We start from the raw sequence: 57,671 nt of genomic DNA on the forward strand, positions 1-57,671 counted from the left end.
GACGCCTATGCACCCATAACAGGTATTTCAAAAGCCTTGAGGAGTTGATTGTCGTTATCGGAAAACAGTTGGATAAATGGCTGAGGCCAAACGGACAGCTTAAAAGACTATGCGCAATTATTTAAGACGCTGTGTATAAAAGGCGGGAGAATGGGATGGCCAATAAAAAGACTTTTGAAGAGTTGAACCGCGCGCTACGGTTGACGAACGAGGTCAACGAGCTCATTCTGCGCATACCCGAAGAGAAGCTGCTGCTCAACGAGATTTGCCGCCTCATAGTGGATATTGGCGGCTACCGGCTTGCATGGGTGGGGTTAAAGAGGCACGACGATGAGAAGAGTGTGCCGCCCGCCGCCGTCTCAGGCATCGCGAAAGAATATGTCGACACCATAAAGGTGTCGTGGGACTCTGAACATGCCCTCGGGCAGGGGCCGACCGGGAGCGCCATCCGGAGCGGCCACACCGTCACCACGCACGTCAGCGACAAATTATTTTCTCCGTGGCGCGAAAGCGCGCTGAAGCACGGCATCAACGTCATCGCCGCCCTGCCGATGCATCTGGATGACGAGGTCATCGGCGCGTTGAACATCTATTCCGCGAACCACGACGCATTCAGCGACGACGAGCTGATCCTGCTGGAGCGGATGGCGGACAACCTCGCCTACGGCTTGCGGAACCTCAAGGCCGCGGCGGAACTGAAGAAGCTTCATATCGCCATCAAATATCTGAACCAGCCGCTGTTTATCACCGATACCGCGGGAAAGATTGAATATGTGAACAAAGCGTTCGCCGAACTCACCGGCTACGCCGAGGGGGAGGCCATCGGCCAGACCCCCGCAATCCTCAAGAGTGAAAGTCACCCGCCCGAATTTTATAAAGCGATGTGGGATACCCTTCTCAAAGGGAAGGGGTGGAGAGGGAAGATTGTCAACCGGATGAAAAACGGTCAACTGCGCGAAGAGTTTTTGGCAATCACCCCGCTCAACGGCGAGGACGGTAAAATTATCAGCTTCGCGTGTATCATCACCGATATCGCCCGATAACTTTCGCCTTTTCAATGCTTGGCGCCATCGCGTCAATGCCGGCAAAAGAGTCTGTTCCGCCGGTTAAATATGCAAAAAAGCCATCTTTTCATCGTTTCCGCTTCACATTATGATATAATCTTTAATTACTTTAAGCCGGTAAAGGCAGCCTTTCCGGGTTGTTCAAGTTTCGTTAGTCCCCATCGGGCAGCATGGCGGGGAAGTTCGCAAGTATTGCGCCGCCGCAACCATGCACAAAGGAGTGTCGAGTGAAGATCAAGAGTATTGCCCTCGTGGAAACCAAAGCGGTTAAGACCCATGTGTTTAGCCGGGTGTACCTGCCGCGGATGGGGTTGCCGTTTCTGAGCGGCCTTATGAAAAGCCGGGGATACGAGGTGGAAACCTTTTTCCAGGAAAAGGCGCCGGTTGATATTGACTATTTGTGCGGATTCGATCTAGTCGGGATCAGTTCCCTCACTTCCACCGTCAACGAGGCGTACCGGTTGGGGAGCCTGCTGAAAGGGCGGGGGAAGACTGTTGTCATGGGCGGCCCGCACGTCAGCGCGATGGCGGAAGAGGCGTTGCGGCACTGCGACTACGTGGTGCGCGGCGAAGGGGAGGCGACGTTCGCCGAGTTGGTGTCGAAAATGAACGGCGGCGGCGTTTCGGATGTGCCGGGCATTTCGTATATGCGCGACGGCGTGTTGGTGCAGAATCCTTCATCCATCGCTAAAGTTAATATGGAAGAGATGCCACAGGCCGATTTTTCGTCGTGCAAGGCGTTCAAGGGGCCGGAAGAGTATCCGGCGCAACTGATGTTCTCGCGCGGATGCCCGTTCGATTGCAGCTTTTGCAGCGTTACCACCACCTTCGGGCGGAAGTACCGCTATAAGACCAAAGAACAGCTTATGGCCGAGATGGCTCCCATGCTTGGCCGCACCATCAATTTTATCGACGACAACTTCGCGGCGAACCCGCGCAGGACTAAGGACTTGCTCAAGACCATGATCGCCGAAAACAAGGTGCCGCACCGCTATTCGTGCCAACTGCGGATAGATGCCGCGCGGGACGAAGAGCTGCTTGACCTGTTAAAGCGGACCAATTGCCGTATCGCCTACATCGGGATGGAATCGATCAATCCCGAAACGCTCAAGGCGTATGACAAGGGGCAGACGGTGGAGGAGATCGTTGCATCCATCAAGGGCTTCAAACGGCATAATATCGGCATCCACGGCATGTTTGTGCTGGGGGGCGACCACGACACGCCCCAGACCATCAGGGATACCACGGACTTCGCCATCGAGGCGGGCTTGGATACCATCCAGCTTTGCGCGCTCACGCCGTTCCCCGGCACGGCCGTGCATGGCCAAATGGTTGCCGAGAAACGGATACTGCATCAGGACTGGGATCACTATGACGGGCTGCATTGCGTGATCCGGCCCACGCGGATGACCCCTTACGAGTTGCAGCACGGCATCATCGAGGAGATGCGGCGTTTTTATTCGTTTCCCCGCGCATTTAACATTAGCGTGCAAAAGCGCTGGCGGTTCAAATACCGGATGGGCGGCCGCTATTTGGTGAACCGTTGGAAGAATGAAAACTCCGCCTATTTCGATTATTTGAAAACAGTGTAGCCCGCGTTTTTTTTCGGTTACAGCGTGGCGGGGAGCTGGGCCAGCGCTTCTTTGGCTTCGGCCAAATCGGGATTCAGCCGCAACGCTTCCTCATACGATTTGCGGGCGTTGGCATAGTCCTTCAGCATGAAGTGGACGCGGCCGAGATTGTAGTGCAGGTTGAAATCGTCCGGATCCATTATCAGCGCCTTTTTGTAGTTTTCCATCGCCTTCACCCCTTGCTTCATGCGGCGGCAGCTGATGCCAAGCCAGTTGTAGAGCCGCGGGTCGGACGGGTTTATCGCAACCGCTTTCTCGAACAGGGCAATCGCTTTATCGTAATTTTGCCGGCGGAACCAGACTTCGCCCGCCAGAACAAGGATGGCCTGGTTCTCGGTATCCATCACAAGCGCTTTTTGCAGCGCATCCTCCGCGTTTAGGGTGTCGCCGGCATCCATGTAATGGAAAAACCACTCCAGCCAGTCGGCGGGGAGGGCGGGCGTTATTTTCTTGGCCGCTTCCAGCGCCTGGGCGGCTTCGGTATCTTTGCCGAAATTTTTGAGAATGGCGTGCAGGAGGAAGAAGGGGGCAAGCATCGCGGGATCGATCCGCAACGCGTTTTTGAGTTCCGCCAGCGCCGAGGCGCAGGCTTCGTAGCCGGGTTTTTCGCCGGCCTTCAAAAAAAGGGTTTTGGCCAGCCCGTAATGCGCGCGCGCTTTCAGCCCTGGCGGGTCGTTAGCGCCATGCAGCCCAAGCGCTTTGCGGAAATATTCCTCCGCCTTGTCCAGCCCCCCCTGCTCGATACGATAGGCCTGCGCGAGGCGGTAATGCAGATTGGCGTCGCCGGGACGCGCTTCTATAAGCTCGCGCAGGGATTCGGCGTCTTCCAGGCTCTTCCCGGTTCGCTTGTAACACAGGGCGAGCGACTTGTGCGCCTCTTTGTCCGTAAAACTGAATTTGATAAGGTTTTTGAGTATCGGTATGGCGTTCGCATAGTCTTCACCGCCGATGTAGACTTTTGCCAAGTGGTTATTCAGGTCGCGCCGCCAAGGGGCCATCTCCACGCATTTCTTCAGCGTGGCAACCGTGGTATTGCAGAGATCCTTAAAGGCGGCGGCGTTGTCATCGCCCGACATTTTCAGCATTTCCCCATTGGCTTCCATCTGCTGCAGGGCTTTTTCCGCGGCGGCATCGGCGATGTTCCCAAACGCTTCCCGCAGTTGATCCACGCTGACCGGGTTTTGCAGTATCGCCTGTACGCCGGTCTTTTCCCCTTCCTCTTTCAGTTGGGGGGTTACCGCGCTGGCCAGCAAAATTATGTTCACTGGCGGCAGTTTTTTCTTTTGTGCCAACAATTGGGCGAACTGGAGGCCGGTCAGTTTTTTCATCAGGTGGGAGACGATGGCGAAATCGTAGAACACCCCTTTTTGCGCATCGGCTTCGATTTTGTCCAGCGCGTTTTTGGCGGAGTCCATTTCGTAGCAATCCAGGCGGAAGTTGCGGTCGTATTCGGAGAACGGGAGACTTTGAAGGAATTCGCGAAGCTGTTTGGTTTCGAACGATTTTTCAGAGATTATCAGCGCTTTCAGGCGGTTCCCCTTCATGTAATTATCTGCCGTTATTTTATCATACCCCGCTGGACGTGTGAGGATGGCTGAAAACCGCACCTAATCGCAAGGAAAAATCCCCCTTTCGGATATACTGGGTGTGAATGAATGCGGGCAGATTTGTTCCCAAGCTAAGCGAGGTCAAGCTGGGCCTCCTGCTGACCATTCTTTCGTTCCTCCTCTTTTTGGCGAATTTCGAGCTTTTCTCGCTTGTCTCGCACAAGATGTTCGATCTCAACTTCCGCGCACGGGGGATCATCACCGGCAAGCGCGACGTGGTAATCGTCGCCATCGACCAGAAGAGCCAGGATGTTTTCGGCCGCTGGCCCTGGACGCGGACCGTGATCGCCGGCGTGGTCAACCGCATTGCGAAGGGAAATCCGAAGGCGGTCGGACTCGATATCGTTTTCTCATATCCCGAAGAGAGGCCGGATTTCACCCTTGCGCAACAACTGCTTGCCAAAGCGCCTCCAAACGGCCCGTTGCGCGCCGCCCTGGAAGACGCGCTGGATAACGCGAACGCCGATCAGCGTCTCGCCGACGCCATCAAAAACGCCGGCAACGTTGTGCCGGGCTATTTTTTCTTCACCGATCCCGTTGAGGTGAAAGACCTGAAGATGAATCTCGAAGCGGATTACCGCGTCATAAAACATTCGCGGTTCGGCGCCATAAAGTACCCCGTGTCGGGCAGGCGGGACTTCCCCATGATTAACGCGGTCGGCGTAAAGCCGAACATAAAGCTGATTACCGACAGCGCCCCGGTGACCGGGTACTTCAACATGGTGCCGGATGCCGACGGAACGCTGCGGAAAATAACGAATGTCATCCAGTTCAACGGCAAGTATTTTCCTTCGCTCAGCCTGCAAGTGTTGGGGCTTTATTATGGCGGCGGCCCGCCGAAAATCATCTTTTCTGACGGGGGTGTGGAAGGGTTTGAAGTGGGCAAGACGTTCATTTCCAGCGATGAAACGGGCGCGAGTTACGTCAACTACTATGGCGGCGAGGGCGAGTTCCCGGCGGTCTCCATCGCCGACCTCATGGGGCACGATTACGATTCGCCCGAAGCGCTGGAAAAACTCTTTAAGGACAAGATCGTCCTTGTCGGCGCCACCGCCATCGGCATTTACGACATGCGTGTCACCCCGTTCGGTATTCAGCCGGGAATGATGGTCCACGCGAACTATATTCAAAGCGTCCTCGATGGCCGTGAGCTTAAACGGGCCAACTGGTTTTTGATATTCGATGCGGCCTCGATCATGGTGGTGGGCATTGCGCTCACGCTCGCCATGCGGCGGCTCAAGGTGTTTGGCGGACTGCTGCTTGCCCTCATCCTCATGGTTTCATACATACTGTTCCAGCGTTTTATGTTCGTGGAGAAGAATACCCTCCTCGACGTTCTCTATCCCGTGATCGCCATCGTCATGGTTTACGGCGGTATCGCGTTTTATAAGTACTTTATCGAGTCCAAGGAAAAGCAGTACGTCAAGAAGGCATTCGGACATTACCTCTCCCCGGCCGTTATCAGCAAGATCATGGAAGATCCCGGCAAACTCAAGTTGGGCGGGGAAACGCGGGTGCTCACCGCGTCGTTTTCAGACATCAAGGGCTTTTCCACCATCTCCGAGGGGCTGACGCCGGACGCGCTGGTCGAACTGCTGAACGAGTATCTCACCGAAATGACCGACATCGTCATGGAAAACCAGGGGACGCTCGACAAATACATCGGCGACGCCATCGTGGCCTTTTACGGCGCGCCGCTGCTGTACGATAACCATGCCGAGTTGGCTTGCCGCTCGGCGCTGCTTTGCCAGAAGCGGCTGAAAGCTCTCCGTGAAAAATGGAAGGGGGAGGGGAGGCCGATGGTGGAGGCGCGGCTTGGCATCAACACCGGCCCGATGCTGGTGGGGAACATGGGATCGCAGCAGCGCTTCGACTACACCGTGATCGGCGACGAGGTGAATTTGGCCGCCCGTCTTGAAGGGATCAACAAACAGTATGGCACGTACATATGCATTTCGGAAAATACGCGCAATGCCATCGGCGGCGCTTTTGTCGTGCGCGAGCTTGATCTTGTGCGCGTGGTCGGGCGTTCCACCCCGGTACGGATATATGAACTGGTGGATTTCCCCGCCGATGTGACGGATGCCACGCGGCAATGGCTTCACAGTTATGGCGTGGCGCGCGCGCTGTATCAGGCGCGGAAATGGGAGGAGGCCATTGAGGCCTTTGAAGCGGCCATGGCGCTCAACAAGGAAGATGCCGCGTCATGGACTTATATTAAACGGTGCCGTATTTTTATGGCGGCTCCCCCCGACCCCGATTGGGACGGGGTTTTTTCCCACACTTCAAAATAGTTTTACGGAGGTTTATCTTTTGGAACAGCGTGAACTCGGAACAACCGGGATACAAGTATCCGTCATCTGTTACGGCGCGTGGGGCATAGGCGGCGCGCCGTGGTGGACCACCAAGGGGGACGAGGTTTCCCGCGGCTCAATCCTCGCGGCGGTGGAGGAGGGAATCAATTTTTTCGACACCGCCCCGGCCTACGGTTGGGGACACAGCGAACGGCTGCTGGGCGATGTGCTGAAGCCGTTCCGCGATACCGTGGTGTTGGCAACCAAGTGCGGGCTTTCCAACATGAACGGGCAAATCGTGCGCGACCTGAAGCCCGCGGCCATACGAAAGGAACTGGACGTCAGCCTGAGAAACCTCAAGACCGAATATATCGACCTTTACCAGATACATTGGCCATCGCCTAACGATTCGATGGAACACGCGATGGAAGAGTTGGCCAAGGCGAAGGAAAAGGGGAAGATACGGGCCATCGGCGTGAGCAACTTCGATCTGCCGCTGCTGGAGCGGGCGCGCAAGGTGGTTCTGGTCGATTGCGTACAGCCGAAGTACAACCTGCTGGAGCGCGATATTGAGGCCGACATTCTGCCATATTGCGCGAAGAACAAAATCGGCGTGATCGCCTACAGCCCGCTGAGCTCCGGCCTTTTGACCGGCAAATACGGCAAGGGAACGCACTTCGAGGATTGGCGCGGCGGCGGCGGGTTCGGGATATTCAGGCCTGAAACGCTGGCGAAGGCCTATGACAGGGTGGAAAAACTCAAAGCCACCGCCGCGGAAATCGGCAAGCCGCCCGCCCATATTGCGATCAACTGGGTAATCGCCAATCCGGCGGTCACCGCGGCGATTGTCGGCGTAAAAGATGCCGCACAACTGAAAGATGGTGTAAAATGTCTTAGGTACCCGTTAACCACGGAGGAGAAAAAACGTGTCGAATTGGCAACCGGTTGAAATGGATCATGCGGCGCTGCTGGCGCTGCTGAAAAAGGCGGAAAGTCTCACCGCCGGGCTTGACGGCGCGGATATGGAAAAGCTTATTTCCATCGCTTCCCCGGAGGAATACGGCGCCAACAGCGTTTTGACCCAGGAGGATGAACGTTCGCGCGATATTTTTATCGTGGTCAAGGGGACGTTAAGTGTGGAGATGAACCTCACGCCGCAAGACGTCAAGCCCGTGAGCTTGTTGAAGATCCGCGATGGCGGCGTGGCGGGTGAGCTGTCGTTTCTGGACGGCGCGCGGCGTTCCGCCTCGCTCAGGGCGGCGATGCCCACCAGCGTGATCCGTTTCCCCCACGACAAGATGGAAAACCTTTTCAATGCTGAAAAGGGGCTTGGTTTAACGGTTATGCGCAATCTGGCCCAGTTGGTGACCCAGCGGCTTCGGAGCACCAACTTCGAACTCCGCTCCCGCCTCGGCTGACCGGCTTGGCGGCGATGCCCGCTACTTTCCCAAAAGGTCGAAGGCGTCTGTGACGGCTTTGCCGGCGAGCGGCGACTCCATCCACTCGCCGGTGCGCTTTTTGATGCAGGCGCGGAGGTTCTTGCCAACCGGGCCGCCGTTCACGCGGATGCGGGCGGCGGGGGAGAGCGCCGCGCCGGGGAGCACATCGCGCATCCAGAATACGGCGTCGGCGTTTGCCGCCACCGGCGTTTCGGTGACGATGATGGCATGTGTTTTTTTCGCCAACTTCAGCGTGGCGGGGGATTCCGCGCCGGTGAGGAAGACCGCGCACGTCCCTTTTGTCAGGTATTTTTCCAGCGCGGCGTGGCTCATGCCGCCGTTTTCGGCGGGGAGCAGCGTTACGCGCAGGCCGTACTTTTTAAGCCGATCCAGCAGCCAGCGCCCGCTTTTTTTCCCCGCGATCACCGCGTCGCCGCGCCCCACGCCGCAGGCGCGCAACAGCAGGTCGAATGCTTCGCCCGCGCGGATGAAATCGAACACTTTTTGCGCGCCGGGGCGTGGCGCCGCCGCGCGCCGCCTGCCGCCGGCGAGGATGCTGGCCGATTCCTTCATCCGCAGGATGTTGAAAAATTCGCCGGTGTTGTAGTCCTTTTTTATATCGCGCCCCACCCATGCGGCAACCTCGCGTATCCCATCCACAATGGAGTGTGAAGCCTTGAAGCCAAGCACACGCGCGATCTTGGAAAAATCAACGTTGTAGTTGCGCCGGTCGGCATCCGCCGGGGCCACTTCCACTTCGGCTTCCACCTCGCCGCTCACCGTGCGGGCGAGATCGGCTATTTTTATGTTGTTGGCATTGCTCCCGACGTTGAACGCCTGACAAAACACTTTTTCACGCTTCGCCTCCAGCGCCAGCCGGAACGCCGCGGCGGCGTCGCGCACATGGAGGAAGGGCCGCCACTGCTGTCCGCCCCCCAGCACAAAAATCTTGCCGCGCGTGATGGCGTGGAGCGTCATCTGGTTCACCGCCAGGTCGAACCGCATGCGGGGAGCGAGGCCGAAGATGGTCGCCTGCCGCAAATAAACGGGGCAAAACGAGCCATCCGCCATCGCGGTCAGTTCGGTTTCGGTTTTGAGCTTCAGCTTGGCGTAAAGCGATACCGGATTGCAGGGGGAGTTCTCCCCCAAAACCTTGCCATCGCCGTAGCCGTAGACCGAACAGGAGGAGGCGAAAATGAATCGTCCGCCGCCAGCCGCTTTTGCCGCCGCCGCCAGCCGCATCGCCGCTTCGTGGTTGATCGCCACGGACCAGCCGGGATCGAGGTCGCACGATGGGTCGTTGGAAAGCGAGGCGAGGTGGATCACCGCCATGCCGGGCTTCAGCAGCCGGGCTATTTTTTTGGTATCGCGGATGTCGCCGTGGACGATGACGAGGCCGGGGCGGTTTTTCAGGTGCGCCACCGGCTTTGAACCGAAAAGGAAGCGGTCGTACAGAATCACGCCGTAGCCGGCATCAAGCAGATGTTCGCAGAGCGCCGCGCCGATATACCCGGCGCCACCGGTGACCAGTACCTTTTCTATTTTCATAATGCGTGGGTTAAGGGTATCAAAATCGGGGGGAAAAGGTAACCGGGACTCCGAAAATATCTGCATGGGGCTTAGCATGATACTTGACTTATCGGACGGAAAAAGCTGCTCTTGAGCGCGATTTCCGGCTTTAAAAAAAGCGGCGGGCCACGGAGGCGGAAGGGTTGCGGCCGTTCGGTTCTTCGCGCTCCCGCAGGTCGGCGGGGAGTGAGGCCGGGTCGCCGTAGCGGCCTATGGCGATGGCGCAGACCGCTTCGTAGTCCTCTTGCGGCACCTTCAGCAGGCGGTGGGCGGCCTCTTTGCTAAAGCCAGCCATACCATGTGTGTAAAGGCCGAGCAGCCGGGCCTGCATGGTGAGCGCCATCCATGCCGCGCCGCAATCAAAGACGGCCCAGCCGTTGGGCTTGTTGTTGTGGGCAAAGCGTCGGCGGGCGAAAAGGATAGCCAGCGCGGGAGCATTTTTGCACCATACGCGGTTTCCCTCGGCCAGGATTTCAAGGTGGGTTGCCCGCAGTTCGGCGGTATCGGCATACATGAAGAGCCACGGCTGATCATTGAAGCAGGAAGGAGACCAGCGGGCTGCCTCGAACAGCGTTTTAAGCGTTTCCGGGTGGATGGGGGAGGGGTCAAGAGCACGGGGAGACCAGCGGTTTATAAAAATTGGATCGACTGGTGCTTCTGGAACTCGTTTGTTATCAGGTTCTTTCCCCATAGTTCCTCCTCGTAGGTTATAGCGATGTTGCCGCAAATGGTAATAAAAGAGCGGAGAATTGCATTTAACCTATTGATATGCTGAGTGGTTTGTTTGACTTGGACAATGAATATTGTCTTCAACGATTGAACAAATTAATTATAGCACATTATTTGCCGCCCGCAACAACTATTTTTAAGTATTTTTTGGAAAAATAAATAGCTTCAAGTGTATACAATACATATAGATACGGCTTAGAATCTGAAAGGGTCAGGCGCCGCCGAAGGAATAGACCACGCCGATATCGATATTGAACCCGCGATATACCGCCCCGCCCGGTTCGAGGGCGTCATTGGCATTCCATATCTGGAAGAAGCGCAGATCCAGCGTACCGTACAACCGCTTTGAGAAATAGCTGGTGGCTCCGCCGCCGAAATAGATTTTGCCAAAGCCGCCGTCGTACAGGGCGTTCGCCTCATCATAGCCGTTCGGTTTCACGCTTTTGTACCCGGCAATTCCATTCAATGCCAGGCTGGAATCGACATGGTGGGCCGTGTTGATGAACAGGTCGTAGTAATTGTTGTTGGTATTCCTGTCCTCCGTGGTCAACCCCCCGGCGCCGTACATCTGATTATTTTCCTGCCAGCCATACGTCAGGCCGTAGGTCACGCGGTTTTGCTCCTCCAGCGTCACATACCGCGCGGTCAGCGAATAGGCGTTCCCCTGCTTGAAAACCTCGGCCCCTCCCTGGGTATCCTTGCCGACCATCGTTGTGCTCACGTCCAGATAGAGGGATTTCGCCTCGGTGAAGTTGTACTGCATGGAGGCAAATATCATGAGGATATTTCCCGGGTTGTATGAGTCGTCCGCCACATCCGAGGTGGGATCGTATTCGCCGGTCAACTCATAGCGTACGCCGAGGCCGAAACTGCCTTTTGCATACGGCACCGAAAGCGCCACGTTGGGGGCGATGTTAAATCCCTTGCCGTAGGATGATAACAAATTAAGTTCCTTGGAAACGTTATCGATCATCAGACTGGCCAGTTCCCGGCTGCTGAACCGCGAATGGCCCGTGGGGATGTTGAAATCGGCGCCGAGGCGGATGTTTGCCCCCGCCACCGGCGCGGGAAGGTAATACAGCGACACGGTGCTGTCCGTAAACGCCGCAAGGGAAAAATCATCTTTGGAAGGGCTGTTGTAACGGTAAGCGGTATCGCCGTGGGCGCCGAGCGCCGTGATGCCGTAATTGGGCGTGTAATATCCCGCGGAAAAATAAAGGTAGTTTTGGCCGCCCTCTTTTTTGGGAGAGGAGTTGGCGCTCCACGAACCGCGGTTTTCATTTATTTGGAGCAGCAGTTTGCCGTCTCCGTCATCCTCGGCGAAAGCCGGCGCGGAAATTACGGCAAACAGGAAAGCCATTACGGTTGCGGCGCTTTTTTGCGGTGTTTTCATTTGGTTTGCAGGTTGAGTTGTATATGCACTTTGGTTGTGGCGGGCATCTGGGTTGCGGTCTGGGTAGTGGTGATATTTCCCGCTTGCACCCCCTGCTGCTCGCTGTTTTCACCGGTGGTGGAATCGGCGGGAGGGGTGAACGTTGTAATGGAGATATTTTTTGCCACATGGTCGAGCATCGTATCCACCGGGGCCGCTGGCGGCTGCACGGCGGTAGCCGGAGCGGCGGCTTTCGCGGGCTCAACGGGTTCCTCCGGCGCCGCCTCTGGTGTGGCGGAAGCCCCTTCACCCGAAGCGGGGGGCGGCTCGGCGCCGATGCCGGTCTTGATGTCCAGTTCCTGCCGTTTTTGCTGCATGGTTTCGGGCGGCGTGGTGATTGGCATTGCCTTCTGCAACTGCGCCAGGCGAGCCGGTGAAATAGGGGATGGCGGAGCCGGTGGCATTCCGAACAAAACCATTGTGCGGGTGCCGGGCGTCAAAAACACTTTTGGCGCCGCCGGGTCAATCCCTTTTACGAAGACCTGCCCGCTTGTGCCGGTAATAAGGTCGACCTCCGTCCGTTGCGCGCCGCCCGCCTTGCCACCGATGGCTTTTACCACCCACGGTGGCGTGCCGGTAACGCCCGCCACGGCGGATTTCGTGTGTACCTCGAAGCTGGAGGTCTTGCTCACAAGCTTTGACACGGAGTTTTTCAATTGTCCCGCCGCCAGATCAAGCACCGTCTTGCGGCTCTTGTCGTCGGCAATGGAGAGTTCTTTAATCGTGAGGGTTGTCTCTTCGCCGACTCTTGTAACGTTGCCGTCTTCGTACAGCAGTTCCGCCTCGGCGTCTGTGGCGGTTGCCAACACATCGCCGGGAACGAGCTTCATCCCTTTTTGCGCGGGCGTTGCCTTGCCGGCGGCTTTTTGCGTGACCGTCACTTTACCGTCAAGGTCGACGATCTCGGCGGTGAAATCGGCGGCGAACGCCGTGCCGGGGATAAGAAGGAGGAAAGCCGGCAACAACCACGCAAACATTCGTTTCATTCAGTTTTCCTCTTCCTCTTTTCCCCCGGTAGATGCGGCATTCTTGTCGCACAATCGGCCCAATGGGCCGACCTTGCTTGGCGCGGTGCGCCAACGTGCGACAGGAGTGTCGCACCTACCGGGGACGGGAAACGGAGATTTCATCATTGGATTTTCCGGATGGTGTGGTTGCCGGTATCCATCACATAGAGGCTCGTGCCGTCCGTCGTAATGCCATAAGGACCCTTAAACAGCGCCGCCGTGCCGGTTCCGTCGGTGGAACCTTGCGCCTGCGACAGTAAGGTGGAGCCAGCCAAAGTCGTTACAACGGTGGACGCAATCACAATTTTCCGGACATTGTGGTTCCAGTAATCCGTTACATAGAGGTTCGTGCCGTCCGTCGTAATGCCTTGCGGCCCGTAGAATGCCGCCGCCGCGCCGATGCCATCGACGTCATCATTGGTACCTGCGGTGCCTGCCAGCGTCGTTACCACGCCTGTTGATATCACTACTTTTCTGATAGTTGGACCGTTGAAGTCCGCCACATAGAGGTTCGTTCCATCTGTCGTGATGCCCTTAGGATAACTGAACGACGCCGCCGCCCCCGTGCCATCTGCAGACCCCGTTACCAACGCTGTTCCCGCAAGCGTGGTAACCGCCCCGGTGGAAATCACAATCTTTCGGATGGTTTTGTTACCGCCATCCGCCACATAGAGGTTCGTGCCGTCCGTCGTAATACCTTCAGGGAAATTAAACCGCGCCGCCACCCCTGTGCCGTCGGCTGAGCCCGTCAACCCAGCACTTCCGGCAAGCGTTGTTACCACGCCGGTGGATATCACAACCTGACGGATAGTGTGGTTACCGCCATCCACCACATAGAGGTTCGTGCCGTCCGTTGTGATGCCCCGTGGGAAGTTAAACAGCGCCGTTCCAATTCCCGCACCATCGGTCGAACCAGCAGAAAGCGCGGTACCGGCAAGCGTCGTAACCGCTCCGGTGGAAATCACGACCTTGCGGATGGTGTTGTTGACGGTATCCGCAACGTAGAGGTTCGTGCCGTCCGTGGTGATGCCATCTGGCCAGTTAAACCGGGCCAGCGTTGCCGGGCCTGTTCCGGTATCTGTCGAACCTGTTACCCCAGCAGCTCCGGCATATGTGGTGACGACGCCGCCGGAGGCAAGCTGTTTCTGTATTGCGCCCCCCATGAAAGGCGAGTGGGAAACAAGAATCGTACCGGCGGCGCCGACCGCCACGTATTGCGTGCCATCCCATGTAATGCCATTCAGGGCATTTGCGGTGCCGGATGTTTGGGCCGTCCAGGTTATGCCGTCCGGCGAGGTAAGGATGGTTCCCACCGCTCCAACCGCCACGAACTGCGTGCCGTTCCAATTTACGGCATTCAGGGCGCTTGTGGCCGTGGATGTTCTGGGGGTCCAAGTGATGCCATCCGGCGAGGAAACGATTGTGTAATAAGGAGGGCCGACGGCCGATCCGATGGCCACACAAATCGCGGGAGAGCAGGCAACGCCGGCAAGCAATTCCGTGGTGCCCGATGTGGCTGTTCGATTTGTCCATATTATTATACCGTCCGGCGAGGTAACGACGGTTCCCCCCGCGCCAACCGCCACGAATTGGGCACCGCCCCACGTGACGCCTTTGAGCAGGTTGGCCGTGCTTGGCGTCCGAGCCGTCCATGTGATGCCGTTCGGCGAGGTATTGATTTCGGCTGTCCCCCCCGCGCCGACCGCCACAAACTGCGTGCCGTTCCACGCTAAGCCGTTTATATCGTTTGCGGTGGAAAACGTCTGCAACGTCCATGCAGCGCCCGTCGGCGACGTTAAAAGGGTTCCCGCCACACCGCCGGTAACAAACTGTGTGCCGCCCCACACAACGCCAAACATATCGTATCCCCAGGTGGTGGGATCAGGGCGCGTTGTCCAGGCTATGCCGTCCGGCGAGGTCCGAAGCGTGGTACCTGCTCCAACTGCGGCAAGCCCTGTGCCGGATGAGGCAACAGCGTACAGGATATTTGCGGTGCCGGATGTCCGCCCCGCCCAAGCAACCCCTGCTCCCGGAATACCTCTCACTTCCACCGAAGCGGTTCCCTCTCCCGCCGCGTTCTCCGCCGTCACCTTGTAATAGTAGGGAATGCCGTTTGTGAGGGGGGTATGCGTATAAGAAGTTCCACCCAGCCAGATTGAACTTCCTGCCACCCCCGGCGTGACGCTCCAGTAAACATGATAAAGGGTGGCGCCGCTTACCGCATTCCAGCTTATCGTTACCCGCGAGTCGCCCGATGTTGCCGTCACCCCCGTCGGCGCGGCGGGGGCGGGAACCTGCGGCGTTGCGGAAACTTCCGATGATGTGGCGCTCTCGCCCCCGGCACCCACCGCGGTAACGATGAAGTAATACGTCGTTCCGTTGGTAAGGCCGGTGATCGCGCCGCCATTCGTTGCGCCGGTAACTTTCGTCCCGTTGGCGGTTGTCACTCCGGAGACGGAAGCGCGGTAATAGACGTTATAGCTTGTCGCCCCCGTTACAGCCGTCCAGCCGATGAAAGCTTGCGCGTTCCCGGCGGAGACCCAAACCCCCGTCGGCGCGGCGGGGGGGGATACCGTAGTGGTGGATGGCGGCGCAACAGCGGAGACAATCAGGCTGATGCTTGACGCGCCCGCCGTGCCGGCGCTTCCCACCGAGAGAGTCGTGCCGTTGGGGTCGTAGCTCGCGGTGATCTCGCTTTCAAGCGCGGCGGCCGCTACCGCCAAATTGGGATCGGCCAGAATGCTCGCATACAAGGTGGAGATGTTCGCCGCGGCTATCGCCGCCGTGCCGCTGACACCGCTATCTCCCAGATTCGCCACCCCCAACGATTGAGCCAGCACCATCACCGCGGCGGTGCTGGTGGTATTCACGCTCACCGCGGTGGCTCCGGAAGTGCTCGGCACATACGCCTTCAGCACCATGTTGCCTATCTGCGCCCGCACAAAATAATTCGCCCCGTCCGGCACGTCCACCGAGTAGGTGCCGTCCGCGGCGGCGGTGCCGGTGCCGACCAGCGCCCCCGTGGAGTCGAATACCTCCACCACCGCGCCGGCCCACGTGCTTATTGCCGCCTTCAGGCCCGGCTTTGAAACGGCGGCGGAGAGCTTGCCCGAAATGAGCGCGCTGTTGATGGCCATGCTTATCGATACGCTCAGCGCGCTGCCGGAAACATCGGTGGTGTGGCTGCCGGTGAAGGAGCCGCCGATGTCGGTCTTCACCAGCGCGGTGAAGGTGCGGGCCGCGCCGACCGGCACGTCAATCGTCGCGTCAAGGGTTGTCAGCGAAACAGGCTGCGTGATCGTCGTCATGTCGGCGGCGCTCACGCTGATGGTGATGGCGGTGATGGTGGCGGCGCGCTTGTTGCCGGTTTGCGCAATCTGCCCGCCCGGCTTGAGTGACACCCCTTTGGGCAATTTGAGCGTAACGGAAGCCTGGGCGTTGCCGGTTTTGGCCGTGTCGGAAGTGGAGAACTCGCTGCAATGGGATAAAAGAAGGGCCGTCAATCCGTAAATGACGATGCTTTTAAGAACCGCCCGTCTGGCCGCCGAATTCATCACCGTCCGTCACCCCCATGTTCCCACATGTTACCGGCTGTATATATGCTATTCCCTTTATTACATATTTGTCAAAAATAATTACCCCTTCGCCCAGTTCCATGAAATATGCGGCCCCGGCGCGGCTTGACAGTTATTCCCGCATCCCGTATAAATGAAAATCATTTTCATTTATGAGCGGAAGGGGAGCGGTGATGAATTTCAGGAAGGGCGCGTTGGCTATGGCGTTCCTGTTGATACTCGCCGCCGCCTGTCAGCGTTCCGCACCGCAATCCACGGGACGTCCGCGCGTCATTGTCACCCTTTTTCCGCTTTACGATTTCACCCGCGCCGTCGGGGGAGGCCGCGCCGATGTGACGATGCTGCTTTCTCCCGGCATGGAGCCGCACGCCTACGAGCCGCCTCCATCCGATGTGGCCGGCATCATGGCGGCCAGCCTTTTCATCTACACCGGAGCGGCGATGGAGCCGTGGGCGGAAAGGATATTAAAAAGCGCTCCCAATCCCCGGCGGCTGGTGGCCGATACCTCCAACGGCATCCGGCTGATGGAAGGGGAGAAGGATGACGGGCATCATCATGAGCGTGGGGGAGACCCGCATATCTGGCTGGACTTTGAAAATGCCCAGAAGATGGTGAACTCCATCGCGGAGGCTTTTGCGAAAATAGACCGGAATAACGCCCAATTATACAGGGATAATGCATCCGTCTATAACAAACAACTGGAAGAGCTTGATGCCGCATATCAAAAAGGGTTGGCCCGATGCGCCACGCGCGAACTTATCCACGGCGGGCATTACGCTTTCGGCTATATGGCGCGCCGTTACCGGCTGGACTATCACGCCGCCTATGGGTTTTCACCCGAGGCCGAGCCGTCGGCAAACACGATGATGGCGCTGACCAAGCTGGTAAAGTCGTCGAACGCGCGAGGCGTTTTTTACGAGGAGTTGGTGCTTCCCAAAACGGCACAGGCCATCGCCGGGGAGGCGGGGGTGCCGCTGCTGCAATTGAACGCCGCGCACAATATCACCCGCGAGCAGATGGCGCGGGGAGTTACCTTCATCGGCCTGATGCGGGAAAACCTGCAAAACCTCCGCACCGGCCTCGCCTGCGAATGAATGGAGAACACTTTTTGGGCGTTCAGCCATGCGTTGGAGGCGGGTTTACTTGAGGTCGTAGAACGAGCGGTTCCGAGAGGGGAGCAGTGATTCGCCGCCGCTGAGGAACTTGTCCACTTCGCGCGCGCACTCGCGCCCTTCGGCGATGGCGCTGACCACCAGCGACTGGCCGGTGTGGCAGTCGCCCGCGGAAAACACCTTCTTTACCGAGCTTTGGTAGTCGGCGCCGGTCTTTACGTTGCCGCGCTGATCCAGCTCCACCCCCAGCTCCTTAACGATAGAAGCGGGGTCGGTGTAGAGGAAGCCCATCGCGAGGAATACCGCGTCGGCCTTAAGCGTCATTTCGGTGCCGGGGAGTTCCTTGAATTTCATCCCTTCCCATTCGAGGCGGACCGCCTTGATGCCGGAAACATTGCCTCTGCCATCATCAATGAACTCTTTTGAGAGGATCGACCAATCGCGCGCGCATCCTTCGGCCTGCGAAGATGAAGTGCTGAACATCCGGGGGCCGGGATAAACCGGCCACGGGGTTTGGGCGGTGCGTCCTTCCGGCGGTTTCGGCAGCAGCTCGATCTGCAAAACCGAGGCGGCCCCTTGCCGGATGGAGGTGCCGACGCAGTCGGAGCCGGTATCGCCGCCGCCGATAACGACGACGTGTTTTCCCGTAACGGTGATCTCGGCGTCGGCGGCGATCTTATCGCCAGCCACGCGCTTGTTGTTCTGTCCCAAAAACTCCATCGCGAAGCGAACGCCTTTCAGGTTGCGGCCCGGTATCGGCAGGTCGCGCGGGATGGTTGCGCCGCACGCCATCACCACCGCGTCCGATTCATCCAGAATCTTTTTGGCGGCAACGTTCACGCCGATGTTGGCGTTGGTGACGAATTTCACCCCTTCGGCTTCCATCAGCTTGATGCGGCGGTCGATCACCGATTTGTCCAGCTTGAAATCGGGGATGCCGTAGCGGAGCAGGCCGCCGATGCGGTCGGCCCGTTCGTAGACGGTCACGGCGTGGCCCGCTTTGTTGAGCTGGTCGGCGGCGGCAAGGCCCGCGGGGCCGGAGCCGATGACGGCGATTTTTTTGCCGCTCCGCTGCGCCGGGGGATTCGGCTTTATGATGCCGCTCTTCCACGCCTCTTCGATGATGGAATATTCAATCCCCTTGATGGCGACAGGCGGACTGATGATGCCGAGCACGCAGCCCGATTCACACGGGGCGGGGCAGATGCGGCCGGTGAACTCGGGAAAATTGTTGGTGCTCCAAAGAGCCTGAAGCGCCTCTTCCCAGCGTCCTTTGTAGACGAGGTCGTTCCAGTCCGGTATCAGGTTGTTGAGCGGACAGTTCGGGTGGCAGAAGGGGGTGCCGCATTCCATGCAGCGGGCCCCCTGATTTTGCACCTGGTCTTTGGAAAGCGGGAGCACGAACTCATGGCAGTTCTTCACCCGCTTTTCCACGGCGTCGTACCGGTGGGTCTGGCGTCCAAATTCCTTGAAGCCGAGTATTTTACCCATCGTCAACCTCCCGCCACGGCCGTCACCGGCGCTTTTTTCTTTTTTTCGCCTGAGAGCTCGGCCAGCGCCCGTTTGTATTCCACCGGCATCACTTTTATGACTCTGGCCTTCAAATCACCCCATTCATCCAGTGTCTTCTTGCTGTAGATGCTGCCGGTGTATGCGTGATGCCGTTCTATCATCCCTTTTACCAGCGCTTCATCCGAGGCGTCCATCGTTTCCAGCGCGACCATTTCCATGTTGATGCGCTGGCGGGCCATATCGCTGTCGTCCAGTATGTAGGCGATACCGCCGCTCATCCCCGCGGCGAAGTTTTTGCCGATGGGGCCGAGAATAACCACGCGGCCGCCGGTCATGTATTCGCAGCCGTTATCGCCCACGGCTTCCACCACCACATTGGCGCCGGAGTTGCGCACGCAGAAGCGCTCGCCCGCGCGGCCCCGGATATAGGCTTCACCTTTGGTGGCGCCATAGAACGCGACGTTTCCCACAACGATATTATCGTGCGGGTTGAAGACGGCTTTACGCGGCGGGTACACTATCAGCCGCGCGCCCGAAAGTCCCTTGCCAACGTAGTCATTTGCTTCGCCTTCCAGTTCCAGCGTGACGCCGCGCGCGCCGAATGCCCCGAAGCTTTGTCCCGCCGAGCCTTTCGCTTTTATCCGGATGGTGTCATCCGGCAAGCCCCGCTCGCCGTGGTTGCGCGATATTTCCGCCGAGAGCATGGTGCCGAAGGCGCGGTTCACGTTGCGGATATTGGCGGCGATGGAGACCGTTTCCTTTTTCTCAATTGCCGGCTTCGCCCGGCGGATAAGTTCGTGATCCAGCGCGGTGTCGAGGCCAAAATCCTGCTTATCGCGGCAGTAGGGGGCGCAGCCCGCCGATTCGGCCTTCACCAGCACGCGACCGAGCTTCACATGCTTCGCCTTCCAGTGGGTGATCCCCTCTTTGGCTTTCAGCATGTCGGCGCGGCCCACCATTTCGTTAACGGTGCGGAAGCCGAGGCGCGCCATCAGCTCGCGCAACTCGCGCGCGAGGAACATGAAGTAGTTGATGACATGTTCCGGCTTGCCGGTGAAATTTTTGCGCAGATCAGGGTCCTGCGTGGCGACGCCGACGGGGCAGTTGTTAAGATGGCATTTGCGCATCATGATGCAGCCGCTGACGACAAGCGCCGCGGTGGCCGCGCCCCATTCTTCGGCTCCCAGCAGGGTGGCGATGGCGATATCGCGCCCGGTCAACACACGTCCGTCCGTCTGCACCACGATGCGGGAGCGGAGGTTGTTCCGCATCAGCACCTGATGGGTTTCCGCCACGCCCAGTTCCCACGGCAGGCCGGCGCGCTTGATGGAGGAAATGGGGGAGGCGCCGGTGCCGCCATCGTGGCCGGAAATAAGCACGGCTTCGGAGTGGCCCTTCGCCACACCGGCGGCAACGGTGCCGACGCCGGCCTCGGAAACCAGTTTCACGTTTATGCGCGCGTTTACGTTGGCGTTTTTCAGGTCGAATATCAACTGCGCCAAATCTTCAATGGAGTAAATGTCGTGGTGCGGCGGCGGGGAAATGAGGCCGACGCCCGGCGTGGAATGCCGCACGGCGGCGATCACCGTGTCGACCTTCGGGCCGGGGAGTTGGCCCCCTTCGCCCGGCTTGGCCCCTTGGGCCATCTTGATCTGTATCTCGTCGGCGTTCACCAGATAGTTCGAGGTGACGCCAAACCTGCCCGAGGCCACCTGCTTGATGGCGCTGCGGACGGAATCGCCGTTCGGCAACGGCGTAAAGCGCGCCGGGTCTTCGCCCCCTTCGCCGCAGTTGCTTTTCGCGCCGAGGCGGTTCATGGCGATGGCGATGGTCTCGTGCGCCTCTTTGCTGATGGAGCCGAACGACATGGCGCCGGTGAAAAAGCGTTTGACGATCGCTTCGGCCGGTTCGACTTCCTCCAGCGGCGCGGGCGCCGCGGGCGCGAAATCCATAAGACTCCGGATGGTGTTGAAGGTTCCATCCTGGGTGTCCACCACGGCCGTGTATTTTTTAAACAGTTCGTAATCGCCAAGCCGGGCGCTTTGCTGGAGCATCTGGATCATTTCGGGCGAGTAGGTGTTGTTTTCGCCGCGCGCGCGCCAGTTATAGACGCCGCCCGGATCGAGGGTGACGAGCCGGCCCGCGGGGGCGTTGTCCGGCCACGCGTAGCGGTGTTTCATCATCGTCTCTTCCCGCACTTCCTCTATGCCGATGCCGCCGATGCGCGACGGCGTGCCGGTGAAGTACTTCGCGATGAACTCTTCCGAAAGTCCCACGGCTTCGAATATTTGCGCGCCGATATACGACTGGATGGTGGAAATCCCCATTTTGGAAATGATTTTCAGCAGTCCCTTATCGACGCCCTTCATGAAATTGTATTCCGCCGCTTCGGCGGTCACGCCGCCGTCCAGCTGGCCGGTGCGGTGCATTTCTTCGATAGTCTCGAACGCGAGATACGGGTTTACCGCGCTGGCGCCGTAGCCGAGCAACAGCGCGAAGTGGTGTACCTCGAACGCTTCGCCGGTCTCGATGATGATGCCGCAGCGGGTTCGCCCGCCGGCTTGGATCATATGGTGATGCACCGCGGCAACCGCCAGCAGCGAGGGTATGGCGGCCCGCGCGGGGCCGATGTTCCGGTCGGAAAGAATGATGACGCTTTCGCCGCGGTCAACCGCTTCCACGGCGCGGCGGCACACGGCGGCAAGCGCGTTTTCGAGCGCCCCCTTGCCCCCTTTGGCGTCAAAGGTAATCGGGATGTTGGCCGCGCGGAAGCCATCCACGTCGATCTGGCGCAGCTTTTCCAACTGGTGATTATTCAGGACGGGGTGGGGAAGCTCAACCACCTGCACCCGGTTTTCATCGCCCGGTTCGCGCAGTATTTGCCCAACCTTGCCGATGAACGAGACCAGCGACATGACGTTCAGTTCGCGTATCGGGTCTATCGGCGGATTGGTCACCTGCGCGAAAAGCTGGTAAAAGTAGTTGAACAGCATCTGCGGCCGGCTGGAAAGAACCGCCAGCGGGGTGTGCGATCCCATCGAGCCTATCGGTTCCGCCCCGCTGTTTGCCATCGGGGCCATGATCACCTTGATATCTTCCGCGGTGATGCCGAAGGCGGCCTGGCGCTGCGCCAGCGTCGCGCGGTCCGTTTGGTATTTCAACTCGACATCGCGCATCCGGCCCAAGGTAACTTTGCCTTTTTCCAGCCATTCTTCGTACGGCTTCGCGGCGGCGATTTTTTCCTTTATCTCCCGGTTGCTGATGATCCGGTGTTCGTCGACGCTGGCGAGGAACATGCGTCCCGGGCGCAGCCACCCCTTCCGGATTATTTTTTCGTCCGGATAGTCCAGTACGCCCGCTTCGGAAGCCATGACGAGGATGCCGTCGTCGGTTTCCATGAAGCGCGAGGGGCGCAGCCCGTTGCGGTCAAGCGTCGCGCCGATAATATGGCCGTCGGTGAAGGCGACGGCGGCGGGGCCGTCCCACGGCTCCATCAATGTGGCGTGGTATTCGTAAAACGCCCGCAGCTTCGGATCCATCTCCTCGTCGGTGGCCCACGCTTCGGGAACCAGCATCATCATGACGTGCGGCAGGCTGCGCCCGCTCAGGTGCAGCAGTTCCACCACGTTGTCCAGCGTGGCGCTGTCGGACTGCCCTTCGGTGATGATCGGCACAAGCTTGTCTATCTCGTCTTTTGTGAAAAGATCGGCTTCAAACACCGCTTCGCGCGCCTTCATCCAGTTGATGTTGCCGCGCAGGGTGTTGATCTCGCCGTTGTGCGCGATGTAGCGGAACGGGTGGGCCAGCCGCCAGGTGGGGAACGTGTTGGTGGAAAAGCGGCTATGCACCAGCGCCAGCGCGCTCTCATAGCTTTTGTCTTGCAGGTCGGGGTAGTACTGTTTGAGCTGCGCGGTGGTGAACATCCCCTTGTAGGCGATAGTCCGGCTGGAAAGGGTGAGGCAGAAGAAGATGTCGCTCCCCCCGATGCCGGAATTGAGCACGGTCTTTTTGGCGTACTTGCGCAGCACAAAGAGTTTGCGCTCGAAGGCCATCTCATCTTTGGCGGCGGCGGGGCGCTCGATGAAGGCCTGCTCCATGAACGGCTCGGCCGTCTTGGCGGTTTCGCCGATGCCGCTGTTGTCCGCCGGCACGGGGCGCCAGCCCAGCACTTTCAGGCCCAGTTCGGCGGCGCATTTGTTGAAGAGGGTTTTCACTTCGTTGCGCGCCTTGGCATCTTGCGGCAGGAAAACGATCCCCGCGCCATAGTCCCCCAATGCGGGAAGGGGAATGCCGAGTTTGGCGCATTCCTTCCGGAAGAACGCATCCGGAATCTGCGTTACGATACCGGCGCCATCGCCGCTGAGCGGATCCGCCCCCACCGCGCCGCGGTGTTCCAGGTTTTCCAGTATTTCCAGCCCCTTTGCCACGATGTCGTGGGTGCGGGTTCCCTTCAGGTTGGCGATAAAACCGACGCCGCAGGCGTCGTGCTCGAAACGGGGGTCGTACATCCCGTTTTGCTGGCGCGGTTCTTCCTCAGTCTTCACTAATCATGCTTCCTTCAATATATAGAGGAGCCATCATCTCCTCCGGCACGCCGTGCGGGGCGCGTTAAATCTCCAATTTACAGACGGGCAATTATATAACATTTCGCCACATGTGAAGTACCAGATTGCACTTTTTATAAAATATTTTTGGGGGAAAACCGGGGGCGGTGAAAATCGCCATTCCACGGAAAATGGCGCTGCTTTTGCCAGGGAAAGCGATTGGCGCGGGGAGCTTTCCCTCGCGCTTATTGTTTATCGTTGCCGGAAGAAATGCCGCCGGAAACGACAAGCGCCATCACCGCGCCGCTTGGCGCGTCAATCGGCGTCACCTGTTCCCTTGATACCACGATCAGATTGCCGGCGAAATTGTAGCTCTGCGGCAGGTAGACCGCCACTTTGTTTTTCAGGCCGATGCCTTCCAGCGTTTCCAGCGTCATGAAACCGATCACCGATGCCCCGCCGGGCGCCAGCGTCACCAGCACCGGCTTGTCAAAACTCTTTTTGCCGCCAACGAAGGCTTCCATCAAGTCCTTGATGGATTGATAGAGCATTTTGATAAAAGGGAGACGGGCGAAGAGCGCATCAACCCATCTGCCCACGGCGCGGGCGAGATAGTTCGACGCAAAAAAACCGGCCAACGTGATAAATACAAAGGTAAACACCAGCCCCATGCCGGGAATCGGCGTGGGGTTAAGCTGGTCGATTACTTTCATAATCCAGAGAATGACATAGAGCGTGATGGCAACCGGGGCCACCAGCAAAAGCCCCTCAAAAAAATAACGGGTGATTTTGTTCATATCATTTACTCCTTTAACGGGGCTTTATTATACCGTCATGGGGGAGAAATAAAAAAATGGCCGGTTGAATGGGATGGAAAAACCCCGGACTTGGTATTGTCCGGGGTTCAGAAAAAAACCTAGAAGGAGAGGGATATGTCGGCATCGACCGCGTAATCGAGGTACATCCCCGCGCCGCCGATTTCCACGCCGTCGATGAGATCCTCTTTTTTGACTCCCATTACATCCATTGTCATTTGGCATCCAATCATCCGCACACCGGTCTTCAGGCAGGTTTCCAACATTTTATCCACCGGCATCACGTTCGCTTTTGCCATCCAGCCCTTCATCATGCCGGTGGCCATCGCGGTCATGCCGGGAAGCACGCCTATGATGTTCGGCACGCCGATCGGCAGCCCCGGTATCGGTTTGGGCGCCGCCGGGTTGGCCAGCGGGGCAACCTGCAGGTTGGCGCCTTTCTTGATGATTTCAAGGCCGTAAAAGGTGAAGAAAATGCAGGCTTCCATGTCCATCGCCACCGCCGTGCTTGCCAAAATCAGCGGCGGATAGGCCATGTCCAGCGTCCCATGTACGGCAATAATTGAAATGCGCTTCGGTTTTTCTTCGCTCATCGATTCCCCCTTTTATTTCTTTTTTACGTAGAAGGTGAAGACGGTGCCTTCCTGCTTCTGTTCAACGATGGCGTTGCCCGTGCGCTTGGCCCACGACGCCATATCGTTCACCGAACCCGGATCGGTCGCGCACATTTCGACGATGTCGCCGCTTTTCACTTCGCCCATGGCGGCCTTGATGTTCAGGATCGGTTCCGGGCAACACTGTCCTTTGCAATCCAACTTTTTGGCTATTTGCATTTCACGTTCCTCCCTGTTAAACGATTGTTTGGTTTTCAGCCTTCAAACTGGCTTTTTTTCAAATGGTATTTTTTCAGCTTGTTGTGGAAATTCTTGTAGTCCAGCCCCGCTTCTTTGGCGGCGGCGCTGATATTCCCCCGGTGCTTTTTCAGCACATGGGAAAGATAATGCGTTTCGAACGATTCAATCACTTTCTTTTTGGCGGACTGGAAGCCGGCTTCCTGTCCGGTGATATGCAACGCCTTTCCGTTGTTGCCCGGCATGCCGGGGATCTCAATTTTATCCAGCCGGTCTTTGGCGGCGAGCACCACGGCGCGCTCGATGATGTTTTCAAGTTCCCGCACGTTGCCGGGCCAATCGTACTGGGTGATGGCCGCCATCGCGGCGGGGGAGATGCTGGTAATCTCCTTGTTGTTCTTTTTGGCGAATTTTTTGATGAAGTGATGCACCAGCAGCGGGATATCCTCTTTCCGCTCGCGCAGGGACGGCAGATAAATCGGTATCACGTTCAGCCGGTAGAAAAGGTCCAGCCGGAAGGTTCCCTCGCGGATCGCCTCTTCCAGGTTGCGGTTGGTTGTGGTTATCACGCGGGTATCGACGGTGATGGTGTCGTTTCCCCCCATCCGGTCAAATTCCCCCTCCTGCAGGACCCGCAGCAGCTTCGCCTGCACGGCCATGGATATTTCCCCGATTTCGTCAAGGTAGATGGTGCCGCCGTTTGAAGCCTCGAATTTTCCCTTGCGCTGCTGGATGGCTCCGGTGAACGCGCCGCGCTCGTGCCCGAACAGTTCGGCTTCCAGCAGCGATTCGGGGATGGCCGCGCAGTTCATCCGGATGAAGTTGCGGTTGCGCCGCTGGCTGTGGCGGTGGATGGCGCGGGCGATAAGCTCCTTGCCGGTGCCGGTTTCGCCGCGGATAAGAACCGTGGCGTCGCTTTCGGCCACGACGCGGACTTTTTCGTACACCTTGAGCATCTTCTTGCTCTGGCCCACGATGTTGTCCATCTCGAATTTTTCGTCCAGCTCGGCCTTGGTCCGCCAGAGTTCGGTCAGCAACCGGTGGTGCCCCGCCGCCTTTTCCACCAGCAGGGCCATTTCATCGTAGTTAATCGGTTTGGCGAGGTAGTTGAACGCCCCCGCCCGCATAGCCTCCACCGCCATCTCGATGGTGCCGTGGGCGGTAATCATCATGACAATGGCATCCGCGTCTTTGCGCCGCAGTTCCGCCATCAACTGAAAACCGTTCATATCCGGCAGGCTGTAGTCGATGATAAAGAGGGCATAGGAGTTTTCATTGGTGTGCGAAAGGGCCTCGCGCCCCGTCTGCGCGGTATGCACAGTGTAGTTCTTGCGTTCGAGGTTCACGCGCATCACGTCCAGGATGGCGGGCTCGTCGTCCACCACCAGGATCGGATACGGATAAACCTTGTCCGGCGTCATACCGGCAGGCCGACCCGCACGCAGGCGCCGCCGCCCGGATTGCTTTCGATGAACGCGTAGCCGCCGTGGCTTTTCATGATTTCCTTCACGATGGGAAGTCCCAGCCCGGTGCCGTTTTTCTTGGTGGTGTAGAACGACTCAAAAAGCCGGTCGGCCATCTCCTGTGAAACGCCGATGCCGCTGTCGATGAAGCTGATCTCGAGGAAATCTTCCCCGTTGATTTGCCGCTGGTTGCCCACGATCTCGATGTTTCCCGCCCCGTCAATGGCGTCGACGGCGTTGCGGAGCACGTTGATGAACACCTGCTGCATCCGCTCGGCGTCGTACTTCACGGCGGGAAGCCGTTCGTCAAGGAACAGTTCCACGCTGATATCGCGCGCGCGCGCCTGTTCCTCGATGATCGTCACCGACTTGAGCAACGCGGCATTGATCAATGCTTTTTCCACGCGCATCAGTTTTGGCCGGGCGTCTTCCAGCAGGCCAGTGGTAACTCTGTTCAGGCGCCCGATCTGCTCCTTGATGAGCCCCAGGTATTTTTGAATCTTTTCGTCGCCGGCATACTCTTGCAGCAGATAGTGGGCCGCCCCCTCCATCGCTTGCAGCGGGTTTCGTATCTCGTGGCTGGTCTTGGCCGCCATCTCGCCGATGATCGCCAGGCGGCGCGACCCCATCAGTTCTTTCTCCATCATCTGCCGCTCGGTGATGTCTTTGATGTATTCGACCATAAACTCCACTTTTCCCCCGCCGTTGCGTATGGGGAAATTGCGGATCTCGAACTGGCGCCGCAGGTTGTCCCTGAAGCACTGTTTGATACGCGATGGGGGGGAGATGTTGCTGAAGGCGGTCTGCGCCTGGCAGTCCTCGCAGACGGTGTTGTTGTTGTGGCAGACGAAAAAGCAGAAGCGTCCTTCGATATCTTCCGCCGTCTTGCCCATGAAGCGCTCCATCGCCTTGTTGAACATGACGACGCGGTAGCTTTGGTCAATGACAAGAATGCCGTCGGTAATGCCGTCGAAGATCGATTGGAGGATTGGATGGCTTTCGGTAAGGCTTCCCTTACCCGCGCTGATCGTGGCAATTCCGTTCAACATCGCCTTTTTATCCGCCTGTTTAATGGCTTTTGATGCCGGTTACCATGCTCACAAAGCTTATGAACGCCAAACCCGCCATCACCCGCTTCAGTACCAGATTCGGCAGCTTGTGGGCCATGGCGACCCCCAGTTTGATGCCGGGAAGTGAGCCGACCACCAGCAAAAGGGCAATGGCAAGATTTACATTTCCATAGTACAGGTAAACCCCCGCGCCGACAAGGGTGAGCATCACCGAAATGATGGTGCTGGTGCCGACCACGCATTTGGCTGACAGCTTAAACACCCCCGCGAGAATCGGGATGATGAAGACGCCGCCGCCGATGGAGGTGCCCCCCACCAGCGCCCCGATGCCGCCGCCGAACAGCGCCCCCGTCGTTTTCTGTTTCGCGGTGAGCGGGTCGCCGCATTTATATAAGTCCGATTGATTTTTTTTAAACGCATCCCAAAAAAGGTAAATGCAGATTAAAAAGACCATCACCGCCAGTGCGGCTTTCATGTAAAAATCGAATGTATCAGGCGGCATCGATGCCTTGAGAATGTTTACGCCGATCGAAGAGAGCAGCACCATCGGCACCGCGCCGATGCTGAAGGCGAGGTTGGTTTCCACGTCAATGCTTCCCAGTTTCCAATGTTCAAACACCCCATATCCTTTGGAAAGCACGGAAAAGAGAAGGCTGGTGCCAACCGCCATTGCCGGATCGGTATGTGAAACGAACAGCAGCGCCGGCATGATCAAAACGCCGGCGCCGATGCCGGTCATGCCGATCAAAAATCCTAAAATGGCTCCCATGGCGAGCTGCGAAACGATAAAGCCACCGGTAAGCTCAAGCAACGAAGACCAAATCAGATCCAATAACATTCCCTCTTTAACTCAAGCAAACGTTGCATAAGGGGGTACAGTGGCATCCATCCCCAACTCCCCGGTCATCCCAGTCCATATTCAGCAAATAGCATACCACCGAAGTTTGATTTTGTATCATATATTTCAACGCGTTAACGTGGCCGACAGTGATTTTAAACCATATATATGGCATATTGACCATATATACATGCAAACCACTGTCTATGGTGTTGAGTCTTGGCGAATCCAAAGGGTTCGGGAAAAATCTCAAAATGCTTGAAAGTCCGCACTTCGCTTCCCGATATTTATGTTTAAAATAAACCAAGAGGAAGAATGACAACTGACGACGGTCCCAAGAAATTCGATGCCGCAATCATGGCTGGCGGACCCACGGCTCCTTTTGCCCGGAATCTTCCCAACAAAACGTTCATCAAAATAAAGGGACGCTGCCTGTTCGCCCATGTGTTGAACGCGTTGCTGCACGCCGGGAGGATAAAGCGCATCTACATTGTCGGACCAAAACAGGCGGTTGAGAAGGAACTTGCGGCCGATGCCGGGCTTCCCCTTTCCCGCAAGCCGGTGACGGTGATTCCAGAATCGAGGAACCTGATAGATAACATGTTCAACGCGTTCACGGCGTCGATAGAAGGCTATCATCCGGGGGAGGAGCTGAACAACGCTGCTTTGCTGGAGCAGGCCATTTTCGGCGTGGCGGGGGACTGTCCGCTCATTCTCCCGGAAGAGGTGGATCAGTTTCTGGAACGGTGTGACCTTTCGCGTTACGACTACTTCGTTGGCATGACATCCGAAGATACGCTGGAAAAATTCTATGCCCGTCCCGGCCACAGGGGCATCCAGCTTATTTACACCCCCTTCGCCGAAGGGCTGTTGCGGATCAATAACCTCCACCTGGCAAAACCGTTCAGAATAGCCCACCGGAACGAGCTTCACGAGATGTACCGGTTGCGCCATCTGCGGGAGATAATGAACATCCTCAAGTTCGGCTATGGGCTCAGCAAGCGCGGCCTCACGGTGGAAGAGTGGCGCGTATGGGCGAAAATGTTCACGGCGATCAAGGCGCGGCGGATGGGTTTTACGCGGCTCGCCGAATCGCTGCGGCGGCGCTCCCCGATGGATGTTGTGGTCGGCGCGGTGGACAAGATATTCGGCACCCGCTCAACCGTTGTGTTGACCACCTATGGCGGCGCGGCGCTCGATGTGGACCGCCCCTCGAACGCCCCGCTTTTTGAAACGTACTTCGACGAGTGGATAACGATACAGCGGGGTTGATAATAAGTGGTTGTTAAAGAGATTACAGCCAAGAGCATCCTGTCGAAATCCCAAATTTATGACTATGCCTTGAACCCCTACGTTGGGTGTCAGCATAACTGCGTTTATTGCTATGCCAAGTTTATGAAACGATTCACGGGACACCGTGAGCCGTGGGGGGAATTTGTCGATGTTAAAATAAATGCCGCCGAACTGTTGGCCCGCGAGGTTAAGAAAAAGAAAAAAGGCAACGTCTGGATAAGCGGGGTTTGTGATGCATACCAACCCTTGGAGGGGAAATATCAGCTTACAAGGAGATGCCTTGAAATCCTCGTTGAAGATTCCTGGCCATTTGCAATTCAGACCAAATCTCCGTTGGTTCTACGAGACATCGAGCTATTAAGGAAGGCGGCCGGCTGCGAGGTCGGGTTCACCATAACCACGGCGGATGAAAAGATGCGAAGCATTTTTGAGCCGGGCGCCCCGCCGATAGCCAAACGGATCGAGGCGTTGGCAACGCTTCATTCGGCGAAGATAAAAACCTTTGTCATGATAGCCCCTTTGCTTCCCGGCGCCGAAGGGCTGGTTGATCTGCTCAAAGGCAAGGTCGACCATGTTCTGGTCGACAGGTTGAACTATCATTATGCGGATTGGGCATATAAGAAACACCATATGCAATGGGCGATGGATAATGCGTTCTTCGATCAAAAGGGTGAAGAACTGAGGGCGGGATTTGAAAAGGCGGGTGTGGCTTGTGAAAAGCTGTTTTAAGGATGTTTAACGCAACAATCACAAATCGTTCACGGCGGGGTAGATGACGAGGTCTTTCCCCACGCGGAGTTTTTCCAGGTATTTCAGCATGCGGGTTTCGATGATGAGTTGCGAGGCCGCCTTCTTGATGTCCGCCGCGTCGCGTTTCTCGCGCGGGGTTATCGAAAGCAGCTTGAAGATGCTGTACCCTTTGTCCCCTTTGATCGGCTGCGTGATCTCCTCCGGCTTCATTTTCATGATTATCCGGTCGATGCTGGAGTAGAGGTGCTCACCGATCTTGACCGGCTCGATGCGTCCGGCGTTTATGCCGGCGTTCGGCGCTATGGAATGTTCAGAGGCGAGTGCATAAAAGCTTTCCCCTTTCAGGGCGCGTTGCCGCAGCGATTCGGCCTCCCGCTCCGTTTTGGCGACGATCAGCAGGACTTCGGCGGTTTGCGGCTTGTAGCGCAGGTGGCCGTTCTTTTTTATAAACGCGCTTACTTCTTTTTCGGCGGGGATAAACCGCTTTTCCAGATTACGCCGGTGAATCACAATAGCCAGCACGCGGCTGTTGTTGGCAATTTCGTCGTTATAGTCCTTGTCCCCATCAAGGCCCGCCTCGCGCGCGGCGGCGGCAAACAGTTCTTCCTCCACTGATTGGGCAAGAATATCCATCAACGCGTCTTTGCTGTTGCCCGATTCGGCAAGCGGCCCCTTGATGTCTTTAAAATAAATGCTGAATGATTTGGAAGATACCAGTATGTCATCATCCGCGAACGAAGAGGTCGCCGCCGTGGCGATGGTCGGGACATATTTGACCGCATAGGCGTCGAAAAGGCGCGCCGATTCGTTTTCAAGCGCCTTGTGGCGGCTCTCTTTCAAAAGCAGCGCTTTGGCGGCTTCTTCCCCGATTCCCTTTTCTTTGGCGAATTTTTTAATATCGGTTTCGGCGGGGGAAATGGCGTTTAGCAGTTTTTTACGGTACAGATTGGCAAGCTGGGAGCGTTTGTGGATATTCATCTCGCCGGTAAATTCGGGGGAGGAGGGGACGCCATGCGCCACCGCGTCGCTATATAACAGTTCGGCGTCAATCATGTTTCCCAGCACTTCCATCACGAGCATTTTTTGCGATGCCGTGGGGGGGGAGCCGCCCGGCAAGGCGTAAGGGGTGCTGTTCACCGTTTTTTTAAGTTCTTCGATCGTGATGGTGCGGCCCCCCACTTTCGCGGCAGGAGTATCAGCTGCTGCAATTATGGGTAACAGGAACAAGAGGGCCGCCATCAGCAAGGTGAACGGTTTGTTGGTCATGGTGCAAACTCCTTTTGAATCCATTGTCCTTGCAGGACAAGACGGACAGGAGTGTCCGTCCCACCTGGATTAAGGCATAAGGCTATTTCATAGGTGGCGCGGACACTCTTGTCCGCGTTGCTCCACAAGGAGCAAGCCCTATCTATCAATTTTAAAACTGAGACACCACTGTAATTCGCGGTTCATTTCTTGTCCAAGTTCTTTCACCAAATAAAAAACGGCTGGCGGCCTAGAACCGCCAGCCGTTTCATTATACCGCGCTACAGCCCGCTTACTTGGGGTTGGCTCCGCCAAGGTCGGGGGCGATAGAGTGCATGAATTCGACCGCGAGGGCGAAGTCGGTGCCTATCTTCTTGCCGTTGTATTCGCGCTTTTCGGCGATGACCGGCACGCCGCCTTTGTTGGTCACGTGGCAGGCGGCGCACTTGATCGGGCCGTGGCTGCCGTCCGCGTTCATCGATGCGGCCTGCTTAAAGGAGGTTTGATCCACCTTCGGGCTGGCCGGATAGAGGCCGTGGATCGATTGGTGGCACGCCTGACAGGCGAGGCCGGAGTGGCCTTTGGAGTAGCGCATCAGGCTGTATTTTCCGGGCTGGTTGATCGGGAAGGCGACGCCGCCCTGGCCTTCGACGAACGGCGCGCTGTGGCAGTCGGCGCAGTGCGGTTCGCCAGCCGAGAGCCAGTAGTCGCGGCCGTGGGTGGCCGCTGAATACGGCACCGCCATGCCGCCGTCGATCTTGTCGCTCGGGTTGGCCGAGAGTATCTGGACATTGATGTCGCCGTCTTCGTCCTTAGTCGCCACCGGGCCGCCGTTGGCGATCTTGATGACCGCGATATCCGGCACGGTGCGTTCCTTGCCCCAGGTCAGGAGCACGCCGTTGTCCTCGTTGGTCACCTTCGGATCGATGTAGCGGTCTATGAGGGTTTTTTCATCGACGCCGATGGCTTCCGCTATCTGGGCGAGCGACTTGTTGCGCAACGTTTCCCCTTCGCCCGGCTTAAAGGCCGATTTCAGGTTGTCGCGCTGATAGAGTTCGCGGGAAAGCTGGTTGTGGCAGTTGGTGCACCAGATGCCCTTGTATTTGTCTCCTTCGTAGGCCACATTTTTTTTCAGATATTGACCCACGGCGTTGAGGTGCTGTTTGCTCTTGAGTTTGGCGGTATCCGGGTTGCTGTGCGCGTCGCGGCCCACGAAGCAGCCGCCGGCGGCGTCGCGGTTATCCGCTTTGGCGAAGGCGTTTTCCCCGGTCTTGGTGATCGGGTAGCCCTTCATGCTCCGGTCAAACCGATGGGCCGGGTGGCAGCCCTGGCAGGAACCGGTGCGGCCCTTGCTGTCCGACAACGGACGGTTCTTGATGTGCGCGAAGTGCAGCGCTTCGGTCAGCGCCATAATCACGCGTCCCTTGTCTTCGGCCTTGGCGCCGGGCACCACTTCGCCCACCGTTTTGGAGGAGAGCTTGGCGATGACGTTGTCCGCGTGGCAATCCTGGCACAGCACCGCCTGACGGCCGAGGCGGTTGTTGGTCGCCTTCGGGTTGTAGTTTTTCAGGAATTCGGTGCCGTGCTTGTCGTCGTGGATTTCCATGATGGAAATGGCTGTGCCTTTCAGGCTGGCGAACCAGTCGGAGGCGCCAACCGATTTCCAGTAGTTCATTTCATCCTTGTACTTGTTGAACTTGGCGCCGTTGGCATTGGCGTTCGAGTGGCAGTTGAAGCAGTTCGGCACGTCAATCGGGTTGGTGCCGGTAAACGACACCGGTTTGCCGGTGGTGGAATCGATGACCGCTTTGCCGGTTTTTTCGTCCACCAGCGTTACTTTCGCCTCTTGATAGGGCTGGATGTCGGTTTCGTCCAGCCGCAGCATTCCCTTCACCACGTCCTTGTCGTAGAAGCCGGTGAGCGGCAGGCCGAGCGCATCCCAGATGCCGGGGTTGGTCAGCACGATCGGCACGTTGTCCAGCACGGGGCTTTTGGTGTAAACGATGGTTCCCTTGTCGCCGGAGTAGTGGAGAAAGCCGTTGGATACCGGCTGGCCGGATGGCCCCGCGTCCTGCGGGATCGGAATTTCGACGCCGACGCGCAGTTTTTCGCTGTCCTTGCTGGTGCCGTTCGGATTGGTGCCCGCAAGGTCGGCGTAGACATAGAGGTGGCGGAAGTAGGCGTTCGCCACGCTTTCGTTCGGCTCGTAGGGGTTGCCGTTGCCGTTGATGTCGTATGGCGCGTTCCAGTACGCCATCTTGTTCCCTTCGGAGTAGGAGTTGCCGACATGTTCGTAGTGCAGTTTGTACCGTTTGTTGCCGTCAACCAGCACTTCGTGGTTTTTCGGATCGGCTTCCAGCACCTTCGGCAGCTTGTCGGCGCCGCTGTCCAGCCTGCCGTGGCGGACGACCTGGGCCTGCACGGAGTTGTACGGGGGGAGAACGCAACAGTAGGTGAAATCGAAGCCGGTGCAGTGCATGCCAAGCTCGTAGTTGATCGAGATGACATAGTCATGCCCCGCGTCCTTCGCCGCTTCCGCCACCATCGGTTGCGCCGCCGCGCCGTAACCGAAGAAGAGGGCCGCGAGGAACAACGGCATTCTACAGACAGACCACCACTTGTTCATGAAAACCTCCTTTTATAAAACCCCTTTTATAGGCCAATGGCCGGTATCGAAGGTATTTCCGCACCGCCCCTAGCCTGATTCTTTACGCTTTCCATTTAATTATCCGCCTGTTTTATATTTTCAGGCACCCAAAAATGTGCTTATGCGTGCATAAGCGCCCCATATATGTTTCAATTGGTCAACCCCTTCATTGTTTCCTCTATGTCTCCCGGGGTGGACATGATCTTGCCGAAAGTTCCCATGGTCAGCAGCGGCCAATGCAACGCGATCCGGTACCGGCCATGCAGCATGGTGGCTTTTTTATCCACCAGGATTATTTCGTAGGGGAGAGCGGCGAGGTGGTCTTCCCCGATGATCGGCAAAAAATGCGCTTCGCCGGTTTCTTTGTTTCCTAACGCAACGCCGAACACGGCGGTTTTCGCCGATTGGCCGATGATCTCATACACGGGGGCCGCTCCCCCTTTTTTGTCGGCGAGGTTTTTCCGTATTTTTTCCAATCCCTCTTCGAAAGAGCCGAAGCTCTTCAGCGTCACCGGGTCGTCGAAATATTCCATGCCGATCATGTAGTGGTAGTGTTCCAGCTCTTTGGCGTTAAGGGCGCCGCCAAAGGGGACGAGGTCTTGCTTGACCGCGACCTGAAGCGCCTGTTTGACGAGATCGTCGATCTTCATGAGCGGCGCTTCGTGCGCCTTGAATTCTTTCATCAGGTAGGCCCGGAAGAGGTATGCGGGATTGACCAGGGAAACGGCGGTTTTCCCCCCGGTTTCCATTAGTCCGACTTTAAGCGCGGCGGCAAGGAAGCCGCGGTCTTTCACCCGCGCCAACTCGTCCTGAAGCGCTTGACCGGTGAAAACGATCACCTTCAGCGAGGGCTTATCCTCCGGGCTGTATTCACCGATGATGGCAAAGCCGGCGGTTTCCAGAGCGTCTTTTACTTTTTGGGCGGTATCGGCGATATTCGCCTCGACCGTGGCTTTGTAAAAGGCGTGATGGCTCTCGGCCGCTTGCGCCGCGCCGCAAACAAGGAACAGCGCCGTAAGAAACGAAACAAAAGTCTTCATCCCCACCTCCGCATTGTTAAGTGTCATTCTGAGCGCAGCGAAGAATCCCTTAAATGACCCATTGGCCGCTATTTCTTTTCACCGGCGGTTCCCTCGTCGATAACCGCTTTATCCGGCATCATTTCAAAAAATTTCAGGCCCAGCGCATAGAGGAAAAAAACAAAGGAAAGTATGCCCGCGCCGAACAGGATTTCCATCGGGCTTATGCAATAATCGATCACCCGTCCGTCCTGAAACGGCCCCGCGATGTGGTAGCCGGGGAACATTTCCATCGGCATCACCTGCCCGGGAATGACGATGATGTAGCGTTCCGCCAATACGCCGATAACGACCAGCGCCGAGGCGAAGAGTATCCACTTTACCGATTTGCCGGTGGCGGGGTTGGCGAGGATGACAAACGGGAAGAGAAGGCCGCAGCCGATCATCCCGATCCAGAAAATGAGCGAATACTTGTTGCCGGAGAGCAGGAGAAACTTCTGCACCGCGTAGTTCCCCGGCCAATAGGAGCGGGTGACATTCTCGATGAAGACGAGATAGGCGACGACGACGATGAACGCCGCGAGATAGAGGCCGAGGCGGCGTATCAGCTCGTCGTCGAGCGCGCGGCCGGTGAGTTTGAAGGTGCCGTAGAGCACCATGATCATCAGCGCCGTGCCGGAGGAGAGAGCCGCCGCGATGAAGCTGGGGGGGAGCAGGGGAGAGCTGTACAGCTCGCGCGCGCCGACGAAGCCGAAGATGGCCCCGGTGCCGCTATGCACCAGCACCGCCCAGAAGACGGCGGTGTAACCAAGCAGCTTTACCAGTTTTTCCCTGTTGTTGAACATCGCCCAGAGGTAGACAAAGCAGATGCCGATGTATGCGCTGTAGAGCATCCCGTTGAGTGAGAACATGGAACGGGGATTCATGCTGAAGAAGGGGACGAGGATGCGGTCCGGCCGGCCCCAATCGAGGATGATGCACATCAATGCCCCGATGAGCAGAAGCGCGGCAAGCAGCGCCGATATGCGGGCCAGCGGCTTGAACTCCGTTCTGCCGAAAACGGACGAAAGCGCGGAAAGCACCAGCGATCCGGCGGAAAGGCCGATGAGGTATACCGCCATCACGATGGGGAAGCCCCACGGAATGGCGTTGGTCATGCCGGTGATGTGATGGCCGTGGAGGTACATCATGTACGCGGACCAAAAGCCGCCGAGCGACAAAAGTCCCAGCATCACGACAAGGAGCCGGAAGCCGGCGGAGTTTCCCCCGATGGCGGAAAATTTCGTTTTCATGTTCGCCATGCCGTTCATATCCCCGTGTAAAAGACTTTGGGTTCAAGGCCGAGGTCTTCGCGCACCCCTTTGGTGGCGACGGCGCGGATGTATTTGACGATGGCGCTTTCGGGGTTGTTGAGGTCGCCGAAGATCATCGCCCTTTCGCCGGATTTGTCGCACGCCTCGACGCAGGCGGGAATTTTTCCCTGGTCGATGCGGTGGGCGCAGAAGGTGCATTTTTCCACCACGCCGTGGCTCCGCTTCGGCACATCGCGGTTGGTCCACTCCGTCGTTTCCTTGAAGACGAAGGTGCGCGCCTTGTAGGGGCAGGCGATCATGCAGTAGCGGCAGCCGATGCAGCGGTGTTTGTCTATCATCACGATGCCGTCGTGACGGGTGAACGTGGCGGCGACGGGACAGACGTGCTGGCACGGGGGCTGTTCGCAATGGTTGCACAGGAGCGGTAAATGCTTTTCCGGCCCGCCGCGCTCCGGCGTCAGCGTCACCTTGCGTATCCAGTGGCCGTCATACCGTTCGTCGCCGAAAGCGGGGACGTTGTTCTCGGTGCGGCAGGCCGCGGTGCAAGCGGTGCATTGCGCGGTGCATTTGTTGTTGTCGATGACCATGCCCCACCGCGCTTTCCCTTTCGGCGGGATTTCAAGCGCCGTATCCGCCGACGCATTCTGTTCTTCGCCGGCATGCGCCGACGCGCTGTAGAGGGTGATGCCGTTGCCTATCACCGTTCCGGCGATGGCGGCGGCCCCCATTTTAAGAAGCGAACGTCGATCCAGTTCGGACATATCTTCCCCTTTATGGCAGATAATGGCAGTCAAAACATTCCGGCTGTACGCCGGCGTAGCTGTGGCAGCGGTCGCAGAACTCCGCCCGTTTGGCGTGGCATTTGCCGCATCCTTCGATGTGGTACTTGTGGCCGCGTTCCCCTCCGCGCACGATGAGGTCGCGCTGATGCGCCAGCAGCTTCATGTGGTTGGCGCGCATCCAGTCCGCCGGTTCCACGCATTCGGTGGCGTTGACCGCTTTGGCCAGTTGGGGGGCGGGCGCTTTTTTGAACAGCCCGTTGCCCGCGGCGGCATAGAGCAGCGGCGCGGCCAGGAGCGCCAGCAGCGTGATGGCTATTGCGATGGATCCTTTTGCTTTCATTTCTTCTTTTTAAACTTCAAAAAGCCTTTTTTAGGGAAGGCGCCGGTTTTATATTTATCGGTGCATAACGCCGCGCGGCCGCAGGTCTGCACGTTGCCGCACGGGTGATCCCAGTCGGTGCGGGTGCAGCCGCCGCGGCCGAAGACACCTTTAAATTCTTTGCCATCTTTTTTCCCGTTTCCGGTTCCGCTCACTTGCCGCCAAGCTGGATGGCGTTGCCCACCAGTTGGTGAACCCCGGCCACCGCCTCCATTGGAATGTCATAATAGGGCAGCACCTTGGTGAACTGCGCTTTGCAGATGGCGCAGATCATCGCCATGGTGTTCACCCCCTGATTGTCCATGACCTCTTTCAGCGCGGCGGCTTTCGGCGCGGCGCCTTTCACGCGGACTTCCAGCAGTTCGTCGCTCAACAGCCCGCCGCCGCCGCCGCAGCAGAAGGTCTTTTCGCGGTTGGCTTCCGGATCCATCTCCACATATTTGTTGCAAACCGCCTTGAGGATGTTGCGCGGTATCTCGAACTGGCCGCCCGGTTCGGTGCCCATCCGGCTGGCGCGGGCCACGTTGCAACTGTCGTGGTAGGTGACGGTGAACTCGTCGTTGGCGCTTTTATCCAGCCTGAGCGCGTTGCGGCGGATAAGCTCTTCGGTGAACTCGCAGATGTGCGTCGGCACCGCGTGATTCTTGTCGAGGTAGTCGAACGGCCCCGCCAGCGTGTTCCAAAAACTGTAGGCGACGCGGTAGGCATGGCCGCATTCGCCCACGACGATCCGCTTCACCCCCAACTCGCGCCCGGCGTCGGCGATGCGGGTGGCGATCTTTTTCGTATTGTCATAGCTGCCGATGAACATGCCGAAATTGGCGAACTCGGAAGCGTGCGAACTGAACGTGTAGCTGATGCCGGCGGCGTGAAACACCTTGGCGTAGCCGACCAGCGAATCGACATGCGGCGAGCTGAAGAAGTCCGCCGACGGCACGATCAGCATCACCTCGGCCCCTTTTTGATCCAGCGGGAATTTCACGTCGACGCCGGTGGCTTCCTTGACATCCTCTTCCAGAAACTCCAGCGTGCCGATGAGCGCGTCCTTCGGAATGCCGAGGTTGTTGCCGGTGTCATGCACCTTGGCGATGATTTCGAGGGTGTATTTTTGGCCGACGCCGATGGAATCCATTATTTCACGCGCCGCCATCGATATTTCAGCGGTATCGATGCCAAAGGGGCAAAAGACCGAGCAACGGCGGCATTGCGAACATTGGTGGAAGTAGGTCATCCACTCCCGCAACACCTCTTCGGTGAGGTCCTCGGCGCGGGCGAGGCCGCCGAAAAGCTTGCCGCCGAGGGTGAAGTTTTTGCGGTAGACTTTCCGCATCAGTTCCTGCCGGGCCACCGGCATATTGTTGGGGTCGCCGGTGCCGAGGAAGTAGTGGCACTTGTCGGCGCATGCGCCGCACTTCACGCAGACATCGAGAAACAGCTTCAGCGATTTGTATTTGCCCATCAGCTCGTTCATTTTTGCCAGCGCCACTTCCTTCCAGTTGTCCACGCGCTTGGCGGGAAAGCCAAGCTTGGAAAGATGCGCCTCGGACGCGGCGTGATATTTCACATGGGCCATCGCGCCGGGCTTGATGGCGGGGACGCTTACCCCGTTTTCTATGTCAGGTATCTCGAAATCAGCTTTGGCCATGATGTAAAAATCCTTATTTGGCGGCCCAAGGGTTTATGTGGCGGCGTTCGCGCGGGTCGTCCACCATGGTCCGGGTCGGGCTGAAAAAAACGCCGCCGGCGTGCATCAGCTTGCTGAACGGAAAATAGGCGGCAAGCATGAGCGCCAGCGTGAAGTGGATGATGAATGCCGGGTGCGGCGGCATATCCACCGGGCTGAACATCACCAGCCCCAGGAGGAAATGCTTGATGCCGGTTATGTCGGCGTGGTTTACGAATCTGAGGCCGAGGCCGGAAAGGGCGATCAGCAACAGCAGGAGCAGCACGAAGTAGTCGGCCGGAGACGAAATCCATGCGTAGCGGTCGACCGCTTTGCGGCGGATCAAGAGGTAGATGAGCGGCAGCGGCAGCAGCATCGCGCCGAGTAGCGCCACCGGCTGGATTTGCGCCAGCAGCGGCGAAACGGGGTGGATGAAAAGCCGCAGGTGCCGCGCGAAGACGGCGATGAGGATGACGTGGAAGGCGTAGCCGCCGGCCCATGTCCAGCGGTTTCCCTTGAACAGGTCGGCGAACAACGTGATGTTTATCAGGTTGCGCGCCACAACCCCGCCCATCGTGGCGGGGTGGGGGGTGACGGGAATGCTGAGCGGATTCGGCGTAACGGCATACCCCCAAAGCTTGTGGAGCAGGCCGCCGAAGAAAACGGCGGCCCCCGCATAGCTAAGGACGACGTAGACCAGCGATAACGGCGACAATCCGCTCATCGTTTTCCCCCGGCCGCTTTCTCAAACACAGCCGGTCGGTTTCGGCAGGCCGCCGATCTTGCATGCCTGCTTCGCCGGGCCGCCCGGAAACAGTTCGTACAGGTACTTGGTGTTTCCTTTTTCTTTGCCCAGTTTCTTGCCGATCTCTTTCGTGAGAATGCGGATCATCGGGGCGATCTTGTATTCCTTGTAGTACTCGCGGAGAAAGTTCACCACTTCCCAGTGGTTGGGGCCCATCACGACCTCTTCGCTGGCCGCCAGGGCGTTGGCCACTTCCAGATTCCAGTCGTCGAGATTCGTCAGATACCCGTCTTCATCCACCTCGATTTTTTTGCCGGCTATTTCCATAGTCGCCATTGTTTCCCCTCCTTAAATAAAAAGTTTAGTCGCTTACAGACAATTTCCTGACTTTGCCATGACCCGCCGCTTCAGCGAGAAGCCGGTCCGGGCGGCAAAACTTGCAAATTCGCGTGCCCATCGCGGGCAGCCCAGCGCGTGCAAATGGGCGAAGCCGGCGGTGACGTTTTTGTACACGATGCCGTCGCGTTTGCCGTCTATGCCCGCGCCGCGCGTTACGCGGAAGGCGTATTCCGTGTGGGAGTTGTTCACCACTTCTCCGTAGTGGAACTCGTGCGCGCGGATTTCGGCTCCGGCGCTTAACCACGGGCTTTTGCCGGTCGGTTCCAGCGTCATATAACCGTGGCCTTTCGGTTTATGGCGGATTATCACGTCGCACGAAAGCGCCCCCACCATCGCGGCGGTCTTGCCGCCGTATGTAACGCCGCGCGAGAGGTAGATCAGCCCGCCGCACTCGGCGTGCACCGGGAGGCCGGCTTCGATGGCGTCTTTGATGTCGCGGCGCAGGCAGGCGTTGAACTCCAGCTCGTCCATGTTCGTTTCCGGGAAGCCGCCGCCGATGTAAAGCGCATCAAGCCGTTCGGGCAGACGGCCGTCTTTTATGGCGTCCACCGGCACCAGTTCGGCCCCGGCCATCCGGAGCGCTTCCAGATTTTCAGGATAGTAAAAGGTGAAGGCGCGATCCATCATCACCCCGATCCGCGCGACGGGCGCGGGAACGGGGGAGGGCGGAGCCGCCGCCTCGATCTCCATCGGCGCGGCGTTGCGCGCGATGGCGATCACCTTGTCGATGTCGACGGAAAAAGCGACCTGCCGTTTAATGTTGTGTACCAGCGTCTGGAGATTTTCGTCCTCCTTCACCGGGATAAGGCCGAGGTGCCGTTCCAGAATCTCCATTTCAGGATTTTTCCGCACGGCGCCGAGTATCGGAATGCCGCAGTATTTGTCAATTACGGTCCGCAGCTTCGCCTCGTGCCGGGCGTTTCCCACTTTGTTGAGAATGACGCCGGCGATATTGATGTCCGGCTCGAACATCTTGTAGCCGAGGAGCAGCGGGGCGATGCCGCGCGTTGTCCCCGCGGCGTCCAGCACCATAATGACCGGCGCGTTGAGCAGCCGCGCAAGATTCGCCGCGCTCCCTTCGCCGCTGGTTTCCATGCTGTCGTGCAGCCCTTTGTTCCCTTCGATGAGCGAAATATCCGCCCTGGCGGCGTGCGCGTGGAACGAGCGGAGCAGTTCGTCCCACCCGAACATGAAGTTGTCGAGGTTGCGGCAATCCCGTCCCGCCGCGGCGGTGAGCCACATCGGATCGATAAAGTCCGGCCCTTTCTTGAAGGGCTGGACCGCGAGGCCCTTTTCGGCCAAGGCCGCGCACAGTCCCGCGGAAATGGTGGTCTTGCCGGCGCTTTTGTGGGCCGCCGAAATGACCATTCTTGGAATTGCCGTTTTCATTTCTCTCCGTTCAATTCATGTCGATGAAGCCGCACGGGCATTCTTCAAAACATTTTTTGCAGCCGGTGCATTTGGGAAGGTTAAAAGCGTAGTGCTGCCCCTTCGGAAGCTTGTTGATCGCCTGATCCTGGCAGTAGAGATAGCACTTTTCACAGTCGAAACACATACCGCAGCTCATGCAGCGGTCAGCCTCGTACTTCGCCTCTTCAAGGGAGAGCTGCCCCACCACTTCGTCGAACCCGCGGTTCATCCGCTCGGCCAATTCAATGCTTTTGCGCCGCGTCATCGGTTTCGCTTCGTAGTGGTCGAGCCGCATGCTTTCGGCCAGCACGGTTTTGCGCTCTTTTACCGGCTGGGCTTCGCGGTTCATCAGGACGTTGTCGATATCCAGCGCGCGGCGGCGTCCCTCGCCGATGGCGGCGGTGGCAAGCGCGATGGGGGCGGTGATGTCGCCGCCCGCCCACACCTTGTCTATTTGCGTACGCCCGTTGGCGTCCACGGTGAGCCATCCCTTTTCGTTCCTGAACATTTCGAGGCCGGTGAAGTCCGGCTTTTGGCCCAGCGCGCCGATCAACGTGTCGCATTCCAGCACGAATTCCGAGCCGGGGATTTCCACCGGTTTCGGGCGGCCCGAGGCATCGGCGTCTTTCAGTTCCATACGGATGAGCTTCACGTTCAGCCCCGCGCCGGTTTTTTCGGCTGAAACAGGCGTGCAGAGGAATTCGTATTTCACGCTTTCGGCCTCCGCTTCCCCAACTTCGTGCTTGATGGCCGGCATTTCCCCGCGCGAGCGGCGGTATACCAGCGTTACCTCCGCGCCGAGGCGGCGGGAAGTGCGCGCCGCGTCTATGGCGGAATCGCCCGCGCCGACCACGATTACGCGCTTGCCGACAGCCACTTTTTCGCCGTGGTTGATCTTGTTAAGGAATGCCGCGGCGGTCCAGACCCCTTCAACATTTTCACCCGGCACGCCCAGCTTCATCCCCTGATGCATGCCGAACGCCAGGTATACGGCGTCGAAGTTTTTTTGCAGATCGTCGAACCGCACGTCTTTCCCTATCCTTGTATTGTATTTGATTTCAACGCCGAGGTCGACAATCCGCTGAATTTCCGCGTCCAGCACGGCATCCGGCAGGCGGTACGAGGGAATGCCGTAGCGAAGCATGCCGCCGGCTTTTTCGTGCATCTCGTGAACGGTGACGGCGTAACCGCGCCGCGCCAACTGGTAAGCCGCCGAAAGCCCGGAAGGGCCGCCGCCGACAACGGCCACCCTCTTGCCGTTCTTTTCGTTAACCAGCACGCGGAGTTTCAGGCCGTTGGCGATGGCGTAGTCGCCGATGGCCCCTTCGACGCTGTTGATGCCAACGGTTTCGTCTTTCGCGTTCCGGTTGCACCCCGTTTCACACGGATGGGGGCAGATGCGCCCCATCGTGGAGGGGAAGGGGTTGCTGTTCGTCAGCGTGTAAAAGGCGGACTCGAATGAATTATCCTCGCGGATGTCGGTGAGCCATTCCCGGATGTTTTCCCCCGCCGGGCAGTTCATGGAGCAGGGCGGGTTTTTTTCCACATAGCTGGGGCGGAGGTTGGTGGAACTCTTCTTTCCCGACGTGGAACTGCCGCCACCGCCCCGCATTTTGAACGCCGCGCGGCTGAAGCTTTTCACTTCGCGCCCCCCGGCGGGAGCGGCGGCCGGCTCGGCGGCTTCCTGCTTCGGGGCCGAAGTGTCCACCTGCGAGGAAGCTCCTTCTTCGTGGGGAATTTCGATGGTCGAACCGAGGAAATAGCCGTATACGAGCTTCCCCGAATCTATCATCGGTCGTATGGCCTCCTTCACGTCGTCCTTGTCGACAACGTCGGACCCGTATTTCTCTTTCATCAGCTTGATGAGGTCGGTGGCTTTAAACTTCTTCTTGCCGTAATACTCTTCTATTACGGCAAAGATCGCCGCGCCCAGTTCCTCAACCGTCGGTTTGGACATGACGTTTCCCTTAATACTTCATGTGGGTGGTGGTGCGGAACGTTTTGTTTGCGCCGCGGAAGTCGTCGATGTGGTACCGGGTGAACGGCAGACCGGTGATCTCGAAGAACTTCGGCCAGCTTATCCGCTCGATCCATTCGCCCATCCGCTCCCACGGTTTTGCGTTGTCGGCGTAGACTTCGACGATTTTTTTCACCGCGTCGGTCACTTCGGGCCAGCGGGGCGGGTTATTCGGGAGGTAGGGGATCGCCAGTTTCGAGAACAGGGGGCGGGTGCGCGCGTTGGCCACCTTGCCGCCCACCCAGATAGACACGCCGTCGTTGTTGGGATCGGCCAGCGGCATCGCCGGGCAGGTGGTGTAACAGTTGCCGCAGTACATGCATTTTTCCTTGTCCACTTCCACCGAGGGTTTGCCGTTCACGGTGGCCGGCCGGATGGCGGCGGTGGGGCAGGCGGCCACGGTGGTCGGAATTTCGCAAAGGTTTTTCAGGTTTTCGTGGTTGACGTACGGCGGCTTGCGGTGAATGCCGAGGATGGCGATATCGGAGCAGTGAACCGCGCCGCACATGTTGAGGCAGCAGGCGACGGCAACCTTCACGCGTTGCGGCAGCTTATGGCTGCCGAAGTATTCGAAGAGGTCGTCCATGATGACCTTGGAAAGGCCGGAGGCATCGGTGGCGGAGGTGTGGCAGTGTATCCATCCCTGCGTGTGTACCACGCCGGAGATGGAGTTGTGCGTGCCGCCGACCGGCACGCCGTACGCCTTCAACTCGTTGATGAGCGGCTCAATGTTGGCCTTGTCGGCCAGCAGGAACTCCACGTTGTTGCGGCTGGTGAAGCGGACGTAGCCGCCGCTGTGCTTTTTCGCCAGCGCGGCCACCCAGCGGATGAACTGGGTGCTCACGAGGCGGGCGCTGGCGGCGCGCACGGTGTAGATGGCGTCGCCGCTTTCGGCCACGTGCATCAGCACGCCGGGCTGGGGGGCGGTGTGGTATTTCCACCGCCCGTAGTTCTTCTTGAGCAACGGGTGCATGAACTTCATGTGGTCGGGCGGCCCGACGTCGGTTATTCTTTGCGGGGCGGCATCAGCAGCGGCCATGTTCTGTTTCTCCCTTAAGTTTAAAACGTTTTAACCGTTTGGCGTATCCGGCGGCGGATGTTCAGTCTTCGCCTTCTTCCACGTTGTAGAACACATACGGGTTTTCACGCGGGTGCATGACCATGTACGGATTCGGCTCCAGCCCGATGGCTTCGACGAAGTTGGCAAGACCGACGCGGTTGACCAGTTCGCCGACGCGCTCGCGGTTATTGCCGTATTCCTCCCAGAAATCCCATATCCGCTGTATGAGGTCTTTCATTTCCGTGTACGGCGGCTCCATCTTCATGAAAGGGACGATGACCGAACCCATCAGCGCCCCTTCCACAATGGGGGCTTTCGCGCCGAGCATGATGGCGGCCCCTTTTTCCTTGCCGACGCGGAGCGCCTTCGGCATGACGTTGAGGCAATGCATGCAGTGGACGCATTCCTTGTCGTTGATCTTCATGGTCTTGCCGTCCCAGTCGATGCACTTGGTCGGGCAGAGGTCGCAAACATCGCGCTTGATGTCGAAACCGGGGATATTCGTATACTCGGGAAGCGCCGCCTGGTCGATCCGTATCTGGTCGCGCCATACGCCGATGATGGCGAAATCGGAGCGGGCGATGCCGGATACGCAGTCGTTGGGGCAGCCGGACATCTTGAACTTGAACTTGTAGGGCCACGCCGGGCGGTGGATGGTATCCTGAAATTCGCGGGTGATGACTTCGGTAACATCCAGCGTGTCGTAGCACGACATTTCGCAGCGGGCCGGGCCGACGCAGCAGCTTGGCGTGCGCGTGGCGGAGCCGGAGCCGCCCAAATCCCATCCGGCGTGCGTGAGGGCCTGGAAGGTCGGCTCAAGCCCGTCGGTCTTGGTGCCCAGCAGAATTATGTCGCCGGTGGAGCCGTGCAGGTTGGTCAGTTTGGATCCATGTTTGTCCCATATGTCGCACAACTCGTTCAGCGCCTCGGAGGTGTAAAACCAGCCGGCGGGGGGAAGGATGCGCATGGTGTGGAATTGCGCCACTTCGGGAAATTGCTCGGCTTTGCCGGAGTAGCGGCCGATGATGCCGGAGCCGTAACCGCGCACGCCGACAAGGCCACCGTGCTTCCAGTGCCCCATCCGGTCGTTATAGGACTGCTCGACCTGCCTCAGCAGGTCCACGGCCATCGGGGTGTCCGTGGCGGCGCGCTTGATTTCCGTCACGAAGCTGGGCCACGGGCCTTTCTCAAGCTCGTCCAGCATGGGGGTCTTTGCGTTTATCTTCGGGTTTTTGTCCATGGGTTCTCCCTCTTTGTTTCTTAAAAAACCTTTTATGCGCCCGTCGGCGGCGGGTGTGCGTTGCTATTCAACGCCAAGGCGGCAAGCGCGCGCCCGGCGACTTCTTTCACGGTCCAACGGTTCATCTCATCGTTTTCGTAAATGGACACTTCGCGGTTGTCGTCCACCAACAGCCGCAGTCCGGGGGCCGCCTCCGCCACGCGGAGTTTTCCCAATGCCCAGGCGGCGTTTCCCCTGATCGCGGCATCGGCGTCGTTTAACAAGGCGCGCAGTTCCGGCACCGTGTCCAGCACCGGGGCGCGATGGATTTCCCCCACGCGGCCGATTCCCCACAACACGCCGGGGAGCATCCCCCGGTCATCAAGGTAGTGGGTGGTTACGGGGATAACATCGCGCGCGAGATCGATGTTGTGCCGCGCCACTTCGGCGATCACCTGCGGCGAGCCTTTGCCAATGTTGCCCGACTCGTCGTTAAGCTGCCACGCGAGGCGGCTCATGTACCGCCTGATGGAAGAGGGGGCGGAGAGAGCCAATCGGCCCCAGACCGCCGCGGCCCGGTGGAGCAGCAGTTCGTCCCCCTCATAGAGGATGGACACGAGGCTCCGCAGCCAGTGCTTATCCTTTATCGCCATCTGTTCCACTTCCTCAAAACGTTTCGTCCGCAACAGTTCTTTCAGTTGTTCCCGTTGGGGCACGGTTCATATCCAGGGGCAGACATTGTGCTCCGCCACCAAATCCACAAACCCGGCGTAATCCACCACCCGCACCCCGTCGATCAGCTTATCGATGCCGCGGGCGGCGAGGTCTTCTTTCAGCGCATAGACGGCGCGCCCCTGGAGCGCGTCCTTAACCAGTCCTTCCAGCGCGGTGCCGGCCTGCGCGCCGTATACCCCGTCTTCGTAGAGCAGCACCGGGGCCTCTTTGCCCGCGAAGCGGAGGCAGCTTTTCAGATTGTCCGTTGTAAACGGCGATTTGTTAACGGTGAAAAGCATTTTTCATTCCCTTGCTTAAAACGGCAGAATGACCTTCTGCGCGCTGATGACGTTCGCGATTTCTTCGGCTTCAACAACTTCAACGCCGGTGACCAGGTCTTCTTCGGTGAGTCCCCGCGCTTCAAGCGAGGCGCGGTCGACATAAAGGTGTTCCACGCCGTACGGTTCCAGCACTTTGAAGGTTTTGGCAAACTCCTTGATGCCAAGGCCGGTTGTATCCTGTCCCTTTTTCAGGCAGTAAACGCCGTCGTCCACAAAAGCGGCGGTGATATCCTGGTCGTAGGCCGCCATGATGAGGATTACTTCCAGCCCCTCATAAGGGTAGATGGTGCCGTGCGGCGCCCTCTTGAAGATGAAGAGGAACTTTGTCTTCTCTTCGCTTGTTTCCTCTTCACCGCGTATGTCGTCGGGCATGTCAGTCTCCAAAGGTTATCAGGCGATCGGCGTTAATTCCCAGTTCCGTCAACTGCCCCAGCCCCGATATGCGCGATCCCGGCGCCAGGTTGCCGTCCGTTATCCCGCGGCGTTTGGCGGCGGCGATGCAGGCGATGGTGTCGATCTTGTGCTGTTGAACGAGGTCGGACCAGCGCTTGCTGATGTGGCGGTCGTCCTGCGGGGGGGTCATAAGGCTGGTGGCGTTATGAACGCCGTCGTTGTAGAAGAATATGCCGATGACCTCGTGCCCCTTTTTCAGAGCCGCCGTCGTGAAATGGTAAGCGCTATCAGAGGCCTGATGCTGATATGGCCCCTCAAGAACCAGTACAGCGAATTTCATGCTATCCCCCGCGTGAAGCGTTTTGCCCGTTGGCTATTATGTTTTTTTGCCATAGCAGTCAATCAATAATAGGCAATATTGGTGCCAAGCGCGCGAAGCGTTTTAAACGGGCATGCATATATTGTGTGAATTATTTAATGTAGCATATAACATTATGAATATACGCATCAAGTGTGGCGTTAATGGTTGTTGGATTTTTATCTGAAATGATATAGGCACCTCGCTCATTATATGGTGTTTGCGCCATATCTTCTTGCCTAATAACTCACCCGCAACTTTTTTTGCGGAGGGGGCTGGGTGGAAGTGGTGTGGCGGCGCGGGGCAAAAAAAAGGGAACCTGTTTTCACAGGTTCCCAAAATGGGAGGAGGGTGTTGTTTATAGGAAGAGGTACGTAACTCCGAGGATGAAGGATGAGCCTTCCAGCGAGATTTTGTCGCCATAGGCGCCGGTAAGGGTTTCCTTCTGGAGGCTTTCATAGGCAAGGTTAAGCTGCCAATGCTTGCCGATGTTGGCGGTGCCGCCCACCATCATATGGCTTTTCGCGATGGCCGGGAATGCCCAGTTCTGCGAAGCGTTGCTGTTTTCAATCGGCGAAGTGCCGGAATTGTAGCCGGCGCGGATGAAGCCCTTGTCGTCGATCTGGTACTGAACCCCCAAGGCGAGAACCGTAACGTCTTTCCAGCCCATGTTCAGCGGCATTGTGGTGGCTGTGCCGATCGGGGCTCCGGTCGCGGCGTTCACGGTGTTGTAATCGCCATCGAGTTTGAGGTTCTTCATGGTATCGCTGAAGTTGATCACCTTGTAGTCAAACGTGACGAGGAGGTTGCTGGTCGGGCGTACCGCCAGACCCACCGCGTATTGCTGCGGGAAGTCCATCCCCAGGTTGAAGGTGCCGTCTTTGCTGATGTACATGGTCTGGTTGTCAGGGGAGTAGGTAACGTCTTTTGCCTTGAGGCGGTACTTCATCTTGCTGAAGTTCTGCTGCGAAACGTAGTTCAGGCCGATGCTGACCATCTCGTTCACATCGTACAGCGCGCCGACGGTGAAGCCGAAGCCCATCGCCCCTTCCGGGCTGGAGAGGTCGACGCCAAACTGCCGGTCGTAATTGCCGAAGGCGTTCTGGCTGGCCGGATCGTAAAACCACTGCTTAAGGCTCATCTGCTGGTAATCGATGTTCAAGGCCAGACCTACGGAGAACTGATCGGTGAATTTTTTGGCGAGGGACGGGGCCATCTTCCAGAGTTGGTATTGCGAGTAGATGCGGCCTTTAAAAACGCTGGTGTTGCCCAAAGCAGCCTGAAACGGCATGACGTCTATGGTGTCGTAGTCCACTCCCATGCCGGAGACGAGGAACATGCCGCCGCCGAAAAAGAGGGTCTGTTCATCGTTGATCGGCGCGCTCCAGCCGACCGCCGGAAGGAGATATTGATCGGAGCCGCCGTTGGTCTGTGCGCCGCCGGTGCCGGTGAAATCCACCGACCGCTTTGGCATGAACAATCCAAAATTAAAGTCCGCGCGGGGGCCGAGCTTGGTAAGCCCGGCGGGATTGGTGACGGCGGTGGTGCTATCGAACGGCGCGGCGGTTACCGCTCCGCCCATGCCGGCGCCGTACGCGCCGACTGCCGCCAGTTGGTGACCGTTGGTTGCCCACGCCGTTCCGCTGGAAAGCAGGAACGCCGCAGTCAATAAACCGAGACCCAGTTTTTTCATTTAATTCCCCTTTTTTGAAACTGTTTAGTAGCCTGCCAACTTTAACCGTTGCACGAAAGGCGGTCCCCCCAAATATTAAGAACTGTTTTTAAACTAGCATAATATATGCCGAATAAACAAATAAGCAACGGCTTGAATAATTAACAGGTTACTGTTGAAACTAAATATCAGCTTCATCGGCTATTGTGGAAAACAGGCCACAATAATGGTGGAAGTGCCTTATTGAGCCGGAAGTACCAACAAAAGCATTGTTTTTCATAATAATTTGGATGTTGGTATACAAAAGTGTACTATGCAAAGTGGCGTTCCCAAGCATTGTTTGCATCTGTTTGATATTGCGTGTTCATTGTTGATGCCGAATCGGCACGGTATCTGCACATAAAAAGGTAATGAAAATGTGCAACCCCGTGGCTATAATGAGAGACCATATTAACAGGTGGTGAAGAACTATTTATGTATGTCATTCTGAGCGCAGCGAAGAATCTCTTTCCGGAAAGGGATCCTTCGCCTTTGGCTCAGGATGACGGAAGTGGAAGAAAATGCGGACGCTAACCGTTTATTTCAGGTGATGACAGTGAGAAACATGTTCCGCCGGATGCAATCAACCGCGCAAGCGGGCTTCACCATCCTCGAGGTGTTGATGGCTTCGGTTGTTTTTTCAATAGCGTTGGTCGCCCTTTCATCCATCTCTTTCACGGTTATAGGCGGGAACAAGCACAGCGGTAATTTTGTGAAGGCAAGCGCCGTGGCGCAGGAACAGATCGAAACTATACGGGCATCGGTGCTCCCCCTCCTTAAAACGGAACTGGGGGGCTTTAATCTCGGCGCTGACATGGTTCTTGGCACCGCCGATGATGTTATTCCCGTACAGCTTGCAAACGGCATTACCGCAAATGATGCGCTGACTTCCCCGTCGGCCATGTTCGCCAACCCGGATTATACGCAAAACGGCAGCGCGACTCCGCTTGTGTTGAGCACCACGCCGCAGGCGGCATGGGTGGTGCGCGACAACATACCGGTTGCCGGCATGAAGACCGTTTCGGTCGTCGTCGGCTGGCTTGAAGGAACGGCGCAAAACTACGTAGTGGTCAGCACCGCGATACAGGGGCAATAAACCATGAAATCAATATTGCGCAGCCGCGCCGGCATGACCTTGGTGGAGGTGCTGATGGCGGTCGCCATCGGCTCGGTCATCGGGCTGGTGATCATGAAGATATTCCAGTCGAACAGCCAGCTCTTCTCCGGCGAAAAGAAAGTAACCGGCATGGTTACCACCGGACGCAACGCCATGGGGACGCTCTCGCGCCTTGTGCGCGAGGCGGGATATAATCCCACCGAAGCGGCAAGCGGCACGTTCGGGCTGAAAGACAGCACCGGGAACTTTGCTACCACTTCCCCGGCCGCCATCACCTCCGCGAAATCGATTTTCTTTACAATGGATGACAACGCCGATGGCAGCCTGGCAAATAACGGCAACGAGAGGGTCGGTTTCCGCTTCACCGGAGCGGATTGCGATCCATCAGCCGCCAATGCTTCAGGCTGCATTGAGATGGCGCAAATCGACGCGGCGGGCGCAATATCCGGGTGGACTTCCAAGATTCCCGATATCCAGGATCTCGTCTTTGTTTACCACTACAGAACCGGCAGCGCCGGGGCTTACGTCTTCACCGACAGTGTCTGCGGCACTGTCGCTGTCCCGGCAACTGCCGCCCCCACTTACGTGGCGACAGCCGCCCCCACCGCGACCGCGATTGCCTTTACTTGCGGCGGGGTGGCCGTCGCCAACCCCCCGGTCGGTTTATTGCCGGACAGCAGCGTAACCGGCCGCAAGTACAGCGATGTGGTGGGCGTTACGATACATGTGCTGGCCAAGACAAGGGCAAAGCACGACCTTACAAAACAGAACACGGCCCAGCTTTTTACAAGCAGCGTGGTCTTGAGGAGCAGATGATGAACACCATGAAACGGATATATTCTCCCGCCGCAAACCAACGGGGGGCGGCGCTCGTCCTTGCCCTGTTGGTGATGATGGTGCTCGCCGTTTTCTCGACGGTCGCCATCATGAGCGCCACGCAGGGGCTTAGAATCAGCGGCAAGTACAAAACGCAGCAGCAGGCCGTCTACACCTCCGATGGCGGCGCCGAATTTGCCTCCGGCCTTATCAGGGACACCATCGGCAACAAGAAGCTCGTCTCCGCCACCTACCTTAGCACGGTGAATACCACCAATACGGCGGGGGATGCCACCACCGACTTTGAAAAAGAGATCGCCGGCATTAACGGTAATATCCAGAATACCTGGACATCGCTCAGCGGCTCGGCCGTGACGGGCGTTAATCCCGACTCCACGGCCAACGCCAATGCCACCGTTTCCATCATGGGGGACACGGCGAGTATCGACATCGACTTCACGCTCAGCAAGCTGACGCCCGGCTCATCGACCGAGTTCGCGGCCCGCTATGAAGGCATCGGCAGCGGCACGGCGGGGAGCGTACAGCTACTTTATCAAGTTGACACATACAGCAAAATCGCTGATACCGAAAAAACGGTACGCGCAACTTACAAATGTGTGGAAGGTGGTGGCAGATGTTTATGAAACCCGTTGCCAGAGTTCTCGTTTTATTAGCGGCGCTCTCCATCGGCGGGCGCGATGCCCATGCCATTGAAACGATGGCGGAGTATGCCGACGTTCCGTTTTTTATGAGCAACAGCGTTATGCCGAATATCATGGTCATCGCCGATAACTCCGGCTCGATGAACGAGTTTGCCTACTCCGCGGCATATGACCCGGCGAGAACCTACTCCGGTTACTTCAGCGCGAGCCTCCATTACAGCTATGATGGAACGAAGTTCGTGATAAACGCGGCCGGGCCGTATCTCGGCAGCTTTTTGAACTGGGCCTGCATGCGTAAGATAGACGTCGCCCGCAAAGTGCTGGTCGGCGGCCTTGCCACATCGCGCACCGGCGGCGGCAACCAGGTCAACAAAGGCGAATCGTCGCCCACCGGGTGGAATCAACAAAAAAACCTTACCGTTACGCAAGCGGCGGGAACGACCGCGTACAACCCCGGCGGCGGCATAGCCACTTATATCTACTATCTCACCGCCGGCAGCCTGAAAGTTTATAAAACCTCCGTATCCGCGGGCAACCTTCTGGCCACCTACAACGTCTGGATTCAAAAAGACTCCACGCAGGAACCCGATGATTTTGTGAGCGGCAACCTTTCCGGCATCATGCAAAAAGTTTCCACCAAGGCGCGGTGGGGTCTGGCATTCTTCGATTCAAGTTCCAACGGCGGCTATGTGGCCGAACCGATAGTCGGTCCCGGCTATGGCACCAACTTCATCACCACCTATGAGAACAAGGCCCCCGCCACGATGACGCCGCTGGCCGAAACGCTCTATCAGGTGCTCGGCTATTTCAAGCAGGACGCTTCGATGCGTTTCGCCCCCGGTAACTACACCACCAATGTTCAGGGGAAAGATCCCTTCTGGTACAGCGATTCCAATGCCTATGTGCGGTGCGGCAAAAACTTTGTGGTGCTGATCACCGACGGCGAGCCGACCAGCGACACCAACATCCCCGCCGCGCTTCAGGATTATGACGGGGATGGTCAAGACGCAGTGTTATGGCCAAACAGCGGTTCCGACTATCTTGACGACGTGGCGCTGTGGGGACATACCGTTGACCTGCGCGCGGATATAGCCGACACCCAGGTTATTACGCTTTACTCGGTTTATACCTTTGGCACTTCGGCGGCGGCGAAAACGCTGCTGAAAAATGCCGCCAAGAACGGCGCTTTCGTCGATTCCAACGGCAACAACAGGCCGGATAGCGAGGATATCAACAGCAACGGCATACTGGATGCCGGAGAGGATACCAACGGTAACGGCATGCTGGATAGCGAATGGGATACCAACGCCGACGGCATACCGGATACCTATTTCGAGGCGAACGACGCCGACAGCATGGAATCCCAACTGATGGCCGCAATCACCGACATCCTCAAGCGGGCGTCATCCGGCACCGCCATCTCGGTTCTTGCCACCTCGGCCAGCGGCGCGGGAAATATCTACCAGGCGTACTTCCTCCCGTCCAAAACCATCATTGATGCGCTTGGCACCCGCGACATCACCTGGATCGGACACCTTCTTTCGCTGAAGATCGACAGCAAGGGTTCCTTGCTCGACAAGAACAGCAACTGCATCAGCTTCAGCTTCGACACCGTCGCCAAAGAAACGGTCATCAACAAGCTGAGCGGGACGGCGGGCGCATGCGGCACCACCGTCACCGCCACAACCCAGCTCACCAGCTTCGTCGACTATGACTGGGACGCGGGCGAACTGTTGGCCGCCACAACCGCCTCGTCGCGCACCATATTCACCTTTCTGGATGTGAACAAAAACAACGTTGTGAATGGGGGAGAAAAGCTGGATTTCACCACGGCGAACGCCGGAACGTTGCAAAAATACCTCCGCACCTCCACTGTGGCGGAAGCGACAAACGTGATCAACTGGGTGCGTGGAACCGCGGTAACCGGATATCGGGACCGGACGCTTAACGTCGGCGGCGACCAATGGAAACTGGGCGACATCATCCACTCCACGCCGACCGTGGTGGGCGCGCCGCAGGAGAATTACAGCGCCCTCTATCAGGATGCGGGCTACGAAACATTTTATAATGCGAACAAAGACCGCACACAGGTGGTCTATATCGGCGCGAACGACGGCATGTTGCACGCTTTTGATGCCACCACCGGTAACCCCACATCCGGCAAGGAACTGTGGGCCTACATTCCCTATAATCTGCTGCCGCACCTGAAATGGCTTGCCGACCCGGCGTACCCGCATGTCGATTACGTCGACCTGAAGGTGAAGATAAGCGATATCAACCTTGGCACCAAGGCGGCCCCCAACTGGAAAACTGTGTTAATTGGCGGCATGAGGTTCGGCGGCGGCGAAATAACCGACACCACCTATGATGTGGACGGCAACGGCGACACCGCCGCCAACCTGCGCAAATGGCGCTCGGCCTTCTTCGCCATCGACATAACCGATCCCGCCGTTCCCGTGCCGCTGTGGGAGTGGAATCCCGGGGATAACACGCTTGGCTATTCCATGACCTATCCGGCGGTGGCCAAGGTCGGCGACGAGTTCTTTGCCATCATCGGCACAGGCCCAAAAGCCGCCTACCTCCCCGATTACACCGGTACCTCCGCCCAAACCGCCTCGCTGTTCGTCCTTAATATCAAGACTGGCGCATTGGCGGCCACTTTCCCGATCAGCGACGTCAACTCGTTCTTCTCCGACCCGATAACGGTTGATATCGACTTTAACGCCAGCAATCCGGTGGTGGGCGGAACGGGCAACTCGTACAATACCGAAGCCGCCTATATCGGGGAGACCTACAAGACCAATGGGGGGGTGTGGAACTCGCGCATGTGGCGTCTTGTTACCAATCCGACAACCGCCGGTAACGATGTAAACCCCGCGAACTGGAAGATGTACGATATGTATACCGACCCGGCCGGGCAAACCATCACTTCGGCACCGGCGGCAACCACCGATTCGGCCGGACACCTTTGGCTCTTTTACGGCACGGGCAAATTCCTCAACCAGGCGGATAAAGCCGATGCCAGCCAGCAGACGTTCTACGGCATCAAGGATCCCTGCTGGGTGGGGAGCACCGGCGCATGGAGCACCACATGCACATGGGGTTCACTGAACACCGCCGGCAGTTATTCCGCCTCGGTCACCTCGGCAACCCTGGTAAATGTAACCAATGCAGTGGTGTCCACCGATGCCGTAAACACGGTGACGGGCGTAACCGGCGCCACAACCTTTGCCGGCCTGATGAGCCTCATAGCCACGAAGGACGGCTGGTATATGAATCTCACCACCTCCCTTGAACGGGCCTTGAACAAGCCGTCCGTCATCGGCGGCTTGGTGCTCTTCACCACATTCGTGCCCGACGCCGATGCCTGCGCGCTGGGCGGCAACAGTTGGTTTTATGCCACCTACTATGAAACCGGCAGCGCGTACACCAGTTCGGTAATTGGTTTAGGCTCTGGCGACACGACTGTGTTGCGCAAGAGCGCCAGTTCCAGCGTCGGTATGGCCTCCAGCATCGCGATTCACTCAGGGAGGGAATCCGGCCTGAAGGCCTACGTGCAGATGAGCACGGGGCAGGCCAGCGTTGTCGAGGTCACCCCCGCATCCGACATTAACAGCGGTATTATCGCATGGAGGGAGTTATGAGATACCAACGCGTATTGGCGGCCTGTTTTGCGGTGGCGGTGTGCTTGATGTCAGGGCCGTTTGCCGCCGTTTCCCGGGCGGCTTCGCCCGGCACGGCGGCCAAGGCGTATACCCCAAGCGATGCCGAGGTTAACGTACTGCTCTTCGGCGAAGCGGGCAACGGCTACTTCCTGGCCAGCGAGCGTAAATTTGTGATAACGCCGAAAACCGAGTTTTTCGGCAGGAGCGGCGCCAAGATACTCCCTTCATCAATTAGCGATGGAAGTACGGTTGAGGTTATATTCCGCCGCGAAGCCGATGGCACAACGCTCAGCGCCATTACGGTAACGGTCACCAAGGCGCCTCAATGACCGGTAAAGGCCGTCATGCCGCGTGGCTGATTGCCGCGCTGCTGACGGTCTGCTCAACGATCACTGAGGCCGCCGGGCTGGTGTTCGAACAGACGGCGCACAACTTCGGCCGGATACAAAAGATCGAGCCGCTGACATTCACTTTTTCCTTCCAGAATACCTCCGCCGCTTTCGTTACCATTGCCAACGTGTCAACCTCGTGCGGCTGCACCGCCGCGAAACCGGAAAAAACCGAATATCAACCGGGGGAAAAGGGGACGATTGTTGCCACATTCAATCCGGCGGGACACGCCGGGCTGTTTGAATCCACCATATCGGTTGAAGAGGGGGGCGGTGCGCGTCACATCCTAACCCTCGCGGCGGATATTGAGACGCTCGATCCCTCAAAGCTTATAATCAATCTTCCCGATCCGGTCATAAGCGTAACGCCGGACAAGGTACACCTCGGCACATTCAAAATGGGGGGGACCGCGCTCTTCAAAGTTATCGTCGAGAACAAAGGGGACGGCGATCTTTATCTCAGGGGTGGTGCCGCCCCGAATGAAGCGGGAGTGCGGCTGAACGAAAAGGCGATCAAGAAAGGGAAGAAGATAGAGCTGACCCTTTTTTACAAGCCGGAGAAATCGGGAAAAATAGACGACTTCGTGGTTATCCGCTCAAACGATCCCAAAAACCCCGAACTGAAAATCCACCTCACCGGCAAAGCGCTGAAACCCAAGAAGAGGAATAACCCAAAATAATTATTGATTGTTTCCCTGAAACCTGCGATACTTCTATTGGAAGACGACTTCGGGTTTAAAAAAAGAACCGCGCCGCCGGCCGCTGAAAAGCCCTTTGGGGCGTGCGGATTTCCGGCCCCGGTTCAAACAGTGAGCGGTTTAACCGCCCTCCCGAGCCGCCTTCTTTTTTTTATTCTTCGGCGCATCAACCGTAACCCCTGTAAAAACATACCGGCAATCTGGGTGTTTTTTTGCCGAAACAGCCTCCCCATGCGTTAACATGACTTAATTTTATGCTAAAAGGACACGGCGGAAATCTATATGAAGCGGCCCTCGCCACGGGGGTTGACCCC

General features: G+C 57.8%; 48 protein-coding genes (1 of these 48 running past the window's edge). 15 read left to right on the top strand and 33 right to left on the bottom strand.

Annotation, left to right across the window (positions count from 1 at the left end; genetic code table 11):
• Positions 1-155: 155 nt before the first annotated feature.
• Both HZA03_02375 and HZA03_02380 read left to right on the top strand, forming a co-directional pair.
• Positions 156-1,043 carry a GAF domain-containing protein gene (locus tag HZA03_02375; GenBank protein ID MBI5636796.1) on the top strand — a complete coding sequence of 296 codons (888 nt, stop codon included), beginning with the start codon at positions 156-158 and terminating at the stop codon, positions 1,041-1,043.
• 248 nt (positions 1,044-1,291) lie between these two features.
• Entirely contained in the window at positions 1,292-2,656 is a 1,365-nt protein-coding gene (locus tag HZA03_02380; GenBank protein ID MBI5636797.1) for a radical SAM protein, read from the top strand.
• 17 nt (positions 2,657-2,673) lie between these two features.
• On the opposite strand, the gene HZA03_02385 is transcribed toward HZA03_02380, so the two are convergent.
• On the bottom strand, positions 2,674-4,239 hold the full coding sequence (locus HZA03_02385; protein ID MBI5636798.1) for a tetratricopeptide repeat protein: 1,566 nt from the start codon (positions 4,237-4,239) through the stop codon (positions 2,674-2,676).
• 107 nt (positions 4,240-4,346) lie between these two features.
• Here HZA03_02385 and HZA03_02390 point away from each other — a divergent pair, with 107 nt between their 5' ends.
• The 3 genes from HZA03_02390 to HZA03_02400 are packed head-to-tail and all read left to right on the top strand — an operon-like array spanning position 4,347 to position 8,014.
• A complete protein-coding gene (locus HZA03_02390; GenBank protein MBI5636799.1) occupies positions 4,347-6,596 on the top strand; it encodes an adenylate/guanylate cyclase domain-containing protein in 2,250 nt (749 codons plus the stop codon).
• 19 nt (positions 6,597-6,615) lie between these two features.
• Positions 6,616-7,545, top strand: coding sequence for an aldo/keto reductase (locus HZA03_02395; GenBank protein ID MBI5636800.1), 930 nt, complete (start codon positions 6,616-6,618; stop codon positions 7,543-7,545).
• On the top strand, positions 7,523-8,014 hold the full coding sequence (locus HZA03_02400; GenBank protein MBI5636801.1) for a cyclic nucleotide-binding domain-containing protein: 492 nt from the start codon (positions 7,523-7,525) through the stop codon (positions 8,012-8,014). Before HZA03_02395 ends, HZA03_02400 begins: the two co-directional genes overlap by 23 nt.
• Before the next feature lie 21 nt (positions 8,015-8,035).
• On the opposite strand, the gene HZA03_02405 is transcribed toward HZA03_02400, so the two are convergent.
• From HZA03_02405 to HZA03_02425, 5 genes are all read right to left on the bottom strand, one after another.
• Entirely contained in the window at positions 8,036-9,583 is a 1,548-nt protein-coding gene (locus HZA03_02405) for an NAD(P)-dependent oxidoreductase (protein MBI5636802.1), read from the bottom strand.
• 130 nt (positions 9,584-9,713) lie between these two features.
• Positions 9,714-10,295 (bottom strand): nitroreductase family protein, encoded by a 582-nt coding sequence (locus HZA03_02410; protein ID MBI5636803.1) that lies wholly within the window; start codon positions 10,293-10,295, stop codon positions 9,714-9,716.
• A gap of 249 nt (positions 10,296-10,544) precedes the next feature.
• A complete protein-coding gene (locus tag HZA03_02415) occupies positions 10,545-11,726 on the bottom strand; it encodes a hypothetical protein (protein ID MBI5636804.1) in 1,182 nt (393 codons plus the stop codon).
• Positions 11,723-12,751 (bottom strand): FecR domain-containing protein, encoded by a 1,029-nt coding sequence (locus HZA03_02420; protein ID MBI5636805.1) that lies wholly within the window; start codon positions 12,749-12,751, stop codon positions 11,723-11,725. Before HZA03_02420 ends, HZA03_02415 begins: the two co-directional genes overlap by 4 nt.
• Before the next feature lie 143 nt (positions 12,752-12,894).
• Complete coding sequence (locus HZA03_02425; GenBank protein ID MBI5636806.1) at positions 12,895-16,329, bottom strand: hypothetical protein; 3,435 nt, start codon at positions 16,327-16,329, stop codon at positions 12,895-12,897.
• Between the two features lie 191 nt (positions 16,330-16,520).
• Here HZA03_02425 and HZA03_02430 point away from each other — a divergent pair, with 191 nt between their 5' ends.
• On the top strand, positions 16,521-17,441 hold the full coding sequence (locus HZA03_02430; protein MBI5636807.1) for a zinc ABC transporter substrate-binding protein: 921 nt from the start codon (positions 16,521-16,523) through the stop codon (positions 17,439-17,441).
• A 45-nt stretch (positions 17,442-17,486) separates the two neighbouring features.
• On the opposite strand, the gene HZA03_02435 is transcribed toward HZA03_02430, so the two are convergent.
• From HZA03_02435 to HZA03_02470, 8 genes are all read right to left on the bottom strand, one after another.
• Entirely contained in the window at positions 17,487-18,950 is a 1,464-nt protein-coding gene (locus HZA03_02435; GenBank protein MBI5636808.1) for a glutamate synthase subunit beta, read from the bottom strand.
• A 2-nt stretch (positions 18,951-18,952) separates the two neighbouring features.
• A complete protein-coding gene (gene gltB, locus HZA03_02440; GenBank protein MBI5636809.1) occupies positions 18,953-23,479 on the bottom strand; it encodes a glutamate synthase large subunit in 4,527 nt (1,508 codons plus the stop codon).
• Positions 23,480-23,760: 281 nt separating this feature from the next.
• Positions 23,761-24,312, bottom strand: a complete 552-nt coding sequence (locus HZA03_02445; GenBank protein ID MBI5636810.1) for a DUF502 domain-containing protein — start codon at positions 24,310-24,312, stop codon at positions 23,761-23,763.
• 119 nt (positions 24,313-24,431) lie between these two features.
• On the bottom strand, positions 24,432-24,923 hold the full coding sequence (locus HZA03_02450) for a DsrE/DsrF/DrsH-like family protein (protein MBI5636811.1): 492 nt from the start codon (positions 24,921-24,923) through the stop codon (positions 24,432-24,434).
• A gap of 12 nt (positions 24,924-24,935) precedes the next feature.
• Positions 24,936-25,163 carry a sulfurtransferase TusA family protein gene (locus HZA03_02455; GenBank protein ID MBI5636812.1) on the bottom strand — a complete coding sequence of 76 codons (228 nt, stop codon included), beginning with the start codon at positions 25,161-25,163 and terminating at the stop codon, positions 24,936-24,938.
• 35 nt (positions 25,164-25,198) lie between these two features.
• Positions 25,199-26,602: a sigma-54-dependent Fis family transcriptional regulator gene (locus tag HZA03_02460; protein MBI5636813.1), complete on the bottom strand. Its 1,404-nt coding sequence runs from the start codon at positions 26,600-26,602 to the stop codon at positions 25,199-25,201.
• Positions 26,599-27,693 (bottom strand): PAS domain S-box protein, encoded by a 1,095-nt coding sequence (locus HZA03_02465; protein ID MBI5636814.1) that lies wholly within the window; start codon positions 27,691-27,693, stop codon positions 26,599-26,601. Before HZA03_02465 ends, HZA03_02460 begins: the two co-directional genes overlap by 4 nt.
• A gap of 19 nt (positions 27,694-27,712) precedes the next feature.
• Positions 27,713-28,546 carry a sulfite exporter TauE/SafE family protein gene (locus HZA03_02470; GenBank protein MBI5636815.1) on the bottom strand — a complete coding sequence of 278 codons (834 nt, stop codon included), beginning with the start codon at positions 28,544-28,546 and terminating at the stop codon, positions 27,713-27,715.
• A 321-nt stretch (positions 28,547-28,867) separates the two neighbouring features.
• Between HZA03_02470 and HZA03_02475 the strand changes: the two genes are divergently transcribed.
• On the top strand, positions 28,868-29,824 hold the full coding sequence (locus HZA03_02475; GenBank protein ID MBI5636816.1) for an NTP transferase domain-containing protein: 957 nt from the start codon (positions 28,868-28,870) through the stop codon (positions 29,822-29,824).
• A gap of 6 nt (positions 29,825-29,830) precedes the next feature.
• Positions 29,831-30,574: a radical SAM protein gene (locus HZA03_02480; GenBank protein MBI5636817.1), complete on the top strand. Its 744-nt coding sequence runs from the start codon at positions 29,831-29,833 to the stop codon at positions 30,572-30,574.
• 18 nt (positions 30,575-30,592) lie between these two features.
• On the opposite strand, the gene HZA03_02485 is transcribed toward HZA03_02480, so the two are convergent.
• From HZA03_02485 to HZA03_02575, 19 genes are all read right to left on the bottom strand, one after another.
• A complete protein-coding gene (locus tag HZA03_02485) occupies positions 30,593-31,861 on the bottom strand; it encodes a peptidyl-prolyl cis-trans isomerase (GenBank protein MBI5636818.1) in 1,269 nt (422 codons plus the stop codon).
• A gap of 271 nt (positions 31,862-32,132) precedes the next feature.
• Entirely contained in the window at positions 32,133-34,466 is a 2,334-nt protein-coding gene (locus tag HZA03_02490) for a hypothetical protein (GenBank protein MBI5636819.1), read from the bottom strand.
• A gap of 170 nt (positions 34,467-34,636) precedes the next feature.
• On the bottom strand, positions 34,637-35,527 hold the full coding sequence (locus HZA03_02495; protein MBI5636820.1) for a hypothetical protein: 891 nt from the start codon (positions 35,525-35,527) through the stop codon (positions 34,637-34,639).
• A 68-nt stretch (positions 35,528-35,595) separates the two neighbouring features.
• Positions 35,596-36,807, bottom strand: coding sequence for a polysulfide reductase NrfD (nrfD, locus tag HZA03_02500; GenBank protein ID MBI5636821.1), 1,212 nt, complete (start codon positions 36,805-36,807; stop codon positions 35,596-35,598).
• A 5-nt stretch (positions 36,808-36,812) separates the two neighbouring features.
• The gene (locus HZA03_02505; GenBank protein MBI5636822.1) at positions 36,813-37,580 is read right to left on the bottom strand and encodes a 4Fe-4S dicluster domain-containing protein; all 768 of its coding nucleotides are present in this window, start codon (positions 37,578-37,580) and stop codon (positions 36,813-36,815) included.
• 10 nt (positions 37,581-37,590) lie between these two features.
• Positions 37,591-37,941: a hypothetical protein gene (locus tag HZA03_02510; protein ID MBI5636823.1), complete on the bottom strand. Its 351-nt coding sequence runs from the start codon at positions 37,939-37,941 to the stop codon at positions 37,591-37,593.
• Positions 37,938-38,135, bottom strand: coding sequence for a hypothetical protein (locus HZA03_02515; GenBank protein MBI5636824.1), 198 nt, complete (start codon positions 38,133-38,135; stop codon positions 37,938-37,940). The genes HZA03_02510 and HZA03_02515 overlap by 4 nt, the downstream gene beginning before the upstream one ends.
• Entirely contained in the window at positions 38,132-39,625 is a 1,494-nt protein-coding gene (locus HZA03_02520) for a (Fe-S)-binding protein (protein ID MBI5636825.1), read from the bottom strand. Before HZA03_02520 ends, HZA03_02515 begins: the two co-directional genes overlap by 4 nt.
• A 13-nt stretch (positions 39,626-39,638) precedes the next feature.
• A complete protein-coding gene (locus HZA03_02525; GenBank protein ID MBI5636826.1) occupies positions 39,639-40,367 on the bottom strand; it encodes a respiratory nitrate reductase subunit gamma in 729 nt (242 codons plus the stop codon).
• 21 nt (positions 40,368-40,388) lie between these two features.
• Complete coding sequence (locus HZA03_02530) at positions 40,389-40,724, bottom strand: TusE/DsrC/DsvC family sulfur relay protein (GenBank protein MBI5636827.1); 336 nt, start codon at positions 40,722-40,724, stop codon at positions 40,389-40,391.
• Between the two features lie 33 nt (positions 40,725-40,757).
• On the bottom strand, positions 40,758-42,176 hold the full coding sequence (cobB, locus tag HZA03_02535) for a hydrogenobyrinic acid a,c-diamide synthase (glutamine-hydrolyzing) (protein MBI5636828.1): 1,419 nt from the start codon (positions 42,174-42,176) through the stop codon (positions 40,758-40,760).
• Positions 42,177-42,186: 10 nt separating this feature from the next.
• Entirely contained in the window at positions 42,187-44,154 is a 1,968-nt protein-coding gene (locus HZA03_02540) for an FAD-dependent oxidoreductase (GenBank protein ID MBI5636829.1), read from the bottom strand.
• A gap of 10 nt (positions 44,155-44,164) precedes the next feature.
• Positions 44,165-45,253: a dissimilatory-type sulfite reductase subunit beta gene (dsrB, locus tag HZA03_02545; protein MBI5636830.1), complete on the bottom strand. Its 1,089-nt coding sequence runs from the start codon at positions 45,251-45,253 to the stop codon at positions 44,165-44,167.
• A gap of 61 nt (positions 45,254-45,314) precedes the next feature.
• On the bottom strand, positions 45,315-46,514 hold the full coding sequence (dsrA, locus tag HZA03_02550; protein ID MBI5636831.1) for a dissimilatory-type sulfite reductase subunit alpha: 1,200 nt from the start codon (positions 46,512-46,514) through the stop codon (positions 45,315-45,317).
• A 32-nt stretch (positions 46,515-46,546) separates the two neighbouring features.
• Positions 46,547-47,209 (bottom strand): HEAT repeat domain-containing protein, encoded by a 663-nt coding sequence (locus HZA03_02555; protein MBI5636832.1) that lies wholly within the window; start codon positions 47,207-47,209, stop codon positions 46,547-46,549.
• A 3-nt stretch (positions 47,210-47,212) separates the two neighbouring features.
• Positions 47,213-47,506: a sulfurtransferase complex subunit TusB gene (dsrH, locus tag HZA03_02560; protein MBI5636833.1), complete on the bottom strand. Its 294-nt coding sequence runs from the start codon at positions 47,504-47,506 to the stop codon at positions 47,213-47,215.
• 15 nt (positions 47,507-47,521) lie between these two features.
• Positions 47,522-47,920: a sulfurtransferase complex subunit TusC gene (gene tusC, locus HZA03_02565; protein MBI5636834.1), complete on the bottom strand. Its 399-nt coding sequence runs from the start codon at positions 47,918-47,920 to the stop codon at positions 47,522-47,524.
• Position 47,921: 1 nt separating this feature from the next.
• Positions 47,922-48,281: a sulfurtransferase complex subunit TusD gene (gene tusD / locus HZA03_02570; GenBank protein ID MBI5636835.1), complete on the bottom strand. Its 360-nt coding sequence runs from the start codon at positions 48,279-48,281 to the stop codon at positions 47,922-47,924.
• Between the two features lie 376 nt (positions 48,282-48,657).
• Entirely contained in the window at positions 48,658-49,992 is a 1,335-nt protein-coding gene (locus HZA03_02575; GenBank protein MBI5636836.1) for an outer membrane protein transport protein, read from the bottom strand.
• Between the two features lie 574 nt (positions 49,993-50,566).
• Between HZA03_02575 and HZA03_02580 the strand changes: the two genes are divergently transcribed.
• From HZA03_02580 to HZA03_02610, 7 genes are all read left to right on the top strand, one after another.
• The gene (locus HZA03_02580; protein MBI5636837.1) at positions 50,567-51,106 is read left to right on the top strand and encodes a prepilin-type N-terminal cleavage/methylation domain-containing protein; all 540 of its coding nucleotides are present in this window, start codon (positions 50,567-50,569) and stop codon (positions 51,104-51,106) included.
• A gap of 3 nt (positions 51,107-51,109) precedes the next feature.
• Entirely contained in the window at positions 51,110-51,943 is an 834-nt protein-coding gene (locus HZA03_02585; protein MBI5636838.1) for a prepilin-type N-terminal cleavage/methylation domain-containing protein, read from the top strand.
• Between the two features lie 8 nt (positions 51,944-51,951).
• Positions 51,952-52,587 carry a hypothetical protein gene (locus tag HZA03_02590; protein ID MBI5636839.1) on the top strand — a complete coding sequence of 212 codons (636 nt, stop codon included), beginning with the start codon at positions 51,952-51,954 and terminating at the stop codon, positions 52,585-52,587.
• Positions 52,578-56,249, top strand: coding sequence for a hypothetical protein (locus HZA03_02595; GenBank protein ID MBI5636840.1), 3,672 nt, complete (start codon positions 52,578-52,580; stop codon positions 56,247-56,249). The genes HZA03_02590 and HZA03_02595 overlap by 10 nt, the downstream gene beginning before the upstream one ends.
• Positions 56,246-56,599, top strand: a complete 354-nt coding sequence (locus HZA03_02600) for a hypothetical protein (protein MBI5636841.1) — start codon at positions 56,246-56,248, stop codon at positions 56,597-56,599. Before HZA03_02595 ends, HZA03_02600 begins: the two co-directional genes overlap by 4 nt.
• Positions 56,596-57,339 (top strand): DUF1573 domain-containing protein, encoded by a 744-nt coding sequence (locus HZA03_02605; GenBank protein MBI5636842.1) that lies wholly within the window; start codon positions 56,596-56,598, stop codon positions 57,337-57,339. Before HZA03_02600 ends, HZA03_02605 begins: the two co-directional genes overlap by 4 nt.
• A gap of 272 nt (positions 57,340-57,611) precedes the next feature.
• A protein-coding gene (locus HZA03_02610; protein ID MBI5636843.1) for a threonine-phosphate decarboxylase crosses the window boundary here: on the top strand, positions 57,612-57,671 show its 5' portion. The gene runs 1,017 nt beyond the window's last position; only the first 60 of its 1,077 coding nucleotides appear in the window; the start codon lies at positions 57,612-57,614; its stop codon lies beyond the right edge, outside the window.

Source organism: Nitrospinota bacterium, assembly GCA_016217735.1.
Classification (GTDB): domain Bacteria; phylum Nitrospinota_A; class UBA7883; order JACRGQ01; family JACRGQ01; genus JACRGQ01.

Bases quoted from the DNA above. Each gene is read 5' to 3' on its own strand.
- HZA03_02375 (MBI5636796.1), top strand. From the start codon at position 156: ATGGCCAATAAAAAGACTTTTGAAGAGTTGAACCGCGCGCTACGGTTG.
- HZA03_02385 (MBI5636798.1), bottom strand. From the start codon at position 4,239: ATGAAGGGGAACCGCCTGAAAGCGCTGATAATCTCTGAAAAATCGTTC.
- HZA03_02390 (MBI5636799.1), top strand. From the start codon at position 4,347: ATGAATGCGGGCAGATTTGTTCCCAAGCTAAGCGAGGTCAAGCTGGGC.
- HZA03_02405 (MBI5636802.1), bottom strand. From the start codon at position 9,583: ATGAAAATAGAAAAGGTACTGGTCACCGGTGGCGCCGGGTATATCGGC.
- HZA03_02410 (MBI5636803.1), bottom strand. From the start codon at position 10,295: ATGGGGAAAGAACCTGATAACAAACGAGTTCCAGAAGCACCAGTCGAT.
- HZA03_02415 (MBI5636804.1), bottom strand. From the start codon at position 11,726: ATGAAAACACCGCAAAAAAGCGCCGCAACCGTAATGGCTTTCCTGTTT.
- HZA03_02420 (MBI5636805.1), bottom strand. From the start codon at position 12,751: ATGAAACGAATGTTTGCGTGGTTGTTGCCGGCTTTCCTCCTTCTTATC.
- HZA03_02430 (MBI5636807.1), top strand. From the start codon at position 16,521: ATGAATTTCAGGAAGGGCGCGTTGGCTATGGCGTTCCTGTTGATACTC.
- HZA03_02435 (MBI5636808.1), bottom strand. From the start codon at position 18,950: ATGGGTAAAATACTCGGCTTCAAGGAATTTGGACGCCAGACCCACCGG.
- gltB (MBI5636809.1), bottom strand. From the start codon at position 23,479: ATGTACGACCCCCGTTTCGAGCACGACGCCTGCGGCGTCGGTTTTATC.
- HZA03_02445 (MBI5636810.1), bottom strand. From the start codon at position 24,312: ATGAACAAAATCACCCGTTATTTTTTTGAGGGGCTTTTGCTGGTGGCC.
- HZA03_02450 (MBI5636811.1), bottom strand. From the start codon at position 24,923: ATGAGCGAAGAAAAACCGAAGCGCATTTCAATTATTGCCGTACATGGG.
- HZA03_02455 (MBI5636812.1), bottom strand. From the start codon at position 25,163: ATGCAAATAGCCAAAAAGTTGGATTGCAAAGGACAGTGTTGCCCGGAA.
- HZA03_02460 (MBI5636813.1), bottom strand. From the start codon at position 26,602: ATGACGCCGGACAAGGTTTATCCGTATCCGATCCTGGTGGTGGACGAC.
- HZA03_02465 (MBI5636814.1), bottom strand. From the start codon at position 27,693: ATGTTGAACGGAATTGCCACGATCAGCGCGGGTAAGGGAAGCCTTACC.
- HZA03_02475 (MBI5636816.1), top strand. From the start codon at position 28,868: ATGACAACTGACGACGGTCCCAAGAAATTCGATGCCGCAATCATGGCT.
- HZA03_02485 (MBI5636818.1), bottom strand. From the start codon at position 31,861: ATGACCAACAAACCGTTCACCTTGCTGATGGCGGCCCTCTTGTTCCTG.
- HZA03_02490 (MBI5636819.1), bottom strand. From the start codon at position 34,466: ATGAACAAGTGGTGGTCTGTCTGTAGAATGCCGTTGTTCCTCGCGGCC.
- HZA03_02495 (MBI5636820.1), bottom strand. From the start codon at position 35,527: ATGAAGACTTTTGTTTCGTTTCTTACGGCGCTGTTCCTTGTTTGCGGC.
- nrfD (MBI5636821.1), bottom strand. From the start codon at position 36,807: ATGGCGAACATGAAAACGAAATTTTCCGCCATCGGGGGAAACTCCGCC.
- HZA03_02505 (MBI5636822.1), bottom strand. From the start codon at position 37,580: ATGTCCGAACTGGATCGACGTTCGCTTCTTAAAATGGGGGCCGCCGCC.
- HZA03_02510 (MBI5636823.1), bottom strand. From the start codon at position 37,941: ATGAAAGCAAAAGGATCCATCGCAATAGCCATCACGCTGCTGGCGCTC.
- HZA03_02520 (MBI5636825.1), bottom strand. From the start codon at position 39,625: ATGGCCAAAGCTGATTTCGAGATACCTGACATAGAAAACGGGGTAAGC.
- HZA03_02525 (MBI5636826.1), bottom strand. From the start codon at position 40,367: ATGAGCGGATTGTCGCCGTTATCGCTGGTCTACGTCGTCCTTAGCTAT.
- HZA03_02530 (MBI5636827.1), bottom strand. From the start codon at position 40,724: ATGGCGACTATGGAAATAGCCGGCAAAAAAATCGAGGTGGATGAAGAC.
- cobB (MBI5636828.1), bottom strand. From the start codon at position 42,176: ATGAAAACGGCAATTCCAAGAATGGTCATTTCGGCGGCCCACAAAAGC.
- HZA03_02540 (MBI5636829.1), bottom strand. From the start codon at position 44,154: ATGTCCAAACCGACGGTTGAGGAACTGGGCGCGGCGATCTTTGCCGTA.
- dsrB (MBI5636830.1), bottom strand. From the start codon at position 45,253: ATGGCCGCTGCTGATGCCGCCCCGCAAAGAATAACCGACGTCGGGCCG.
- dsrA (MBI5636831.1), bottom strand. From the start codon at position 46,514: ATGGACAAAAACCCGAAGATAAACGCAAAGACCCCCATGCTGGACGAG.
- dsrH (MBI5636833.1), bottom strand. From the start codon at position 47,506: ATGCTTTTCACCGTTAACAAATCGCCGTTTACAACGGACAATCTGAAA.
- tusC (MBI5636834.1), bottom strand. From the start codon at position 47,920: ATGCCCGACGACATACGCGGTGAAGAGGAAACAAGCGAAGAGAAGACA.
- tusD (MBI5636835.1), bottom strand. From the start codon at position 48,281: ATGAAATTCGCTGTACTGGTTCTTGAGGGGCCATATCAGCATCAGGCC.
- HZA03_02575 (MBI5636836.1), bottom strand. From the start codon at position 49,992: ATGAAAAAACTGGGTCTCGGTTTATTGACTGCGGCGTTCCTGCTTTCC.
- HZA03_02585 (MBI5636838.1), top strand. From the start codon at position 51,110: ATGAAATCAATATTGCGCAGCCGCGCCGGCATGACCTTGGTGGAGGTG.
- HZA03_02590 (MBI5636839.1), top strand. From the start codon at position 51,952: ATGAAACGGATATATTCTCCCGCCGCAAACCAACGGGGGGCGGCGCTC.
- HZA03_02595 (MBI5636840.1), top strand. From the start codon at position 52,578: ATGTTTATGAAACCCGTTGCCAGAGTTCTCGTTTTATTAGCGGCGCTC.
- HZA03_02600 (MBI5636841.1), top strand. From the start codon at position 56,246: ATGAGATACCAACGCGTATTGGCGGCCTGTTTTGCGGTGGCGGTGTGC.
- HZA03_02605 (MBI5636842.1), top strand. From the start codon at position 56,596: ATGACCGGTAAAGGCCGTCATGCCGCGTGGCTGATTGCCGCGCTGCTG.